Genomic DNA, 57,671 nt, shown 5'->3' on the forward strand with positions numbered 1-57,671 from the left:
CTGGGCCCCATTCCAGTTTGACGGTGGATGAAATTGAAGAAGTTCGGCGGGTGGGAGAAGCCGCAACGCTCGCCAATCTCCTGGATCTCAAGATCGCTCTCGCCGAGCAAGCGTCGGGCTTCAGCAAAGCGCCGGCGTCGGGCTTCCTCCGCGATTTCAAAGCCGTAGGCCTGTCGAAAGCGCCGGCGCAGCGTAAGGGGCGCGCATCGGGCCAGCGAGGCGAGTTCACCCACGGTCACGCCTGTCAGATGGTGGCGATCAAAGTGGCGTTTCGCTCGTTCAATGGTGGGCTCTCCGGACAGGCCGCCGGTGCTTTCGCGGACCAGAAGGCGCCGGCATTTCATCAAACGCCCGGTTGGGCGAGGGGCGGATCCGGACATCCATTGGTCAAGCATCGCCGAAGCCTCCCGCCCGATCTCTTCGCCGGGGATCTCGACACTTGAAAGCGAACACGCGCCGCTGCGCCCGATCGTTCGGTCGCCTTGGCCAAGCACGGCCAGGTGCCCGGGAATCTCGATTCCTCGATTTCGGGCTGTGGTGCAGGTCATGATGCCGATGTAGTCGTCCTGGCAGAGCAGTCCGGTTCCGATGGGAGTGGCTTCGAGGAATTCATTCAAGCCGCTGATACGGTTGGCCTGCCAAATCAACGTCGGGTCGGAAATCGGGTGTTGGGCACCCAGATCGAAAGAGATCCATTCGAGTCCTTGCTGCAGCACCTTCTCTCGGAGATCCGAGACCCGCGTCGCCCACACTCCTCCTGGCCGGAGGTCTTGACCGACATAGCCGACGCATTCCACGCCGAGTGACTGAAAATGATCCAGGGCGAGGTCGTTGAGCGAGCGTCGGTCGAAGGTGACCTGGGCGCTTCGACCGGGGAAATCGGACATGTTTCCGCGGGGAGGCATACCGACCTGGACGACGGGGAGTTTCGATTCCAGAAGCCCCAGATGCGGTTCCGTCTGGCGATGGTGCCACAGGATGACGCCATCGAGATAGTCCGTCAGGCTTCCCGAGAGCTGGCCTTGTTCGGGATCCAACTCGATCACATGCCATTGACCGTGGCTTTCGACCCAATCCAGGACGCCTTGCCGGACCCGCTGTGAGTACTCGAAGAACATCGGCAGGACCAAGGCCACAGCGCGCATTCTTTCGGTTTCCTTTCGCATAACCGATGGTGGCATGAGTTTTCAAAAAGTGAACTTGATAGATAAGAAGGGAATTTGTGTGGGCATGGTGTCTGCTGGTTGGATGGTCAAGTTGCCTACTTCTCCCAGTTTCCCTTTGTGGATCCGTCTCCGTGCGCGGGCGGACGTAGCTTCGGAAAAAACACAAAATATGCTCCCTTCGATGAAAAAACTTCCACTTCTTGGGGCCGCCTGCGGCCTGCTCTCGCCTCTGGCAGTTTTCGGCCAGACCATCTTGATCGACTACGATGATGGTGACTCGGGAAACGGTATCCATGATGCCAACATCAACAGTGGTGATATTGGGGTGCAGGATTGGGTTGGAAGTCACCAGTATCAAACGAACAACAACTCTGGGGTCGGCAGCAGCCAGAACCTGATCATGGGTGCAAACCGGGAGGCTGCCCACACTCTGGAAACGACGGGTTACTCTCCGGAAGTGGGGCACACCCTCACGGGCTCGTTCATGTGGCGGTCTGCGGCAAACTGGGATGCGGCGGACCGGCCGGTCTTCAGTGTATTCTACACCGACGATGACACCATTGACGGAGCGCCGACGGACCTATTCTCCTATGAGGTTGCGACATCCAACGGCACCACATACCGGGTGGAGAATGTCCCAGCGCATCTCATCACCGATTCCGGCGTGACGGGAAAAACGCTCTTCGTCCGGCTTTCCGACAATGACAGTGCTGTTGGTGGCGAATTCTACCGAGCGGACAACGTGTTTGTCTCGGTGGATACGACGGTGCCTAGCCCGTTTCTCCTTGTGGATGCAGACGTCAGCTTGTCCGCAAACACCACGGCAACGAGCAACTTTTCGATTCCGATCTCCAATCTCGCTGGTGACGGGACGACTCCCTTGGCGATCTCGGGCGTGACACCGACCGGAACGGACAGCTCCGGAGTAAGCAACCTGGTGTTTCCTCCGACGGTCGTGGCCACGGCAAGCGACCAAATCACCTTTGACTTCACTCCGAGTTCGGGGGCGGGGAGCTATACCTTTGATTTGGAGATTGCATCCGATGACGCAGGGCTCGCTTCTCCCAGAGTGGTGACCGTGGATGTCGAAGTCGGCGCGAGCCCCTTCCTGGTGGTCGACGGCATCGAGGACTTCGTAAACGACGGTAGCTCAACGAGCTACTCTGTCTCCGTCACCAATGACAGTGCGGATGGGACAACGCCATTAAGCATTACAGGTGTGATTGCATCCGGCACGGATTCGGATGATGTGTCGAACATCGTCTTCCCTCCCAGCGTGGCGGCCGGAGCTTCCGGAGACATTACTTTCGATTTCCTTCCCTCGGTTGGAGGTGGAAGCTATTCGTTCGTGTTGGAAGTCAGCTCGGATGATCAAGGCGCTTCGTCTCCCACAGAGATTCTCGTGTTCGTGGACGTCGAGGACCCGGTAATCAGCTTGGGGTCGGCGAGTCTGGACTTCGGTGACTTCAGCACACCGCCAGCCCCCCAAGTGGAGACCGTGACGATCACCAACACCGGTGGAGCAACGGATCTGGTGATCGATGAGATCAACACGGCCATCACCGGTGCTGGCGCATTCACGATCACCAGCTTCCCTGGTCCGATCGCGCCCGGGGCTTCGGGCGACCTTGAAGTGACCTTCACTCCTGCCGCTGGAGAAGGGCTGATAGAAGGCACACTGACCATCGTTTCGAACGACTTCGACAACACGCAACCGCAGGTCTCGCTGCGGGCATTCATCTTTCCCTCTGATCCTGTGGCAGCGATCGATTTTGGAACCTCGGGTTCGCCGGTGGCCGCGGGTTACACCCAGTTCGAGGTGTCGGAAGGAGCTTCGCAGACCATCGCCGGTGTCGGAGTGACCCTCAGCTCGCGGGACGGAAACATCAGCGCAGGAAGTGGTGCGGGTTCCGGAGATCTCTTTACCGACTTCGCCCAAACGCCCTTCAACGGATCGGCTGGAGCCTACATCAGCGTGGTCCTTACCGGGTTGGCTGACGGTACCCTGAATCTGGTTTCGAGCCACGACTTCTCCAGTAGCTTCGCCCTTCCCATCAACGTCCAGTTCGGGGAGGTGGGAGCGTTGGCCTCGATCGCCAATGGGATCACCCGGCCCGGGGAAGTGGCCCATTCGGCTGTGGTGGAAGCTGGGAAGACCTACGAGCTTCGGGTGATCGAAAGCGGAAACGCCAATTTAGCCTACATCAGTGGTCTGCTTCTCTGGGGTGATGCGGTTCCAGGAGGGACGCCTTTCGGATCGTTTGTGACGGATGCCGGCCTCGACCCGGCAACGACGGGTCTCCCGGGCCTTGACCCCGACTTGGACGGGATCGACACCGGGATCGAATGGGTCGTTGGCGGGTCACCCAATGACACGGTGAATCCGGATACGACAAAGCTTCCCACCGCCGCGGTTCTCACGGCGGACCCGGATGGTGATGAGACCGTCTCCGATTATCTGGTGTTCACGTATCGTCGCACTACCGCGTCTGCGGCAGACACGGACACAACCATTGATGTCGAGTATGGCACGACATTGGCCGGTTGGAACACGGCCTTGGATGGCACCGACGGAGTAGTGATCATCGAGACTCTTGATGGCTTTGAAGCCGGCGTGGATCAGGTCGACGTGTACGTGCCAACCTCCTTGGGGAATGCTGACGGCAGACTCTTCGCCCGGCTCAATGTGACCATCGCCGGAACTGAGGTGGCTGTGGACTAAGCGGGCGAGTCGTCCAGCGCCTGCTCGACTTGATCCTGAAAGAGCCGGAGTTGGGGGTCACCGATGCCTTTCATCCAGTGACATAGGCTGCTGGTCGTCCCAGCGGGTGCGCGGATGCAGCGGGCAAAATGGCCCGCAAGTCCCACAAGAGACTTGGATTGAAGATCGGTGCGGCTTCTGCATGATCGCTCCCGTGTTGGAAAGCGACTCCCCCTCCCCTGGCCCAACCTTTCCGGTGACCCGCTGGACCATCGTCTCGATGGCCCGCGGAGGTGAGGACGCTGCGGCTCGGTTGGCGCTCGAGGAGCTGTGCAAGGCTTACTGGTATCCGCTCTATGGCTTCGCACGGCGGAAGGGGCTTTCGCCAATGGATGCCGAGGATGCGGTGCAGGCGTTTTTCCTCAAATTGCTGGAGCAGGACTCGTTCGATCGTGCGGATCGCGAAAAGGGCCGACTGCGGTCGTTTCTGCTGGGAGCGTTGTCGAACTTCCTCGCCCAGCGCTGGCGCAATGAGAATGCTGCGAAACGTGGAGGAGGCATGAAGCATCTGCGGATCGATCAGGCGTGGGCCGAGGAACGGCTGGTGGAAGATAGCAGCGAAGGCGATGGGTTGGAGGAATTTGACCGCGAGTGGGCCTATGCGTTGATCGAGCGAGTGTTCGAGCGAATGAGGAGCTTCCATGCTTCGCGGGGGCGGGAGGCGGTATTCGAGAAGTTGAAGGGCTGCTTGATGGGCGATGGCGCCTACGGTGATGAGGCTGATTTGGCAGTTGAAATGGGGCTGAGCGGCGCGGGCGTGCGCTCGGCGGTTTTCCAGATGCGCCAGCGTTTCCGCCGCTACGTGGAGGAGGAGATCCGTGACACGGTAGGTAGTGAGGCGGACCTGCGCGACGAGCTTGCTCACCTCTGCCGGGTGCTTGCCGATCATCGCGGATGAAACAATTTCCGCGAAGATGGAAAGAACCTGGTGAATCTAGGCAATCTTGATGAGTTCCCAAACCACCTGCCCGAAATGCAATGCCACTCACCCGGAGGGCATCGCGGGTGGCATGTGCCCGCATTGCTTGCTGGCGGGCTTGCTGGAAACGGGGGGCAGCCCGCGACTTGGCGAATGTGAAGGTGATTCGGTGGGCCCCTACGAGCTGATAGAGCTGCTCGGAGAAGGCGGCATGGGCAGCGTGTGGCGGGCCCGGCAGCTCCATCCGGTCGAGCGTGAGGTGGCGCTGAAGATCATCCGCCTCGGCATGGACACCCGCGAGGTGGTATCGCGTTTCGACAGCGAAAGGCAGAGCCTCGCGATGATGGATCATCCGGGCATTGCCCGCGTGTACGACGCGGGAGCCACCGAGGAAGGTCGACCGTATTTCGCGATGGAACTGGTCGGAGGTGAGCCGGTGACAAACTACTGCATTTATCGTAGTTTGAATCTGGAGAAGCGCCTTCGGCTGTTCCTGGAGATCTGTGAAGCCGTCGAGCATGCGCATCGCAAGGGCATCATCCATCGTGATCTCAAGCCGTCGAACGTGCTGGTTGTGGAAACTCCTGAAGGTCCACGTCCGAAGGTCATCGACTTCGGCATTGCAAAAACACTGGAGACCGAGAACGACGGACGGACCTTTGTCACCCGGGCTGGGCACGCGATCGGGACACCCGGCTACATGAGCCCCGAGCAGGCCGGTGCGGAGGCGGATGTGGATACGCGCTCGGACGTTTATTCGCTCGGTGCGCTGCTGTATGAAATGCTCTCGGGAGTTCCCCCGCTGGGGAAAGAGACGTTCCGTGAGATCGCTTATGTGGAAGTGCTGCGGTTGATCCGCGATACTGATCCGCCTCGCCCGAGCACGCGTTTGGGGCATGCGTCGGAACCCGGCGCGCGGCCGCCTTTGAGGATTGCCCGAGATCTTGACCGCATCGTGATGAAGGCGCTGTCCCGCGAGCGCGAGCGGCGCTACGGCGGGGCGACCTCGCTGGGTGAAGACGTGCGGCGTTTTCTCGATCACGAACCGGTCAGCGCCACGGATCCGACGTTGGCCTACCGGGTGGGAAAGTTCATCCGCAAGCATCCACTGCCGGTAGGGCTTTCGGTGCTGATGCTTCTGGGGGGCATCATCGCCACGCTTCTCATTTCCCGCGAGGCTGGGCGGGCACGCCTGGCGGCGGAGAGCGAGCGTACTGCTCGCGAGGAAACCCTTGGAGCGCTCGCTGATGCCTATCGAAACAACGGCCTCGCCGCCGCGCGCAGCCGTCACGACGCGCTCGCGGCCCTGTGGTTCACCGAGGCGGCGGATATCGCCGCGCACGATGAGCAACGCACGCGCGCCAACCGCCTCCGGGCCAATCTACACACCTCCGCGGCGTTGCTACCGGTCCGCAAATTCGCGCGGAAGAAGCGCGCGGGAGCCCGCCTGATGTTCGATGATTCGTCGCGCTTCCTCCACGAGGGCTGGTTCGGGGTGGGGCAGGGGTTCTTTGACCTGAAGGAAGCGAAGGAACTGGATTTCGGCCTTTCGGTCCAGGCCGGGTGGCTGCTGCCGGGCGCACCGTTGGCAGTCATCTCGGATGGCTCGGAGCAGGTGCAGGTCCGCGATCTGACCACCTTGGAAGTCGTCGAGGCAATCCGGTTTCCGGAGGTGAAGGTGACCGGCCTCTGGTGCGATGCGTCGGGGAACCGGCTGGTCGCGGGTGACAGCCGGCTGCGGGTTTGGGATCGTGCTGGAGAAGCCTTCGTCCACGGCGTGCTCGCCCACCCGGAACCGGTGCGCTACGCGCGTTTTTCACCCGCTGGCGATCGATTGCTGACGGTGGACAAGGGCGATGACATCCGGGTCTTCGCGCTGACGCCGGACGACAACCGGTTGCTGTTAGGACCACTTCGCGTCGAGGGGGCGGCGGGATACGATGTGTTGCTGCCGGATTTCGTGGAAGGTGGTGAAATGATCCGCGTGCGTGGCCGGGCGGGGATGCGCCACTTCCGGGTCACGACCGGGGAGCTGGTCGCGCGTCTGCCACATCTCGACCGGGCCTTTGATTTCACCGGCGATGGTGAGCTATTCGGCGGCTTCAACATGATCGGAGAAACCCGGTCCGGCGCGGCGCGGGTGTCGAAGCCCTTCGGTGGAGCGCTGTTTCTCGAGGATGATTCCGGCTTCTACGGCACGGGAAACGGACAGCTTTACAACTTGGCGGGCGCGCCACTCGGGCAGCTTGCCTTGCCGGGTGCGGCGCGCGGGTTTTCGCCGGACGGCACCCTGATGGCCTCGACGCTCGGGGGGCATCTCGCCATTGATCGGCTGGCGCGTCCGGAGCCTTTTCACCGGATCCACGCGCCCGAGGCCGGACGGCTGACATTCACGAGCGACGGCAGCCTTTTCGCCTCGGCGGGATGGAGTGGGGCCCATCCCACCGGCACCGCCACGCGGGCTTACCGGGTGGACGATGGTTCCCCGGCCGGACCGCAGATCGACACGGGCAGGCAGCACCTCAGCGGCCTATTTTTTCCCGGGACGACGCACCTGCTCACTGGCGGTCGGACCGAAGCAGTGGGGGATTCGGTCGAGCATGAGTCGGTGGGTGGCGGGGGCGTGCTGCAGTTGTGGGATGCAGTCACGGGCCAGTCCCTCGCCGGGCCCCTGGCCCTTCCTTCTGAGCCGTGGGCGATGGCGCACCACCCCGGGCAGGAGTGGATCGCGGTGATCTGCCGCAATGGTTCGGTGCTTAAGCTCAGGCCGGATCTGGGCGGATTCGAGGAGCTGTTGAAGCTCGACTTCCAGCTCGGCATGGCTTCCGCCGAGCACCGGCAGGGGCATCTGGTGTTCTCCGAAGATGGAGCGCGGCTTTACGCCAATCTATTCGGCTCGCCGGTCTGGGCGATCGATCCGGCCGCGGGCGAGGTAATCTTTGAAACCCCGCAACGTCTGGGTCAGACCATGCAACTCGCGGTGCGCGGGGGCGTGCTGTTCTGTCCTACCGCGCGCGCCGAGGACGAGTGGTTGTTCGATGCGGCCACCGGCGAAACCATCGCCCTTGATCCCGAGTTGAAGCCCCATCTGCCGCTCGGCTCCGGCATGTCGGCAGATGGTCGCGAAGTGGTTTTCTCCGGGGTCACCCGGGTGTCGGTAGTCGATCTTGCGACCCGCTCCGCGATCGGGCCCGGCTTGCGGTCGGGCAAGGGCTGGCTTTCCTACTCTACCTTTGTCCCCGATACGCCATGGGTTCTAACAGCTTCCACCGCGAATTCCGACGTGGCCGAGCTGATCCTCTGGGACCGCTGCACCGGCACCGACCTCGCCCCGCGCTGGGACCTTCGCGGCTCGGTGATCGCGGATCTGAAGACGACCGGCGATGGCTCGCGGGCGGTGCTCGCCATTCGCGGGGCAGGCTATGTGGTCGTAGATCTCGATGAAATCCGCGCCTCCGAAACCTGGCAGGATGGGCTCAGCCAAGAGGACCGCCGTGCCCTCGCCGAGCTCCGCGCCGGCAAGCGCCTGGTGGACGGAACTCCCGGCTCACTCGACACGCCGGACGCCTGGCTGCCGCTCTGGAACGACCTGTATTCCCACCACCCGGAGCAGTTCCCGCTGAAACCCGCCATGATCGACCTGCTGCGTTGGCATCGGAACCAGGAGGTTTTCCACGGCGCAGACAGCCCCCCAGGCCGCTGGCACCGGGCGCGGGTCGAGGCGCTGGGAGGCGGGTCGAGGTGAAAATTCGGTCACACCCTGAAGCGAATCCGTAAAAACGGGAAACTGAATACTAGCATCCGCTCTTCTCTGACCATGAATCCCCGCACGCTCTCCCTCTTTTCCCTCGTCCTGATGGGTCTCCTCCCGGCTCAGGCGCAGATCACCGTCGATGGCAGCCGCGACGCCGCCTACGGCCAACCTCTCGCCATCCAGCTCGCCCCGACCGGCTTCGGCGACAACACCGATGCAACCCCTCTCACTGCCAACGGCTCTGAGCTGAATGCCGCCTACGCCGTGATTCGTGCTGACAAGCTGCATCTCTTCCTCGCGGGAAACCTTGAAACGAACTTCAACAAGCTGGAGGTCTTCATCGATAGCCAGGCGGGTGGGCAGAACGTGCTCGCGGGTGACAACCCGGACGTCGATCTCGATGGACTCAACGCAATGGCGGGGCTGACCTTTGACTCCGATTTCGCACCAGACCACTACTTTACCATGGGTGGGGGAGACCAGGGTTTCGGGGCTGGATTGGAGTTCTTTGTGAGCTTCGCAACCTTGGGGAACACGGGCTTTGGTGAGGGCACGGGATCAGTCACCAGCTTTCCAGCCACCATGATCCTTCCTGCTGCGACCACCGGGCTGGGTTTGGATCGGGCCATTCGAGTGGGTCTCGACAACTCCAATATCGATGGGATCACCAACGCATCGGTGGCGGGGGCTTCCACGGTTTCCACTGGGATCGAGATTTCCATCCCGCTTGACCTCCTCGGAGGTGTCACCCAGCCACTGAAGATCTGTGCCTTCATCAACAACGGGAATCACACCTTCCTCTCGAATCAGGTGCTTGGCAGCTTGCCGGCAGGAACCAGCAACCTTGGTGGACCGGGCACGGTCAATTTCGAATCGGAGCCATCCGGAACCGACCAGTTCTTCCTCGTCACAGCCGAGATCAATGCCGGAGTGGAGGCGACCCTGGACGCGGGTGGAGGAAGAACCACGGCAGGAATCGTAGTCAATGATGGGGCAATCGGCGGGATCGTCGGTATCTCGGGCGATACGACCGTGGCGAGGCACGGGTTTGTTGGGCAGATCTATGATGCCGTCGCCTTGGAGCTCGGAGCGAGCCCGGCACAAGTCGACGAAGGGCAAACCAGGCAACTGACGGCGGTGGAGGTGATGGACGACCAGACGACGCTGGCTCTTGATCCTGCCGAAGTGGAGTGGGTCAACAACAGCGATGCCCTGACTTCGATCAGTGCTGCAGGGCTGGCTACTGCGGGCACCGTATTTAAGGACAGCTTGGCAAACGTCGGCGGCACCCGTGCAGGCCTCGCTGATCCAGACGGCTTCGATCTCACTGTGATCAACGTTGGTGAGGACGATTTTGGCAGTTATGCCGCAGACGGGATCGACGATGATTGGCAGGTGGATTTCTTCGGGATCGGAAATCCAGAAGCCGCACCGGGTGAAAATCCAGACGGGGACAGAGACGACAATCTGATGGAGTTCCTTGCCGGATTTGATCCGACCGACGCCTCCCAGTTCTTCCAGTTCAAGATCGAAGGTTTCAGTAATCCCGGCACCTTGGATCTGAAGCTCAACAAGGTGATTCCGGGTCGGGTTTATCACTTGTTGGAAAGCGGTAATCTCACCGCGCCGTTCGCCGAGGTCTCGAGCTTCAGCGTCACGACGGAGGAGCTTGAAAAGATCATCCAGGATGGCGACGCGCCGGCTGATCGAAACTTCTATCGAATCGAAATTTCCAAGCCCTAGTCAGCCCAACGCACGCGACCCGCTTCGACACTCATTTCCAATCCCAAAAATCACCAAACTCCCAAACCACGATGAAACTTCTAGCAACGATCCTCACCTCCCTCTGTCTGTGTGGTGCGGCGCAGGCGGCACCTCCATCCATCATCAACTACCAGGGCCGCGTCTCGGTGAATGGTGAGAACTTTGATGGCACCGGCTTGTTCAAGTTCGCGCTGGTTGATGCGGTGGGTTCGACAAGTTACTGGGGCAACGACGGGACCGGCGCGGCAGGGGGCGAACCCACGGCGGCAGTGTCATTGCCGGTGAACAAGGGACTCTACGCGGTGGGGCTTGGCGACACGGCACTGGGAAACATGACGGAGGTGCCTGCGTCGATTTTCGCGGGTCAGGATGATGTCCGGCTCAGGGTATGGTTTGATGATGGAGTCAATGGGAGCATTCAGTTGGTGCCCGATCAACGGATCACCTCGGTGGGATACGCCCTGAGTGCTGCCCAGGCGGATAGTGTGGCGGATGGGTCGATTACCGGTGCGAAGCTTGCCGATGGAGCCGTCAGTGCTTCCAAGTTTGCCCCATCCATCCTTTCGGCGCAGTCCGGAGAAAGCTATGCCTACGCGCTGAATCCATCGGGAGAACTCGCTGTGAGCGTGGCATTCGATCAGGCGTTTCCACCTGGCACGATTCCTGAAGTAGAACTCCCGGCAGGTTGGGTTTTGTCCGGTGCCGCGAGCTCGACGGGCTTCTCCGCCACGAACGATTCTCCTACGTTCGGGACAGCGGTTGCCGACAGTTCGGCTGGCTCGGGGCAGTTCACCTCGCTTGCTCTGGTAGATGGCCGCCCGGCGATCAGTCAGTACAACGCGACGACGGGCGATTTGACCTTTGTGATCGCGGTGGATGCCGGCGCGACCAGTTGGAACCCTCCGGTCGTGGTGGATTCTGCTGGTGATGTCGGGGCTTACAATTCGCTCGCTGTCGTCGATGGACGACCTGCGATCAGTTACTTCGATGACACCAATGACGACCTGAAATATGTGATCGCCGACGATGCGTCCGGCACGACCTGGGGCACACCCGTGACGGTGGATTTCCCAGGTTCTGTTGGCACCTACACCACGCTGAAAGTCGTGAACGGGCGTCCGGCGATCAGTTATTACAGATCGGATGCGGGAGACTTGAAGTACGTGCGGGCCAATGATGCCACGGGTGCAACTTGGCCAGTCCCGGGAACCGTTGCGAGTTTCAACGATGTCGGGCAATACGCGTCGATGGAAATCGTCAACGGTCGGCCAGCCATTAGCTTCTTCGATGCCACCGAGGAAAGTCTCTACTACGTCCGGGCGGGAAATGAGGACGGGTCGTTTTGGGGTGGGCGGGTGCTGGTGGACCAAGGATCCGCGATATTCATATTCAGCCCCGAAGCCGGGCGTTACACCTCGCTGGCGGTGATTTCGGGCAGACCGGCAATCAGCTACACCAGTGGCTCCACGACTTCATCTGACCTCGCCTACAAACGGGCCAACAACAGTGATGGCACGAGTTGGGGGCCGCGGATTATCGTGGATTCAGCAGGGGCGAACGGCCCATCGACTTCCCTGGTGGAGATCAATGGCCGTCCCGCCATTGCGTACTACAGCCCGACTGCCGATTTGCGTTACGTGGTTGCCAGTGACTCAGTCGGTGGAACTTGGATGGCACCCCAAGTGATCGACAGCGTTGGCGATGTTGGTCGAGAGGCGGCTCTCGCCTTGATCGATGGTCGCCCAGCCATCAGCTACTCGGACCGCACCAATGGACAACTCAAGTATGCCACTCTCGCCGGACCGGAGTCTTGGACTGCCACGACTGGAGATATCGCGCCTATCCTTGCCACCGGCGTGGCAAGTGGTGGCATCACGGCAAGCATGTTGGGAAATGATGCGGTGTCTGGATCAAGCATCGCGGATGGCTCGGTGGGCTCGGCTGATATTGCGGATGGCTCGGTGGGCTCGGCTGATATTGCGGATGGCTCAGTGGGCTCAGCTGATATTGCGGATGGCTCGGTGGGCTCGGCTGATATTGCGGATGGCTCGGTGGGCTCGGCTGACATTGCGGACGGCTCGGTGGGCTCGGCTGCTATCACTGACGGCTCGATCACGGCGGCAGACTTGTCCGGGGCGATTGGAGTATGGACTCAGAGTGGTGGGAATGTGCATCGCACGACCGGGAATGTCGGAATCGGTCTGTCCAATCCATCCACGGCACTTGAAGTCAACGGCACGGTGAAAGCCACAGCCTTTATCGGGGCACCCAGTCCCAAAGGATGGCTGACTTTTGGCCCAGGTAGTTCCAGCTGGGTCTGCCCGCCGAATGTCACGACCATCACCCTAGACATGCGCGGGGGAAATGGCGGCGGCGGTGGTGGTTCGAGCGGAAACAGTGGACAAACGATTGAGGTGCCAAATCCATTTGGCAGCTTCACGACCCTCCAGCTCGGCGGTTCCGGCGGTGGTTCTGGAGGTGAGGGTGCCTATCTAAAAATCGCGCTTCCAGTCACCCCCGGGGAAACTTACACCCTTGAGGTCGGTTCCGGTGGGATGGGGGGTGCGCTTGGGGCGGCGGGCGTTGCGGGTGGTGTGACCCAGTTCAAGCTTGGTTCCACCGTGTTGGCGACCGTGGCTGGCGGCGGCGGGGGAGGAGCGGGGTCGATCATGTCGACGATCCTCGATGGACCTCGGTTGCTGGGCGTCCCGACTGCCGGAGGTCCGGCAGGACTCGGTGGAGTGTCCCCAGCAATTCCCCTTGCTCTGGCCGAAGACGGAGGTGGCGGAGTAGCTGGTTCCAGTGCAAACGCAGGCACTGGACCAGGCGGAGGCACCTACTCCGGCGACGCGAACTTTGGAGATCCCAGCACGGAAAGCGGTGCGGGTGGAGCAGGTCGTCGCTACGGGAACGCTGCCCGTGCTGCCACCGCCGGCCTGCAAGGCGCACCCGGCAGCATCCTGATGAGTCTGTATTGAGGGTCCAGCCAAGAAGGCCCCATCGATTCACCTGCCTGCCTCCTGGAGCAGTAATCCTGAATTCGGAGATGAGAACCACTGATGACATGGAAGGCACGGATCTATAATTCCTTATGAAATTCATCTCGATCCCCCCAGAGGATGAGTCGCCTAGTCAATCCAACTCACTGGTTATCCGGGTAGTTAAGTGCAATCGGTGGTTCCTGCTTTCTTTCCTAGGGTTATCGCTGAAGCCCGCCAAGACCGACCTGATCCGCAGGCACCAGAACCAAGAGGTTTTCCACGACGAAGACAGCCCCCCGGGCCGCTGGCACCGGGCGCGGGTCGAGGCGCTGGGAGGCGGGTCGAGGTGAAAATTCGGTCACACCCTGAAACGAATCCGTAAAAACGGGAAACTGAATACTAGCATCCGCTCTTCTCTGGCCATGATCCCCCGCAACTCCCTCTTCTCCCTCTTTCTGATGGGCCTCTTCCCGGCTCAGGCGCAGATCACCGTCGATGGCAGCCGCGACGCTGCCTACGGCCCGCCTGTGGCCGTGCAGCTCGCGCCGACTGGTTTTGGTGACAATATGGATCCTGACCCGCTGATCGCCAACGGCTCGGAACTCAATGCCGCCTACGCCGTGATCCGCGACGGCAAACTCCACCTGCTCCTAACAGGAAACCTGGAGACCAACTTCAACACGCTCGAGATCTTCATCGACAGCATCACGGGGGGCCAGAGCGTCATTCTTCCTGGCAACCCGGATGTCGATGGTGCCTTCCCGGCGCTCGACGGCCTCACCTTCGACAGCGGGTTCGAGGCCGACCACTATTTCACCCCTACCGGCGGCTTTCCGGGAGGGGCACCGCAGTTGAATTTCTACCCCAGCTACGGGCGGCTCAAGACCGCCACCGACCCTGGCGTCGGCATCTTCCTCGGCGAGACTGGCGCGGGAAACACCACGCTGCCCTTCGAGTTGGAGGAAGGAGTGCGGCTGGGCATCGACAACTCGAACATTGATGGAGTGAGCGTTTCCGATGCCTCGGGAGCCTCGGACGCAACCACCGGAATCGAGTGGGAAATCCCGCTTGCCCTCATCGGCAACCCCACCGGCCCCGTCCGCATCTGCGCCTTCATCAATGGCGGTGGGCATGGCTTCCTTTCCAACCAGTTCCTCGGCTCTCTGGCAGCGGCGACGCCGAACCAAGGATCTAACAAGGACCTGAGCAGCCTGGCTGGCGACCAATTCTTCGACGTCCCCTGGCAGGTGACCAGCATTGCCGACAACGGCGCCGGTTCGTTGCGCCAGACCATCATCGACGCGCCGCCGGGCTCCACCATCACCTTCGATCCCACCCTTTCCGGTCAGACCATCGCGCTCTCCAGTCAAATCACGTTCGGAGAGAGTCTATTGATTGACGCATCAGGGCTTTCCGCCGGGCTTACACTTACCGGTGGAGGTGCGCATCGGCACTTTTTGATCCCGGCTGGTATAACCGTAAGCATCCAGGGCCTGACATTTGAAAACGGTGAGGGCCAGAATGGCGGCTCTATCAGAAATTTTGGCACGCTGACCGTCCGGGATTGCAGCTTTCTCAACAATGGATTGGGCATCGACTTGAGTGAGGCTGGTCAAGGGGGAGGCATCTACAGTAGCGGAGCTCTGACACTCGAGGGCTGTACCTTCAGCGGCAACAGTGCCTTTCAAGGCGGAGCCGTTCGGAGCGTGGAGTCCTCCCTGAGCGTGGTGAACTGCACTTTCACTAACAATTCTGCCACCATCGGCGGGGCTTTCTCGGTGGCTGACGGTGGCCCCGATGCCGTCTTCAGGCATGTCACGATCACGGGCAACGATGCAGTGGTTTCGGGCACCTTCGGCGGCGGTGGGCTTTTCGTTTTTGGGAAAACAGTCAAACTCCAGAATTGTATCATCGCCGGAAACACCAGTCCCCATGGGCCTGATATCCAGGCCGAATCGTCGACCTCCATTGATTCGGAAGGGGGCAATCTGGTGGGTAAGGACTCCGGGTTCACTTGGAACCTCCTCAACTCCAGTGATCAGATCGGAACCGAGTCAGCTCCACTTGATCCTCTGCTCGCCCCCCTCGGCGACTACGGTGGCCCGACCCTGACCATGCCACCTCTGCCCGGTTCGGCGGCCATCAACTCAGGCCTCGATACTGGTGGCCTGCCGGCGACCGATCAGCGTGGTTTCCCGCGTTTCGTCAACAGCAACCCAGACAGCGGTGCGGTGGAGGTGCAGACTGCGTTGACGGTAGCGAATGCCAACGATTCCGGGGCCGGTTCGCTGCGCAATGCGATCGCCGGTGCCGCAGTCGATGCCACCATTACCTTTGATGGGTCGCTCTCCGGCGAGACCATTACACTCACCAGCGGGCAACTGGTGATCGCTCGAAACCTTGAGATCGACGGATCAGTTCTTGGAGAGCGAGTCACGATTGACGCCAATGGCGTGGAGACTAGGCATCGAGTGCTGGAAGTGGCAGCGGGATCGGTCGTGACGCTTGATTCACTGCGGTTGACTGGCGGTAACACGCCCGATGGTGGATCGTTAAGTGAGATCTCTGGCGGAGGGGTCTTGAACGGAGGCGACTTGACGCTTCGACGGGTCGAGATATCAGGAAACACAGCAGGTAGCGGCCTCGACCAGTCGGACGGCGGCGACGGTGGCGGTGTTTACAGCACTGGGCCGCTCGCCCTTGAAGACTGTCTCGTGCGTGACAACACCGCTGGCAGTGGTGGTGACTTCAGCAGTGATGATCCCGGTGACGGCGGATCCGGGGGAGGGATCTACTGCAACGGAACGCTTTCGCTCGAGAACAGCACGGTGACGGAAAACCATGCCGGAAAGGGTGGCTCCTACAACGGCAGCGGATCCCGTTCCCGCAACGGCGTGGGTGGTGCCGGTGGTGGCATCTACGCCAATGGCGCAGTCATGCTCTTGAACAGCGCAGTGACCCACAACGGCGCAGGTGACGGCGGCTTCTCTTCAGCATCGGAAGGCTGGAGTGGTGGTGATGGCCATGGAGGCTCGGGCGGTGGAATCTGGAGCGAGAGTGGGCTTATCCTGCAGAGAAGCGAGGTCTCCAGAAACTTCGCGGGTAACGGCGGGATAGCCCCCGAAAGGGAGGCTGCGGGTGGCTTTGGTGGATCAGGGGGTGGTATCTACTGTCGTGACAATCTGACGCTGGTCGACAGTACCGTTGCGGAGAACACCACAGGTTCCGGGAATCGTAACGCAGGGGGTGGAGGAGGAGGGATTAGTTGCACCGGCAATTCCATCGTTCTGACGAATTCGACCGTCTCGGGGAATACCACGGGAACTGGGGGCGGCGTCAGCCCCGGAGGTTCAGGCGGAGGAGTTGGATGCGGTTTTCTATCAGTTGTCACGATGGTGAATTCCACCATATCCGGCAATATGGCCTCTGGCGGAATTGGGGGGATAGGCGTTTACGCTTCCCCCTTCACCTGCACCAATTCGATCATCGCCGGGAACACCGCTGCGTCCGACCCGAACTTATTCCTGAGTGGTGAGGATTTCTCAGCCGTCAACAATAGTCTGATCTCCGGTGAGCCAAAACTTGCCCCACTTGGCAACTACGGTGGATCGACTCGAACCATGCCGCCACTCGAAGGTAGCCCCGCGATCGATGGAGGGATCGACACAGGGAGTCTGCCCCTCGCCGATCAGCGAGGCCTTCCCCGCGTGGTGGGTTTAGCTGTGGACATCGGGGCGGTGGAAACTGGCACAGGCATCGCTGATTTCACCGCACCGGTAGTGACTTCGGCTGGCGATGGGTTCGACGGGCTCGACACGAACGGAATCACTCTCCGCGAGGCCTGTGATCTCGCTGCCCCAGGTGCGATCATTACGTTTGATCCGAGCTTGGAAGGTCAGACGATCATCTTGGAGGGTGGTCCGCTCAGGCTGGCGAGGTCGCTCGACATCATCGCCGCAGGGCTTTCTACGTCAGGGGTGACCATTTCCGGGAATGGGAAATCCCGGCTTCTGAGTGTCGACGAAGGGGTGCTTGTGACCTTGGATTCGGTCTCGCTCATCGAGGGCAAGGCGATCGAATCCGGCGGAGCGCTGATCAACGAGGGTGAACTCACGCTCAGGAATGTCACCATCGCGAGGAGCCTCTCTTTTGAGAACGGAGGCGGTCTCATGAATCTCCCTTCCGGAAGCCTGACCCTGATTAACACCACCATCGCGGAGAATGTGGCCGCCGAGGCCGGTGGAGGGGTGTTCAACGCTGGCAGCATGAGTGCCACGCACGCCACTGTCTCGGACAACCTGGCCTTCTTCGGCGGGGGTGGCGGTGTCTTCACCGGAGGCAGTGGCTCAGCGGCGCTGGAGAATAGCATCGTGGCGGGGAACTTGGCCGCCAATGACCCCAACCTGAGTGGACCTGCCGCGACCCTCACCGGCAACAACCTCCTCACCGGGAACCCCCTGCTTGCTCCGCTCGGGGACTACGGCGGCCTGGTACTGACCATGCCACCGCTGCCTGGCTCGCCGAGCATCGAGGGTGCGCTGCTTCTGGACACTACGCCTGACCTCGATCAACTCGGGAATGCGCGCCCTTCCGGTCCGCTGCCTGATCTGGGTGCGGTGGAGGCCTTCGGCTTCGGCAGCCTCACGCTGGCCGATGCCGACTTCGACGAGATCCCCGACCTCATCGAACCGGCCTACGCCCAGTTCTCGGTTGGCATCGATGACTCCGGCCTCGACAGTGATGGCGATGGGGTGAGCGATGCGGATGAACTGGGAGACATGACCAACCCGCTAGATCCCGCAGACTACTTCCGCATCCTGTCCTTCACCAAGGCCGCAGGCTTCACCCCGGAGACACCTGTCTTCGACCTCACCGTGAAGACCTTCCCGGGCCTTAGCTATCGCCTGGAGCGGCAGCAGGATCTAGCGGCACCGTTCGACCCGTTGGCGGATGGGAGCTTCATTGCGGATGAGTTCAGCGAGACCTTTCAGATCCAGTTGATGCCGGGACGGGACTTCATTCGCGCGGTGCGGGAGTGATGATCGGGCGACCCCGCCCTTCCAGCGCCAAGACCGACATGCCCCGCTGGCATAGGAACCAGAAGGTTTTCCACGGCGCGGATCGAGGCGGGGAGAGGTGAAAATCCTGTCACACCCTGAAACGACTCCGTAAAAACGGGAAAATGAACACTAGCATTCGATCTTCTCTCGCCATGATTCCCCGCAAGCTCTCCCTCTTCTCCCTCTTTCTGACGGGCCTCTTCCTGGCACTGGTCTTGCACGTCCAAGCCGCCGACCGGAGCTGGAGCGTCAATAACGGCAACTGGAATACCCCGGCGAATTGGTCCGGAAGTGCCATACCAACGAAATTTGACAATGCGTTTATAGACAACGAGGGGACAGCAAATCTGAATTCCGGAGCCGATGGTGAGGTCCGCGACCTTTACGTCGGCAGCACCTCGAACGGAGAGTTGAACATCGACGGGTCTAGAATACTGACCAGCGAGAACAGCTACATCGGTGGCAAAGATTTTTCGAGCACTGACAAGAGCTCCGGCACCGCGACGCTCGGAACCGGCATATGGAACAATAACAATGAGTTTTTCGTCGGTGGCCGGCGCAAAGGAACATTCAATATGACAGGCGGGACGATGAACAGCGGCTCCATGACTTTGGGACACTTGGGCGGCGCCACCGGTACAGCAACCATCACTAATGGCGTTTGGAGTGTCAGCGGCAATTTCATAGTCGGACGCGCGGGGACGGGCACGCTCAATCTGGCGGGTGGCGCGCTGAACGTCGGGAACGGCAACGGCACGATCACCATCGCTCAACTCACCAGCGTCTCGGAAGGAACTGTAAATATCGGCACTGGCTTCGCAGCCACTACCCTCAACGCAGGTGCCATCACCAGCGGCGACGGCACAGCCACGGTCAACTTCAATCACACCGGTCCCCACACCTTCAGCCCTGACATGAACGGGAACATGACTGTTTGCAAGCTAGCAGCTGGCACCACCACACTAACGGGCACGAGCAGCATTGTCGGTGATCTCAAAGTCGAAGCTGGTAGCCTCATACTCCCAACCGGCGGCAGCTTTGCAGCAACAAAAACCCTCGTAGGATCAGCGGCCTTTGGCAACGCCACGATGGCAGTCCGTGGCGGCTCGCTGGACGCCGTCGAGATCATCGTCGGACAAGTGGACGGCAGCACGGGCACCCTCGACCTCACCAGCGGAAGCGTCACCGTCGGCAGTGGTACAGGCATCCTGGAAATTGCCCCGGCCTCCAACTCCACCGGCACTCTCAACTTAGGCACCGGTGGCACGGTCGGCACGCTTGGTGTCGCTTCAGTCAACGGTGGCGACGGCACTGCCACGGTCAACTTCAACCACGTCGGCTCCTACTCCTTCAGCCCTGCTTTGACCGGGAACATCACTGTGAACAAAGAAGGTAGTGGCACCACTAGCCTCACTGGAAGCAATACCTACACCGAGGGCACCAACATCAACGGCGGTTCCCTCTTGATCGGCGATCTTGCCCACCTGCCGTCGCTAGGCACCGGAACGACCGTCAACTCCGGAGGCGAGCTTGCTTTCGATACCAGCACCCTTTCCGATGCGGAGATCGTCACCATTGCCAACAATGTAACCTGGAGCGGCGGCGCCTTGGTCTTTTATGTGGCCAATGGCGAAACCCAGACCTTTACCGGCGACCTCACCGGGGGCAATTTTGAAAGCTTGGGGGCGTCCATCCTCGTCAAGGGCGGCGGCACCCTCATCGTTTCCGAGCCCAATCTCCCCGTGGTGCCCACCGCTGCCGACGGCTCATCGATCACCACCACCCTTTTTGCCGACGGTTTGCTTGACCCGGGCTACGGCCAGCCCCTCGCCGTCCAGCTCGCGCCCACCGGTTTCGGCGACAATACGGATACCGACCCACTTTCCGCTGATGGCTCCGAGCTCAATGCCGCCTACGCCGTCATCCGCGGCGAATTCTTGCATCTCTTCTTCGCTGGCAACCTCCAGACCAATTTCAACAAACTGGAGATCTTCATCGATTCCGTCGATTTCGGCGAAAACACGCTCGGCAACGACAACCCGGATGTGGATTTCAACGGCCTCAACGCCATGGCTGACCTGACTTTCGACTTTGGGATCGGGATGGATTACTACTTCACGCTCGGCGGCGGTGACTCCGGAAGCGGTGTCGAGTTCTTTCTCAACTTCGCCGAACTCTCCCAAACCGGCGGCTTTGGCTCATTCCTCGGCGGCACAGGCGCGGGTAACGCCAACTGGCCAGTCACTCTAACCGACGTGGAAATCGGCATCAACAATTCTAACACCGAGGGCGTCACCGACAGCGCTGCCACTGATGCGGCCAGCGTCGATACCGGCATCGAGTTCAAGATCCCCCTGAGCCGGATCGGCGACCCCACCGGCCCGGTCAGGATCTGCGCCTTCATCAACAACAACAACCACACTTTCATCTCCAACCAAGTGCTAGGAAGTTTGCCGACGAACTTTGACAATCTGGGTCCTCCCGCTTCCATCAACTTTGAGAATAACCCCACTCCGACCGAGCAATTTTTCACCGTAGGCCGTTGGCAAGTCACCCGTATCGACGACAGCGGGCCAGGTTCCCTGCGCCAGGCAATCGCCGATGCGACCGCCGGGGATGTCATCACCTTCGCTCCCGGGCTGTCTGGCCAGACCATCACCCTCGGCGGCACCGAGCTTCTGATCAACAAAAGCCTGACCATCGATGCCTCCGCGCTCGCCGAAGGCATCACGATCGATGCTGACGAGCAATCACGCGTGCTCGGAATCATCGCCGGCAGCGCCGGCAGCACCGTTACCCTCAACTTTCTTACCCTTACAGGCGGACGAAGCACATTTGGCGGAGGCATCTTCAACTCCCAAGGCACCCTCACGCTCAATCAGTCCACGCTCAGCGGCAATTCCGCAAGTTCACGCGGCGGCGGCATCTACAACGGAAGCACCCTCACGCTCAACCAGTCCACGCTCAGCGGCAATTCCGCAAGCTCAGGCGGCGGCATCTACAACTTAGACGCCCTCACGCTCAATCAGTCCACGCTCAGCGGCAATTCCTCAGACCTCGGTGGCGGTATTTACAACTTCCGCACCCTCACGCTCAATCAGTCCACGCTCAGCGGCAATTCCGCAAGTTCACGCGGCGGCGGCATCTACAACTCCGAAGGCACCCTCACGCTTAACCAGTCCACGCTTAGCGGCAATTCGGCAGTCAAAGATGGCGGCGGCATCTTCAACTCCGAAGGCCCCCTCACGCTCAACCAGTCCACGCTCAGCGGCAATTCGGCAGCCAGCGGCGGCGGCATCTTTAGCGATTCATTCTTCGACGTTAGCGTACTCACGCTCAAAAATTCGGTGGTGGCCTCCAATACTGCGACGTCTTCTGCTCCGGATATCCTTCAAGAAGGCTTTTACAGCTCCAACTCCGGCGTCAACTTCATTGGCAGCACCTCCGGCGCAGGCACCATCCCTGGCACCGTCCTCACCGGCGACCCCCTCCTCGCCCCCCTGGGCGACTACGGCGGCCCCACCCAGACCATGCCGCCGCTTCCCGGCTCTCCGACCATCGATGCCGCCACCGGCAGCACCGCCGCCAATGACCAGCGGGGTTTCGACCGTCCCAATGGCCCTGCTCCTGACATCGGCGCCGTGGAGGCCTATCCCTTCGGCTCCCTGGGCTTCGTCGATACGGAACCCGATGGCATCGACGACCGCTTGGAAACCGGCTTCTTCGGAAACACCACCACGGCGGACGCCATCAGCGATTCCGACGGCGACGGCAGCAGCGACAAGGACGAGATCGCCAACATGACCGATCCCAACGATCCCAACGACTACTTCCGCATCCTCTCCTTCACCAAGGCCGCCGGCTTCGATCCGCAGACCAACCCGGTCTTCGACCTCACCGTGAAGACCTTCCCGGGTCTTGGCTATCGCTTGGAGCGGAAGCAGGATCTCTCAACGGACTTCGACCTACTTGATGGCGGTGAGTTCACCGCAGATGGCTTCAGCAAGTCCTTTCAGATCGAGTTGATGCCGGGCCGGGACTTCATCCGGGCGGTGCGGGAGTGATGGCTCGCCTTCCTCAAGGTTGTCGTCCTCAATCCAGCGCCAGCTCGACCTGGGACTGGAAGAGTTTGATCTGCGGGTCCTCGGTATCCTTCATCCAGTGCCAGAGGGCCTTGGTCATGGCGCTGGCGCGGGAGTTCCATCCGCCGCCGGGCTCGTTGAGCAGGTTGTGCAGGCAGTCGGGGTCCTTGCGCAGATCGTAGAGCTCCTCGGTGCAGCGGTATTCGAAGAACTTGGCGCGCTCCCGGTCGGCGGGGTTGTCGGACTCCTTCATGGCCTTGAAGGTGAAGCCGCTCATCGACTCATTGCGGAAGGCGGTCTCGCCGTCGGACCAGCCGTTCCAGATGTAGAGGTAGTCACCGTCGTTGATCGCCCTGATCGGATATTCCTTCTTGCTGTGCACCCGGTTCATCACGGTGAAGACCCGGTTGCGGCCTTCCTGGGCTTCACCTTTCAACAAGGGGACGATGCTCCGGCCATCGGCGCCCGCGAGTGGCGGCAGACCCGCGGCATCGAGCACGGTGGGGGCGAAGTCGATGCCGCTGATGAAGTGGGTCTTGTCGCGGGTGTCGGCCTTCACCTGGGCGGGCCAGCGGACGATCCACGGGGTGGCGGTGGAAGCGAGGTAGCAGTTGCTCTTGGCAAAGGGCAGCGGCATACCGTGGTCGCTCATGAAGGTCACCATGGTGTTGTCGGCCTCGCCGCTGGCTTCGAGGGCTTCGAGGATGGCGCCGACGACCTGGTCCGCACGTTGGACGGACTGGTAGTAGGTGGCGAGTTCTTCGCGGATTTTCGGCAGATCGGGCAGGAAGCCGGGAACCGGCACATCCTTGGCGGCGAACTTCCGGGGGTAGGGGAATCTCTTGTAGCGATCAGAGGGTGCTCCTGCGAAGGGGCGGTGAGGGTCATGAGCATTCGCCATGATGAAGAAGGGCTTCTCGGCTTCCTTCGCGGTCACGATCGCTGCGGTGATCTCTTGGGCATAGCGCTCGGGGCTGCGTCCTTGTCCGAACTGCTGCTGCGTGCGGATGATGTCGAAGGCGGCGTGGCGGGATGGCACGACGTGGTGGTCTTTTCCTAACAGACTGGTGTGGTAGCCGCCGGCCTGCAGGGCCTCGGGCAGGGTAGGGATTCCCTTGGAGATGGGGTCGAATCCGAGTGCGCCACTGCGGTGCGGGTAGCGGCCGGTCATCCAGACGGCGCGGGTGGGCTGACAGATCGCGATGGTGACGAAGGCCTGGTCGAAGCTCAGTCCCTCACCGGCGAGACGGTCAATGTGGGGTGTGATTCCGGGGATGGGTGAGCCGAAGGAACCGACCGAATCCCGGCTCATGTCGTCGACGGTGATCAGCAGGAGATTCGGGCGTGCGGAAGCCAGACCGACGAGCGCAAGAGTAATGAGAGCGTGCAGGAGTCGGTGCATGGACGGTGGATACGCGGGGCGGTGCTCGAAAAAATCAGAACATGTTCAGATTGACCACCAGCATGCAGCATCCGAAGCCCAGCGTGGGGGTGAGGATGATCTGGCCAAGGACGAACAATCCGCACGCTTTCCAAGCGCGCTGGGTCCGGCCTTCGGGGCCTCGTTTCACGGCGTGAATCCATCCGCACAGGAAACAGCAACCGACGAGGATGGCGACCCACAGGATGGGAAGGACGACGATCCAGACTTCATACAGGGTGCTTCGCGCATAGCCGATGCCGAACCAGGCGATGAGGAAAAAGGGTGATGTGAGTCCGGGCATCAGGATGCCGGCCCAGAGCAGGAACTGCTCTCCGGTGCTCAACGACCGGTTTTCGACTCCCGGGTCCGGGACGATGGGCTGCGGATCTTCAGGGGTCATGATCCAGTGAACCCGGTTCTAGCTGCTTCGGGAAGACGGTTTTCACGCCGCTCGATCGCAGGCGGCTGGAAGTCTGATCGGTAGGCTGCTTTTCGGATCAGTAGCTGGTCGGGCGTTTCCGAGGCGTGGCGGACTGCTTGCGCACGGCTTTCAGGCAGGTCTCGGCGGTGGCGCCTTTGGAAGCCTGATCGCTGAGGGATTGGATATGTGTTCGCCATGCCTGGGCATCCTCCGTGGGGATGGTCGGTGGGTGGCTTACCGGCACTCCGAGACCGATCAGGGCGGTAAGCCAGGTATCGTAACCCAGGGCACACGGTGAATATGGCATGGCATTCTCGAGGATGGGCTCCGGTCCCCCGCTCATGAAGAGGTCGACGAGTGCATGGTGGACTCCCGGACCGCAGTTTTCCCTCGAGAACTTCCAATAGGGGGAGTCGGAAGCGGTATTGAACTGGTGATGGACGTTGGTGAAGTCGCGCAGTTCCTGCCAGGCCTCCTTGATCATCCGGTGGTAGAGTGCCTTGCCTTGCTCGCCGGGGCCGGTGGGGATTTCCGCGACGATGCGTTGGAAGGCATTCAGGTGGAGGATGAGTAGCGGCAGGCGAACGGCGGCGAGCGGCTCGAGGAAGGCGGCTGCGTCTCCCATCGCCAGTACGTTGCCACTCCATGGGTGACTCTGGCAGCCGTGATTCCACTGATGAAGGATGGGTTCCTCCAGAGGCTCACGCACCATCTCCCGCAGGTCGGCGAGTGCTTCGTCGTCCGAGGTGAACTCGTGATGAAACGCGAGCCCGATGCCGATGCGGTCGTCGTGTTCGATGCGCCACTTCCAGCCGCTTTCGTGCGTAACGATGCTCACGAAGGGACGGATGGCTTCGTTGCCGCGTCGTTTGGCGGCCGTCCATGCCCGGGTGCACAGCCCCTGGGTCCCATCGTTCTGAAGGCTTGAGGTTCCGAGTGCGCCGAGGATGGAGGCATCCTGACCTGTGAGGTCGATGTAGAGGTCGGCGGTGAGCTCGCTGCCGTCAGCGAGGACCACCGCCTGCACTTCGCCGTCGGTGACCCGGACTTCCGCGATCTCCGCTTCACGCCGTGGAATGGCCAGAGCCTTGCAGCCCTGGGCGAGGAGTTCCGCAAGTGGGCCGGGTTGCAGGACCAGACCGGTGATCTGCTCCATCATCTTGACCGAGTTCGGGCCGTTCTTCGGGAAAAGCTTGCCGGAGCTGATCAGGGCGGCCCCGGCGCTGAACTCGTCGAACCCTTCCTCACGGGCAAGGAATCCATTGCGGGTGGTCAGGCCATCCGTCAGTGCGGTGGGAGCACCGTCGAAAGCCCGGACGTAGCGTTCGCGGGCACCCCAGCGCATCTTGAACCCAAGCAGCCAGTTCGGTCTGGCGATCCGGTGGAGGTCAGCGCCCCGGATGCCGAGCGTCTTGATCAGCTGCTGAAGTACGAAGGGTGTGGTAGCTTCTCCCGCGGGGTCCAGCCGGGTCGGGGTGACCAGCAGCTGGATGTCGAAGGATGGATTCCCCCGTTTCAGGAACATGGCGGCCAGCGCGGCATCCGTCGCAGGCCCGGCAATCAGGATTTTCTTCAAGTGTTTCATGACCATTGCCAGCTGGGTTGACGGATGGCGTCGAGGGCGCGGCGGACGTCGACTCCCGCGGCGGCCCGTGTCGCGATCTTCTTGCGGCCGCGTTGCCACTGCTGGAGTTCAGCTTCCGCGGGTGTGTGGGGGTTTTTATGTGGAACCTTCATGCCTACGAGCATGGCGAGGAATCCCTCGATGCCGTAGATGTTCGGGCGGTTCGGCAGGGTGCTGGTGAGCAGTGGTGAGGGTCCGATCTCCTGATAGAGGTCGTAGAGCGCCTGATAGTCGCCGAGTTCCGTGTGCTCCCGGCAGTGTTTCCAGAATGGGGTGTCGAGGCGGGTATTGAACTTGTAGTGGAAGGCGAGGAAGTCGCGGATCTCGTCCCACGCGACGCCGATGGCGTGGTTGTAGAAGTCGCGCTGGGCTTCAGCGGGTTGGCAGTCGCTGTTTTCCAGCAGTTCCTTGACCCAACGACATTCGTAGAGGATCTGGGCCAGAGCGGTGGCTTCGAGGGGCTCGACAAATCCCGAGGCGTTGCCGATGGCGACGACATTGCCGACCCAGCTGCGCTTGTAGCGGCCGCTGCGGAATTTCAGGATGCGTGGTTCTTCGGGGGTCTTCGGATTCTTCTTCCGGAATTCGGCGTGGGCGTCCTCGTCACTGACGAAGTCCGAGGCATAGACGTAGCCGCGGTTGATGAAGGTCTCATGCTCGATCTGCCAGCACCATCCATGGTCCATGGTTTCCGCCGTGGTGTAGGCCTGGATCGGTTCGCCATCGCGTTCCCAGCCGCCGATCACGGCCCGGTCACAGAACAGCCCGCCGGAGAATGATTTGAACGGTTCTTCCAGCGCCTTGCCGAGGAGCTCGGAACGGAAGCCGGAGGCGTCGATGTAGAGGTCGGCGCTTCGGCGTCCGCCTTTTTCAAAGTGGAGCGCGCTCACCTGTCCGCCATCGTGCTCGGCGGAGGCGAAGGTGTCTTCCGTAAGCACCACGCCGCAGCGCTTGGCCTCCCCCTCGAGGTAGGCGACGAGGTGATGGTTCTCGATGTGGAAGGCGTGGGCTCCCTTGATGACGGGTTTGCCAAGCGGGCCGGTGGGAAAGGCCTTGCCGCGCTGCATGAGTCCGCAGGCAAGTGAGAGGTCCGAGCAGTCCTCGTCGACGTAGTAGCCATTGGCCTTGGACACGCCGTCGAAGCGTTGGTCATACTGAAACTCGAAGTCGTAGAAGAAGTGGTCCCGGGGTCCCCATACGAACTTGATGCCCTGTTTCCAGGTGGGCTTCGCCTCGCGATAGAACTCGTCGCGTGGGATGCCGAGAATGTTGAACAGGTATTCGGGGAAGACGGCCGTCGTGCCTTCTCCGACCCCGATGATGCCGATCTCAGGGCTGTGGATGAGCTCGACGTCGAGCTGGGGAATCAGGCGTTTCAGGGTGATGGCCGCCAGCATGCCGGCGCTGCCGCCACCGAGAACGATGACGGATTGGACACGGGAAGAGGGCGATGAAGTCATCTTTAGAGCAGGATTTACCCTATAAAGAGTGGAACCCTGTCTCTCCGCAAGCTGGAAGGTGGCGAGAAGTGAGTCACCCTACTTTTGGTAAACCCTGACGTAGTCGACCTCGTAGCGCTGGGGGAAGGCCGTCTTTGAGGGGTCTCCCCCCTGTCCGCCGATGGCGAGATTGAGCCGGAGCCGCTGGGCATCGTGAAATGGATTCACCTTGGGGCCATCGGCATTTGTGGTGGTGCCCAGATCGATGTCGTTCAGGAGCTTGCCGTCGAGGTAGATCCGGATGGCTTTGTCATCCCACTCCATGACCCAGAGGTGAAACTGCTCGGCCCAGGTGTCGACGTCGAACCCGGCGATCGGATGCTTGGATGAATTCCACACCGTCTTCCCTCCTTTTCCGGCGTGCACGGTGTTGGCGAGGATCTGGTCCTGATAGAACTCCATGATGTCGATCTCGCCGGCGTGGGGCCAGCGGCCGTGTCCGGTGGTCCAGATGGCAGGCCACATGCCGTCCAGTGCGTTGAAGCGGGCGCGGATCTCGAAGCGTCCGAAGGTCCATGAATACTTCGGCCGACTGATGATCGATGCCGAGGTGTAGTTGGCGTGCTTGCGTGAGTGCTTCCAGTTGCGTGAACCCGCCTTGAAGTCCGGGTTCTTCACCTGTTCCCGGCGGGCTTCAAAGACGAGCAGGCCGTCCTTGCAGGTGGCGTTGTCGGACTGGTACCACTGCAATTCGTGGTTGCGCACGAATCCGTGCTCAAACTGCCAGACCTCTCGGTTGGGCGGGCCGTCCTGATTGAATTCATCGGACCACACCAGTTTCCACTCAGGGCCACGTGGTGGGGTGACTTCTTCCGCGACGGCGGTGAGGGTGATGCATCCGAGAAGCAGCAGGGCGGGGTTCATGCGGATACTACGGCGGAGATCCGGCGGGGATATCGGGAAACTCCTCCGAAGCATGGTCTGCGGTCGGCCTGGGGTCCGCCAGCGGCCTGCGGCCGAAGACGAGGTAGATGCCGACGAAGTAGCCGAGTAGTATTCCGAGCCAGCCGCCGCGGGCGATGGTCAATGGGGAGGGAGGACGGTTGATCCGCTCCTGGTAGTTCCGCCACAGCTCGACCGCCTGCTCGACGTCCTTGGGTGGCACCACGACGCGCACACCGCCGATGGCATCGCTCAGTGTCCACTGCCACTGGATCATGAACTCATCGAAGACATAGGCGTCGATTTCCTGGTCCCGGAGGTAGCTCTGGAAGAGCCAGGCATACTCCGGATACTGGAAGCGGGCGATGGTCCTCATGCTCGCTGCTAGACTAGCGACGGGCACGGGCGGTGGCAAAGCATCGTGGTCTTTTTCTTGCGCCTCCCCAGTGGAACGCGAGAGTCTTGGGTTCGACCATGAACGCTCCGGCCTCCGTCAACATCGCACGCCTCGTCTATCTGCTCATCTGCGAGGCGGCAGGCTGGGTGCTCGCTTTCAGTACGAAGGGCAACGAGGCCTTCGAGATCCCGGTGTGGGCGGGTCTCCTCATCGGCTTGCTGGTGGCAGGCCTGTTCATCTTTGTCGAAACCCTGATCAAGGGTTTCACCTTGCGCGGGTTTTCGACGGCGACCTTCGGGCTGCTGGTCGGCTTGTTCTGCGCCTTCCTGCTCACCCGTGTCGGCTTGGCCGATGTGCTCGCCGCGGCGCTGGATCGGAGCTTCGAAATGGACAGCGGCGAGATCATTTCCGGACCGGATGTGGCGGAGACCATCGCCCTGGGTGCGGCCTCGATGATCTACGCCAGCCTTGGCTTTCTCGGTGCGGTGCTGGCGCTCCGCAGCACGCGGGACGACTTTGCCTTCATCATCCCCTACGTCCGTTTCCGCCAGGACGGGACCTCGGGGCAGCCGGTGGTGCTCGATGGCGAGGCGATCATGGATGGCCGGGTGCCGGGCGTGATCCGTGCGGGCTTCCTCAGTGGTCGTTTGATCGTGCCCCAGTTCGTGCTTGGTGAATTGCAGACCATGGCGGGTTCCGCTTCGCAGAATGACCGGGTGCGTGCCGAGCGCGGGCTCGAGCTGTTGGAGAAGATGCAGGATTCGAAAGGGCTCGCGGTTTCCATCGAGGACGTGGCGTCGAATGATGACAGCAGTGAGTCGCGCCTGCTGCAGACGGCGCAACTTCTCGGTGCCCGCTTGCTGACGACGGATGAAAGCCTGAGCAAAGTCGCCAAGCTTCGTGGAATCGATGTGCTCAACCTCCATGACCTGATGGATGCACTGCGGCCTGCGATCGTGGTGGGCGAGAAGATCCGGCTACCCTTGGTGCGGCCCGGGAAGGACGAACACCAGGCGGTGGGCTATCTCACCGACGGCACCATGATCGTGGTCAACCACGCCATCGACCGGATCGGAAGCACCCTGGATGTGCGGGTCATCAGCACCTTGCAGACGACCGCCGGGGTGATGGTTTTCGCGGAGATCGTCGACTGAGAGGATCCTGATGGCTGGCGATTGCCGGGAATTCGGCACAAGCTTCGGGTGTCATTGACAGCGCCTGGGCGAGGCATCATCAGTACGAGCTGAGATGATTTCCGCGCTCGACCTGTTCACCATCGGCATCGGTCCTTCGTCGTCCCATACCGTGGGTCCGATGAGGGCGGCACGGAGATTTGTGCGTGGGCTCGCGGATGCCGGTCAGTTGGCGACGGTCCGGCGCGTCCGTTGCGATCTCTATGGGTCGCTGGCGGCGACGGGAAAAGGTCACGCCACGGACCGGGCGCTCATTCTGGGTCTGGCTGGAGAGGACCCCGAAGATGTCGATCTCGAGCAGGCGGAGGCGCTGATCGAACGCATCCGACGCGACGGAGTGCTGCCGCTTTCCCACGACTGCTCGGTTCCCTTCAATGAGTCGAAGGATCTGAGCTTCAAGCGGATGAAACCCCTGCCGGAGCATCCGAACGGCATGCACTTCACGGCGATCGGGGCGGATGGTGAGGCCGTCGCGGATCAGATTTTCTATTCCGTCGGTGGGGGATTCATCGCCGCAGCCGGGGAAGCGACTTCCGGCTCGGAAGAGCCGACCGAGCTACCCCATTCCTTCGAGTCGGCCGCCGGGTTGCTGGCGCTTTGTGGGGAGACCGGCCTGTCGATCAGTGGGCTGGTGCTCGCCAACGAGAAGGTGTTCCGGACCGAGGAAGAGACGCGTGGGAGGCTGGAGCAGATCTGGGAGGTCATGCAGTCATGCGTCGAGCGTGGGTGCCGCGGGAGTGGTGAGCTTCCCGGCGGGTTGAAGGTCGCGCGGCGTGCGAGCCGAATCTACGAGAAGCTTCGTAGTTCGAATGAGGCCGCGCTCGTTGATCCGCTCGCGATCCTCGACTGGGTGAACCTGTATGCGCTCGCGGTGAATGAAGAGAATGCCGCGGGGGGGCGGGTGGTCACTGCCCCCACGAATGGTGCCGCCGGGATCATCCCGGCCGTGCTTCACTACGCCGTGCGTTTCCGGCACTCGCCGCACCCGGATGGAGTCCATCGATTTCTCCTCACGGCAGCGGCGATCGGCATGCTCTACAAGCGGAATGCCTCGATTTCCGGCGCGGAGGCCGGGTGTCAGGGGGAGGTCGGCGTGGCCTGCTCGATGGCGGCTGCGGGTCTGGTCGATTACCTCGGTGGCACGCCCGGTCAGTGTGAGAATGCGGCGGAGGTGGGTATGGAACACAATCTCGGGCTCACATGCGACCCCATTGGTGGACTCGTGCAGATCCCCTGCATCGAGCGCAACGCGATGGGAGCCGTGAAGGCAATCAATGCGGCCCGGCTCGCGATGAGCGGCGATGGCAGCCACTTCGTGTCGCTCGACAAGGTGATCAAGACGATGCGCGACACGGGTCGGGACATGAAGGCGAAGTACAAGGAAACGTCCCGCGGTGGCCTGGCGGTCAATGTGGTGGAGTGCTGACCGGTGGTAGGGGCCGGGCTTCTTGGGCTTCCTTCTGCCATTTCTCGCGGAGTCGCTTGGATCGGGTATTTAGGGAGTGGGCGATGAAGAAGCTGATGCCGGTGATGGGGAGGAGCCAAAGGGCTCGCGGGGTAGTTTCCTGGATCAGGAGACAGCCCCCCGCCAGGCCGGCACCGAGGCTGTAGAAGAGGGTTCGCAGGGCGTCCAGAACCGTGACGATGCACAGTTTCGGTGTGTCGAAGACGACCAAGACATCGCGGCAGAGGATGTCTGCGGTCACCCTCATGGCCTGGCCGATCACGACCATGCCTCCATAGATCAGGCTTCCGAGGATGAACTGAATGACGAAGTGCCACTCGTGGATCGGGCCGTCTGAGATGAAGGCGCCGGTGATGGCCGCTCCAGCAAGTGCCGTGGCGGCGACTCCGATGAACCACAGCGCGACACCCGGAATCCGGATCATCAGGGTGATGAGTAGGCGGAAGGTTCCGCTTGGTTGGTTTCCTGGGATCGGGCTCTCGGTGGGTTCGGCCTCCATCATTGGCGCTTGGTGTAGCGGAAGCCGGGGAGCGGGCGCACGAGTCGTTTGATCTCGAGTTTCAGCAGGGTGGCGGTGACCGTGGCGGCAGGCAGTCCGGTGCGCTCGATGAGTTGATCGATGCCTGCCTCGTCGTCGCCGAGGCTGTCGAAGACCGTTTGTTCGTCTCCTTCCAGAGCGGGACGGTTGTCGGGCTGTTGTTGAGTGGGGGAGGTCGAAGGTTCCGGCGTGCCCAGTGCGAGGCCGCCGAGGTCATCGAGGAGTTCGGTGCCGTCGGTGAGCAGGGTGGCGCCGTCGCGGATGAGACGGTTGCATCCGGCGGACATGGGTTTGTCGATGGGTCCCGGAACGGCGTAGACGGGGCGCCCGTATTCGCCGGCGAGGTTGGCGGTGATCAGGGAGCCCGACCAGAGCGGGGACTCGGTGACGATGAGCGCCCGCGACCAGGCTGCGACGATGCGGTTGCGCTGGGGGAAGGTCTTCTTGTCGGGTGAGGTGTGGAGGGGGAACTCGCTGACCACCGCGCCGTTTCCGTCGGCAATGCGTTCCGCCAGTCCGAGGTTCTCGGCGGGGAAGACCTTGGCCAGCCCGGAACCGATCACGGCAATGGTCCGGCCCCCGGCGGCGAGCGCGGCTTCGTGGGCCGTCGTGTCGATCCCGCGTGCCAGGCCGGACAGCACGGTGAAGCCGGCGTGGGCGAGCTGGTAGGACAGCTTCTTGGTACTGTTTTTCCCGTAGATGGAGCATCGGCGGGTGCCGACCACGCCGACGGCGTGGCGGTCGCGCGCTTCGACCTTGCCCCAGACGTAGAGGAGAATGGGGGCGTCGTAGGATTCGCGCAGCGCAGGGGGGAATTCGGGATCATCGGGCGTGATGATGGAAAGCCCGCGTTCGTTCAACTCGCGCAGCTCGCCGGTGGGGTCGGTGTGGGATTCCCAGTCGCTGAGGATGGTTGCGAGTTCCGGGCCGATGCCGTCGACCTGCATGAGGGTGTCCTTGGGATTCCTCAGCACGGCATCGGCGGAGCCGAAGGCATCGAGCAGTCTGCGGATGCGGACTGGGCCGATCTTTGGCAGGGCATTCAGGGCGAGGAGGGACTCAAGCATGGCGGACTAGGTGGGTGGGTTCCACTGGGAGAGTTGTTCGGGAAACGGGCAGTCGTCGCAATCGCTCAGGTCCTCGAGGCAGAAGTCGTGATAGATCTGGAGGAGGGCCTGGTGGTGGACGGCCTTCCTCAGCCATGGGGCTGCGGTTTCCTCGGAGCCGAACAGGCGGATGGCGGCGCGGCGGACCTTTTCGTTGAGGGTGCCTGCGGGGAGCTGGGCGAACTGCTCGAAGCCGAAGTTGGGGTCTTCGTGGAGGGCGAGCGGCATCAGGTGGTTGGCAAGAAGCTCGATGGCCTTGGCCTTGCCGAAGAGGGCGATGGGGCGGGCGGATTTCCTGGATGAAAGGGTGTGGCGGTGACTCCAGAAGGGGTCTTCGAGCCGGGTGAGGAAGTCGACGAGTACCTTCGGGCTGAAGGGGCGACCGAGGGCCCGGGCGCGGTAGGTCGGCCAGTGCCGGGCGAGGGCGGTGAGGGTGCCGACGCGCCGGTGGGGGTGGTTGGCCGGACGCTGGCCGTGCATGCGCCATGGGATCGGGTGCTGGGATTCCCAGTGGGCGCGGTGTTTCCATGCCACATCCCAGAGGGCGCGGAGGTGTTCCCGGGTATCGGGCGGCGCCTGCTCGTGCAGTGAGGAGGAAAGGAAGCCGGCGGCTCCGAAGAGCAGGGACTCGAGGGCAGCGGGTTCATCGCGCAGGACGGTCAGCGGCATGCGCTGGGCGAGCAGCCGCATGGGCAGGGCATTGGCGCGGTAGCCGAGGGTTTCTGCCGTGGACTGGAACAGGGCGGCATCCCTGCCGTGGGCATCCGCGGTCTGGAGGAATCTCGAGGCCTTGAGCTGCATGCGGTGGCGGGCCGCCTGCTCGAGAAGATCGCGGATGGAGGGTTCGCTGAGCTGGGAGAGCGGGTGGACGCAGCGGCCGGGGCGTGCGATGGCGACGGCGGAGGCTGGGCGCTGAAGGGCGGCCTCGACGGTGGCGGGTGGCACCAGCACCTGGGGGACTTCGCGATGCTCTTCGTTTCGCGTGAAGCTGGTGGCCGACGACGGGCGGAAGACGACGTGGAGGACGACCTCGTTGAATGCCGGATCGGCGCCGTGGCCGTGGTGCTCCCAGTCGGCGGGTTCGGTATCCAGCTCGATGGCGCCCGCGTGACGTTCCCCGTTGATCTCGACCACTCCATGGAGGAAGTCCGGTCCGGCGCTCCGGTTCCATTCGCCGAACTGGATGATGCGGACCGGTTGGCCGGCCTGGTCGATGAAATCGCGACCCATCGCACCGGCGAACCACAGCGCCTGCATTTCGAGCTCGGAGGGCAGCTCGGGAGGAGGTCCTTCGGCAACCTGCCCGTGGACCTGTTGGAGGAGGTTCTCGTAGGTCATGGCGAACTACTTCTTCGGTTGGGCGGGGGGTGGTGGAGGCGGGTCGAGGATGTTGAGCCAGGCGGCCGCCGCCTCTGATTCAGCAAGGGTGGAGTAGCGGAGCTTGGCATCACGCAGGCCCTGGATGGCCGCCGCGGTGCGCTTCCCCTCGCGATCGATCATCGCCACGAAGAGATCCATCCTCAGTTTGTCGAACTGATCGGTGTAGAGCAGCTTGGCTTCACCGAAGGTGGAGGCGGCGAGCGCGGTGTTCTTCCGTGCGAGCAGGTCGAGACCGACCGCTTCGAGAAAGGTCGGGTCGTTCATGCGCTTGGCGGCGCTGCGCAGTTGGTTCTCGCGTTCGAGCGGATCCGTCGGCCAACGGAGCTTGGCGATGCGCAGGGCACGGAAGACCTTGTCGTCGGCCTCTTTCCTGCCGGAGCCGTCGAGCCTGAGGAAGGGGCGGTAGAGCGGGTCACCGAGGACGACTGCCTGCCATGAAAGTGCGGGGCACGCCATGTAGGCCGCTTCGACCAGCGAGTAGCCGGCGAGCAGGCGACGGTTGAGGATGTTGAAGTGGTGGGTGAGGTGGAGGAAGGGCTCGTAGGTGTTGCCGATCGTGGCAGCGGCTCCCTTGTTGAGAAGCGGGGCGCTCCAGTTCTTCGACGGGTTTCGCAGTTGGGCCGCGCTGAACGAGTGGAGGTGGGCCGCGACGGCGCCCTTCTTGAAGCGGAATTTCGGATTCTTGAACGGGCCGTTCACGTTCCAGTCGTACCAGCCGAAGTAGACCGCGGTGTCACGGAGTGGAAAGTTGACCGGCAGGGTGTCCTTCGAGCGGTCGACCAGCGTGGGGATGCCGGCCTCGTTCAGGTCCCGGGCGACGTCCTCCATCCACTGGTCTCCCTGGGGCACTTTTTGGGCGATGTCCACCACGCCGTATCCCCAGAGGCCGGTGGCCTCGACCGCCAGCGCGTCCGCCATCATTCGCTTGCAGACGTCCCATGAGTGGGCATCGATGCGGCCGACCAGGAGAATGGGCAGCTTGGCCTCGGCGATCGGCTTGTTCTGGCTGAAATACGGGTTCTTCAGGGCGCCGACCAGGCTTTGTCCATCCACTCCCAGCATGGTGAGTTCCGAGTCGACCGAAGCGCTCTTGGTCGAGATCTGCATCTCCTGGGTCACCGGTGGGGCGGGCTCGCCTTCGGGCGGCTTCGGGCGTGGATGCAGGATGCGGCTGGGTACGCCGCGCATGCAGCAGAGGATGTTGATCCGGGTCGAGCGGATCTGCAGATGGCCATTGCCGTCGCGGGCGCGGTCCCACCATTTCCGCCGTTCGAACTCCGCGGCGAGCGGCTTGCGGATCAGGGTGTCGTATTCCTCGCGGCTGATCTCCTCCTTGTCGGGGAGGGGAAGGCCGATCAAGCGGTCCTGCGGGATGCCGCGGCCCATGGCATACAGATCGGCAAGTTCCTTCGACTCGGGGATCTCCGAATTGTAGATGATCGCCACGCTGTCGGGACGGGGTGGAGCGGGCAGCCCGGCGCCGAGAGCGGGGAGCAAAAGAAGCAGGCAGAGCATGCGCAACATGCCCCCATTCCGACCTGTTGGGCCGCAAATGTCGAATTCGGAATGGAACTATCCTGGCAGCCGGAGTCCGTCGAATGCGACATGCACGTGGGCTGGCAGCGTCGCCTCCAGGGCGGCGTGCTCGTTCTCGTGTCCGAGGTGGGTCAACCACGCCTGGCCCGCGCCACAGGTCTTGATGGTGGCCAGTGCTTCCTCGACGGACATGTGGGTCGGGTGGGGTGAGGGGCGGAGCGAGTCGATGATCAGGATGTCGACATTCCGGATCAGCGCCATGGTGGCGGCGGGGATTTCCTTCACGTCCGGCATGTAGGCGACCGGCGGGTGGCCGGGGTGTTCGAAAAGGAATCCCGAGGTCTCCACCCGGCCATGGATGACGGGTAGGGGGGAAATACGAAGTTTGCCGTAGTTGAAGTGGCCCTGGATCTCGATTGCCGCGGGTTTGACGTATCCCCGATAGACGTTGTCGGGCGAGAATGCCCAGCCGAACATCGTCTTGAGGATGCCGAGGGTTTCGGCATTACCGTGCATCGGCAGCGGGGTGTCCCGCCTCCAGCAGAAGGCGCGGAGTTCGTCGAAACCGGCGACATGGTCGACGTGCCCGTGGGTGTAGATCACGGCATCGATCTCGCGGAGTCGCTCACGGAGCGCCTGCTCGCGGAGGTCGGGGCCGGAATCGACGAGGATGCTCTGAGCGCCATAGCGGAGATGGATGGAGGACCGGGTGCGCCGGTTCCGCGGGTCTTCCGAGGTGCATACCGGGCAGTCGCAACCAATGACCGGGACACCCACCGAAGTGCCTGTGCCGAGAAAGGTGATTTCGAATTCCGCCGCCATGATCTGCTTCACGAGGCTGGCACAGCGGGAATGACTGGGCAAAGACAATGCTCGTCAGGTGTCCGAAGAAGCTGGCATTCAGGATTTTACGCGAACTTAACAATTGGGTGGTCTCCTGCACACACCTGCTTCACGATGGTGCTTTGAAATTTCCCCCCATGACCCGAAAACCCCTCAAACTGTCCGTGGCGGTGCTGGCATGCCTCGGCCCTGCTTCGCTGGCTGCGGTGGTGGGCAGTGGAGAAGGTGGAACGCTCGATCTGACCAATCCACCGAATTACGCGAATCAACCGGTGCCGCCTTACATCACCCGGGACAATACCCCGCAGGGAAACGAGATCACGGATCAGGGGGCGATGCTCGGACGGGTGCTTTTCTACGATCCACGGCTTTCGCGGAACGATTCCGTGTCCTGTGCTTCGTGCCACCAGCAGGAACATGCCTTTTCGGACACCTCGCTCTCGAGTCAGGGGGTGGCGGGCCAGACGGCGAGGCATTCGATGCGTTTGATCAACCCGCGCTTCTCGAACGAGCGCAGGTTCTTCTGGGACGAAAGGGCGGCGAATCTGGAGGTCCAGTCGACCCAACCGATCCATGATCCGGTCGAGATGGGTTTCAGTGGAGAGAACGGCGACCCGGAATTCTCCGAGTTGGAGGCCAAGCTCGCGGCGATCGAGGAGTATCAGGTGATGTTCACCGCGGTTTACGGCGATGGCGGGGTGACCGAGGAACGGATGCAGAATGCGCTCGCCCAGTTCATCCGGAGCATCCAGTCATTCGACAGCAAGTACGACGAAGGTCGTAGCCAAGTCCCGGCGGATGGGGCCCCGTTCCCGAATTTCACGCCTGCGGAGAACGAGGGGAAGCGATTGTTTCTTGCTCCTCCCGGCGGGGGTCCCGGACCGGGGCCGGGCAGCGGGGCGGGATGTGCGGCCTGCCACCAGCCACCGGGGTTCGATATTGATCCGAATTCCGGTCACAACGGGGTGACGACTTCGATTGGAGGTGGTGTGGATCTCACGGTGACCCGCGCGCCGAGCCTGAGGGATCTGGTCGCTGCGGATGGCACGCCGCATGGCAATTTCATGCACAACGGGCAGTTCGCCACGATCGACGAGGTGATCGGCCACTACAACGCGATCCCTGAAGTACGGCCCCGTCTGGACCCCCGACTTGCAGGCCCTCCCGGCTCGGGTGGTCAGCGGCTCAACCTCACCGCGGCGGATCGGGCGAACCTGCAGGCCTTCCTCGAAACCCTGACCGGTTCGAATGTTTACACTGATCCCAAGTGGTCCACGCCGTTTGATGAGCAGGGTGAGCTGTCGATCGTGGTGCTTCCGACCGATGGTCTGGAGATATCCTTTTCCGGGGCTGGCGAGTCGCGCCAAGCGACGATCCTGATGTTCCGGGGCGTGCCGAATGTGGAGTATCTCTTCCAGTCATCCCATGATCTGGAAGCGTGGGGATCCACCCCTGTGACCGCGGGCTCTGATGGCAGGATAAGTGTCACGGTGGAGGCTCCCGTCAGCGAAGGTCACTGCTTTTACCGCTTCGCGTATCCGGTCGAGGACGAAGCACCCTGATCCGGGGTCACCCGTTCATGCATCGAGCGGCTTGAGCAATTGGCCGAGGGTCTTGGCGTCGAGCTTGAGGCCGCTGGTTTCGTCGGACAGCAGGGCGTCCACGAGTTTGGCCTTGTGGGCCTGGAGTTCGAGGATGCGGTCTTCGATGCTGCCGGTGCAGATGAGCTTGTGGACGAAGACGGGCTTGGTCTGGCCGATGCGGTGGGCGCGGTCGGTCGCCTGGTTTTCGGCCGCAGGATTCCACCAGGGGTCGTAGTGGATGACGGTGTCGGCGGCGGTCAGGTTGAGGCCGGTGCCGCCGGCTTTGAGTGAGATGAGGAAGACCGGCGTCTCGCCCAGTTGGAACTTCTCGACGAGCGCTCCCCGGTTCTTGGATTGGCCGGTGAGCTTGAGGAAGGGGATGTGGGCTTTTTCCAGCTGCTCCTGAATGAGGGAGAGCATGGAAGTGAACTGGGAGAAGAGCAGGATGCGGCGACCTTCCTCGATGAGGGTGGGAAGGAGCTCGTCGGTCAGGAAGTCGAGTTTGGCGGAGTCGACCGTCTCGGTGGATCCTTTCAGCAGCTGTGGGTGGCAGCAGATCTGGCGGAGCTTCATCAGGGCATCGAGTGCGATGATGTGCGACTGGCCGACGCCCTTCTCGGAAATGGCTTCGCGCACGCGCTTGTCCATCGACGCGCGGACGGATTCGTAGAGCCGGGTCTGTGGCTTGTTGAGATCGACGTGGTGGATGGTCTCGGTCTTGGCCGGCAGCTCGCTGGCGACCTGATCCTTGGTGCGCCGCAGGATGAGTGGCCCGACACGCTGGTTGAGCACTTGCTGGATGTCCTTGGAGTGCTCGCTCTCGATCGGTCGGCGGAACTGGGTCTGGAAGGATTTTTCGGTGCCGAGAAAGCCGGGCATCAGGAAGTGCATCAGGCTCCAGAGTTCGCCGAGGTGGTTCTCCATCGGCGTGCCGGAAAGACAGATCCGCTGGGTGGCTTTCAGGTGGCAGGCGGAGCGGGCGTTGATCGATTTCGGGTTCTTGATGTGCTGGGCTTCATCGAGAACCACGACGTGCCAGTCGTGACTGACGAGCTCGTCGTGGTCCCGACCCAGCAAGGGGTAGGAGGTCAGAACGAGATCCGCATCGGGGATGGCTTCGAAGTGCTTCCGGCGCTCAGGTCCCTGCAGGGTGAGAAGTTTGAGGTGGGGCACGAATTTGGCGGCTTCGGCCGACCAGTTGGGCACCACCGAGGATGGGGCGACGATGAGCGAGGGCCGACCGGGGCGCTTGGCGTGCTCGGCGGCGAGGTGGGTCAGGGTTTGCAGGGTCTTTCCGAGACCCATGTCGTCGGCGAGGATCCCGTGGAGTCCCTGCTCGGCGAGGAACTGCAGCCAGCGGAATCCGTCCTTCTGATAGTCGCGCAGCTCCGCCCTGACGGCGGCGGGAATTTCAATGGCGGGCAGTCCGTCGATGTCGCGCAAGCCGCGTCCCAACCGGGCAAGGGTGCGGCTGGTATCCGAATCGTCGATCTCTAACGCGTCCGCCATGTTGGCGGCGGCGAGTCGGTCGATCCGCAAGGCTCCACCGGTGGGCTTGCCGGAGAAAAGGTGCCGGACCTGATCGACGGTTTCCATCAACTGACGCGCGGGAAAGCGGATGAATCCTTCTTCGGGATTCTCGCAGGGAAGCAGGATGTGCTCGGGCAAGTCCGGGGAGTCGGCCGGCGGGTAATCCTGCTCGATGGCGCGGGCGATGAAGGGGATGAGGCTGAACTTTTGACCCTCGATCTCGTAAGAGATGTCGAAGCGGAACCAGTCGATGCCATGGCCGGTCTCGGCTTCGATGGCGGGGATGAATGACGACGCATCCCGCGCGCTGAGTCCGGCGCTGGGATCGATTTCGATGATCCATCCGTCCTCGCGAAGTCGCTGGAATTCCGGGCCATCGAGGAGTTGCAGCCACGCCATTTCGTGGCCTGCTTTCTGGTTGGCGGGGACGAAGGCGCTGGATGAGGGTTCGAGTGGGACCAACGAGGCTCCTCGTAGTTCGGCCTCAGCGGTTCGCTCGGCCTTGAGACTGCGTGGCCAGATGACCCGAGTGCCGTCGACCTGCCCGACGTGTTCCCGTGGGGCGCGGCTGGTGAGCATCGGCAGACGCGGGCTGTCTCCATACTGGAAGAGAAGTTCGCCGATGAACTGGTGGGTGCGCTCCCATGATGGCCCGCGGGCGACCCGCTTGATCTGGAGCACGGGAGTGGGCGTGACGGCGGGCCGGGTGACGGTCTCGATGGTTTTCGGCACCGGGAGTTGGGCACCGGGGAAGCGCGATAGCCGTTCGATGAGGGCGGGGATGTTGTCGGGCTTGATCACCGGGCTGCGCATCCAGGTCGCGAGCACGCTGGCGGGCACGTTGCTTTTCACAGGGCCGAGCCATGCTTGTTTCGGGTCAAGGTAGCGGGCGGGCACCACCGGGAGCAGATCGATGCCGGCACGTCCGGTGCGGATCATCGGCCGGGCGCTACCATCCGGAAGGGTCTTCCAGTAGGCTTCCGCCTTTTCCAAGGGACCCGCGCTGAGTGGTTCATGGTCGGTGCTTCCCCGGTGATTATTCGGTTCCTTGCCAAGGAAGAGGCGTCCGGTGGCGAGGGCGCCATCAAGCAGTTCGTCCCACTCGGATCCTTCGAGCGGCATCGCGCCGAAGGTCTGGTTGTCGAGTTGCCGTTTCGAGAACTGACGCACGAGTTCGATGTCCCCGTCGGCCATGCTGTCGGTGGGCTTGTCGGCGTCGATGGAGGCCACGCCGCTGAGGATTTTCACCCGCCCGTTGCTGAGGCGCTTGGCCGTGCGAATCGCGAACTGGAAGGCGAACGCGTCAGTCTGCAGGGGTCGCTCGATGCAGTAGGCGAGGAAGTTCGAGGAGTCTCCGCCCGGCTTTGTGGCCTGCTTTTTCGGCGGGGTCGAGGGGTCGCGTGCCAGGGGGAGTTCATCCTGCACGAGGCGTGGTGTGGGGGTCTTCCCGGTGAGCTTGCTGAGGATCACCCGCAGGGTCGCGGCGGCGTGTTTGCATTCGTGGCTGACCGGGCAGGTGCAGTCGGATTCGACCATCCAGGCGCCACGCGACTCGCTGAAGAGATTCGTCGTCTGAACCCGCACTCCGCCGGGTGCCCCGACCAGCGAGGTGACGGTCAGCTCGCCGCTTCCGTCGAGATCGATCCACTCGACATTCGTGACGCAGCCGTCCTTCGTGAAGTCGTGGGAACGAATCAGCGTGGCGAAGTCGAAGTGCTCCTCCCACGCACCCGACGTCAGCCACTCGAGGAGTGACGGTCGTTCGGCAATACGCTCGAGGGTTTCGTCCATCGTTTCGTCAGGTCGACGCCGCGGCGGGGAAACCGACTCGCTCTGATCGGGCACCCGTGTGGCACCACGGTTTGTTAGTTCGCCACGATGTTCACGAGGCGTCCGGGGACGACGATGACCTTGCGGACCGTCTTGTCCTTGGTGAACTCCTGAACCTTGGCGGATGCCTGGGCGGCGGCTTCGATCTCGTCCTTGGGCGCGTCCTTGGCGACGGTGATCTTGTCGCGCAACTTCCCGTTCACCTGCACGACCATCTCGATCTCGCTTTCGATCAGGGCATCTTCGTCCCACTCCGGCCACGGCTGGGTGGCGAGGGGAGCGAAGGCATCTTGCCTTCGGGTGTCGATGGTCGAAGGCTGGAAGCCTTCGCTCCCCTGGAGCCGCTCGTTGATTTCCTCAGTCAGATGCGGAGCGAAGGGATTGAGCACGGAAAGCAGCAGCTTGAATTCGTTCAGCGGCACCACCTCGGCGGCGGTGAAGGCATTGGTGCACACCATCATCTGCGAGATGGCCGTGTTGAAGGACATCTTGGCGATGTCCTCGGTCACCTTCTTGACGGTTTCGTGGACGACCTTGAGCAGGGCCTTGTCGGTGCAAGGGGTGTCTTGGAGCTTGGACGAAACCGTCCATTCGCCGGCCTGGTTCTGCTCCATGGCGACACGCCAGACGCGGGCGAGGAAGCGGGACACGCCTTCGACCCCTTTCATCTGCCATGGTTTCACCTCGGTCAGGGGGCCCATGAACATCTCGTAGAGGCGCAGGGCGTCGGCACCGTACTCGCGGACCACTTCGTCGGGGTTGACGACGTTGCCACGCGACTTGGACATCTTCTGGCCGTCTTCGCCGAGGATGAGGCCTTGGTTGACCAGCTTCTGGAAGGGCTCGTTGGTGCTCAGGTGGCCGAGGTCGAAGAGGACCTTGTGCCAGAAACGGGCGTAGAGCAGGTGCAACACGGCGTGCTCGGTGCCGCCGACGTAGAGGTCGACCATCGCGCCTTCCCCGCCGGACCAGTAATGCTCGGCCTCCTTCGAGATGAAGCGATCGGTGTTACGAGGATCGCAGTAGCGGAGGTAGTACCAGCAGGAACCGGCCCACTGGGGCATGGTGTTGGTTTCGCGCTCCAGCTTGTCGCTGTAGTTGATCCAGTCGGTCGCCTTGACCAGCGGGCCACGCGGGTCGCCGGTCGGCTTGAAGTCCTCCATTTCCGGCTGCAGCAGCGGTAGCTCGTCTTCCGGCAGCGCCGAGTGCTCGCCGGTTTCCTTGTTCCACAGCAGGGGGAAAGGTTCGCCCCAGTAGCGCTGACGGGAGAACAACCAGTCGCGGAGCTTGTAGTTGATCTGACCGCTGCCTTTGCCGTTTTCCTCGAGCCAGGCGATCATCTTCGCCTTGGCTTCGGCGGTGGGCATGCCGTCGAGGAAGCCGGAGTTCACGGCGGTGCCAGTGCCGGAAAAGGGGAGCGTAGGCTTCCAGCCTTCGTGGCCACCCGCGCTTTCGAAGAAAGCGAATTCACCTTCCGTAAGCCGGGCCTTCTTCGGATTGGTGCGGATGTAGTCCGAGATGCGGGCGAAGTGCTTTTCACTGCGAACCAAGCGGTCGTAGTAGTCCTTCTGCCAGAAGGAGCCGCTGCCATCAGTCGCCTTGTTGATCGCATTGGCGGTGAAGCTTTTCCATGAGTGTACGATTCCCTGCACCTCATGGCCTTCCGCTGGAGTGAAAAGCACGTGCACGTGATTTGGCATCACCGCCGCAGAGTGGAGATGATATCGATCGCCATCAAAATGCTTCAGGGCATCCAGCACGATTCCGCTGAGCTTCGGATCCCTGAGCAGGCATGCGCCGGCACCCGCATCGAGCCATTCATCGACGCGATCAGAGAATTGCTGGTGATACTTGTGCTCGATCTCGTCAGACCAAGGTTCCGGGTGTTCTCGGAGGAAGGCTTCCCGTTCGGTGGTGAGTTGTGTTAGCTTTTCTTGGGGCAGACTGTCACCAGTGCGCCAAGTGACGAAGCATGCCGTTTCTCCCTGCGACCAGTGGGGGAGATTGATGATTGTTTTGTGAGTATTGCCTTCACGATCGTAGTAGTTGGTCGAAGGCTGGAAGCCTTCGCTCCCCTCTTGGACGACCTGCAGGATGGGTAGCTCGAACTTGGTGGCGAATTCGAAGTCGCGTTCGTCGTGTGCGGGCACGGCCATGATGGCGCCGGTTCCGTAGCCCATCATGACGTAGTCGGCGATCCAGACGGGGATCTTCTCGTTGTTTACCGGATTGATGGCGAAGGCGCCGGTGAAGATGCCGGTCTTGTCCTTGTTCAGGTCGCCGCGGTCCATGTCGGACTTGCTGGCGCAGGCCTTGATGTAGTCTTCGACCGCCTGCTTCTGTTCACCGGTGGTGATTTCCGCGACCAGCGGGTGCTCGGGAGCGAGCACCATGTAAGTGGCACCGAACAGCGTGTCGGGACGCGTGGTGAAGACGGAAAGGGGAGCGAAGGCATCCTGCCTTCGGGCCCCATCATTCGAAGGCTGGAAGCCTTCGCTCCCCTCTGCGATCTCGAAGGTGACCTCAGCACCTTCCGAACGGCCGATCCAGTTCTTCTGCAGCAGCTTGATGCCTTCCGGCCAGTCGAGCGGGTCGAGGTCGTCGATCAGGCGCTGGGCGAACTTGGTGATGCGCAGCATCCACTGGCGCAGCGGTCGGCGCTCGACGGTATGGCCCTTGGATTTCCATTCCTCGACTTCCTCATTGGCCAGCACGGTGCCGAGATCGGGCGACCAGTTGACGGGTGCTTCGTGGATGAAGGCGAGGCGGACTTCATCGATCTGCTCGGGAGTCCAGCCCTTCGCTTCCAGCTCCGAAACGGGCGCGGCCTTCTGGGTCTCTTCGTTGAAATACGACTTGTAGAGCTGCAGGAAAATCCACTGGGTCCAGCGGACGTATTCCGGGTCGGTGGTGGCGACTTCGCGGTCCCAATCGTAGCCGAAGCCCAGCGACTTCAGCTGGCGCTTGAAGGTGACGATGTTCGCCTCGGTGGTGACGCGGGGGTGTTGGCCGGTCTTGATGGCATACTGCTCGGCGGGCAGGCCAAAGGAGTCCCATCCCATCGGGTGGAGGACGTTGAAGCCTTGGCGTGACTTGGTGCGACCGATGATGTCGGTGGCGGTGTAGCCTTCCGGGTGGCCGACGTGGAGGCCGGAACCGGAGGGGTAGGGGAACATGTCGAGGACGAAGAACTTCGGCTTCGAGGCATCGAAGTCCGCATCACCCGGATTGGGTGCTCGGAAGGTCTTCTCTTCATCCCAGGTCTGCTGCCACTTGGGCTCGAACTGGTCGAAGGGGAATGGTTTGCGTCGTTCGTCGGACATGGTTCTCGAAGGGCCAAAGGCTGAAGTTCCAAGGCCAAATGAGCTTGGAAGGGGCGCGGAAATTGGCCCAAGGGGCTGATCTTGAAAAGAAAAACCCCTATCGGCTGTGGAGGAAGCGGGAGCGCTGTGGAATCAGAGCGATTCCAACGGGGGGCTTGGTCCGAATTGGTATTTGTTTGGTCCAAGTCGGCAAATTTGCAAGATGACTTGTGATTGGCTGGGTTTCGGCTCGGGTAATTGGTGTTGAACGTCCGTTTTCCATGCCTTTTGGCCCTAGCCCTTCTGCCGACGAGTCTCTTGGCGGTTGAGATCCCAGCGTCCGCCGTATCACCGGGACAGACGAGCTACACGACCGCCGATGGTGGGGTGACCCTGGGGTCCAGCAGTCCCTTTACCCAGAGCAGCAATTACTTCGGGATCGAAGGAGGAACGAATGCGCTGGCGATCGACGATGCCGATGGCCTGGCCCCTGCGGACGAAGTCCTGACGATCCAGCTCCAGCCGGGTTTTCATGCGACGGGACTGCGTCTGCGTTGGGCTCGAGGGTTGATCTCGATTTCCGGCCTGGCGGGGGATCCTGAGGCGGGGTTGGGCGACTATGATGCGGAGACCGGGACGTGGACGTATTATCAGGCTTGGACGAGTTCGTCCTCGGTCAGTTACACGTTTGCGAACCGAGATGCCACGCTGGGGCGGAGTCTGAGCCTGACCGTTCTGGATCCGGTGGTGAGCAACCCGCAGTTCTCCCTGGTCTCGATCAGCTACGAGAATCTCAATGACGAGGGCAGTCCGGTTCCCATCTTCATTGATGGGTCGAACCGCCAGCAGGTCATGGAGTCCTTCGGGGCATCGGGCTATTGGTCGTTCGATCCGACCGAGTCTTGGCCGGAGGAGTTGAAGGAACGGATGGCTGAGTATCTTTTCTCGGAGGCCGGTGGGATCGGCTTGTCGAGTTTCCGGTTTGATTTCGGGGGCGGGGATCTCGATGAGAACGGGAATCGCATCACGGGTCTGCAGACTTCCGAGCCGGGGAGTTGGCGGTTTCCCGAAGCGCTGAAGACTTCGGCTGAGGGGGATTATGACTGGTCGCGGCGAATGGGGCAGCAGTGGTTCCTGCGACGGGCTCATGAGTATGGCATCCGCCAATTGACACTGGGTTCGAATTCTCCTCCCGCCTGGGCGACGAAGAATGGCCGGACGTTCTGCGATGAGAGCGTGGTCGCCATCGGCAATACCAATCTGGATCCCGCGATGCGTGACGAATACGCCGCCTACCTGTGCGACGTGATCGAGCACTTCCGCGATCAGGACGGGATCGTCTTCAGTGAAGTGAGCCCGCTCAACGAGCCCGAATATCTGTGGGACAACGGGTCGCAGGAGGGCTGCCGCTACTTCGACCTGGTCGAAATCCGTGAGTTGGTGAACGCGCTGCATTCCGAGATGAGTGGGCGGGATCTTGTGGATGGAACCCGCATCCTGCTGGGCGACCACGCGTCGATCCGGTCGGTGAACAACAGGAACTATCTGTCGGAACTCTATGGGCATCCGGATACGGCTGGGAAGCTGGCACCCGTGGTGGGTTATCATTCCTACTTCACGGACCTTGATCCTGATTTGGATTCGTCCCTGCGCGACGACCTGCGCTCCGATGCGGCAGAACTCGGCATGGCCACAATGATGACGGAGTTCTGCCCGCTTCGGCAGTATGGCAATGGTCGGGACCTGTCGATTGAACCTGCGTGGTATGTCTTCAAGGTGATTCATCGTGATCTGACCCGCGCCAACAATACGGCGTGGAGTTGGTGGAGAGCGTTGTCGCCGGCGGACTACAAGGATGGATTGCTCTACACGGATTTTCGCGCGGTGGGTTCTCCCGACCCGGAGGTCTTCGATTCGAAGTTGCTGTGGATGCTGGGAAATTTTTCGCGATTCATCCGACCCGGGGCGACCCGACTTGGCGTGCAGGCACCGGATGAACTTTCCGGCTTGATGGTGAGTGCCTGGCTTGGGCCGGACGAACGTGAGGTGGTGGTCGTGGCGGGGAATGCGTCCACCGAACCTCAGGAGATCCGGCTGAGTCCGAGCCTTTCCGGGGCGGCGGGTGATGTCCTCGAATGGCAACCTTGGCTGACCGATGCGGGTCATAGCCTGGAACGGGGTGCGGCGTTCACCGAGGTGTATGAGATGCCGCCACGGAGTTTCGTGACCTTTGTCGGCAGACGCACGACTTCGCCGTTCCGGCTGCACGCGGTGGTGACGGCGGATGATGCCTACTACGATCCCTCCGTGACGCCGCAGGTTTCGCTTAGCGCCAGAGCGACCTGGGAAGACGGTGTGGTGACACTGCGCTCGATGGAAACGGGTGGGGCTCTGTCACTCGGGGAGCAATCGGAGTGGGTGCTCCGTCCGGTTGAGCGCGAGCCTCTGGGGATGATCACGGAGAGTCGCTATGAAGTGTGCGCCGCGACGTCCGGTCGGCGGCTTGGTCTGGGTGGTGATGAGTCAATGCTGCAAAGGCCGCTGGCTCTGGTGGATGAAGCGATCGCCTGGGATCTGGAACGTGACCTGCAGGGGCGTCTCCGCTTGCGGCATGTTTCCAGCCAGCGGGTGCTCGGCTTGAGCCCCGCCGGGGAGTGGGTGGGTGTGATTGATGGGGGTGAAGCCCGTGAGCGGGTGAACCTCGAAGCAGTTCCCGTGGCGGCGGAGTTCGAGTGGGCCGACGGTTTCGGTGACGGACCGGTGATCCATGATGATCCAGTGGTGCCGCGATGGTACCAGGTCAGGGCTCGCTTTGAAGGAAGTGTGGCCACCGGGCGCTTGTTGGTTCGGCCCGGAGAGTCCGCGTCGGTCATCGCCGGCGTGCCTGATCAGGTGGAGGTCCTGAAGGGGCAGAGCGTGAGCCTGAGTGCGGACCGACGCGAAGGGGGCGGCACCGTGCGGTTTCGGATCAATGCGGCCCATGCGGATGTGACGCTTCTTGATGACGGTGGGGATGGCCCGGAGCTGCCGGTGCTGAGCGAGGCTCCGAAGGGTGGAGATGATGAATTATGGGAGTGGATCGATCCTCTAACAGGAGAGTCTCGTGTGACATTGGAGAATGGTGATCAGGGAAGACTGAGGAATGTCCAGTCCGGTCGTTTCCTCTGGCCGCAGGGTGGTTCGTCGGGTGCTGATGCTCCGGTGGTGCAGGCCCCGCTACTGGAGAGTGGACCGGCGACCTTGTGGGAGATCTCTGAAGTGGAATCGGGGCGTTGGCGGATCCAGCATGTGGTATCCGGCCATGTGCTGTCGATTTCCGGGACGACGGGTCTGCCGGTCACCTGGCCCGACGGGCCTGAGCTCAATCTTCGTTTCTATCTGGATGTCGCGGATGCCAGACCATCGCAGCGGTGGTGGTCGGGTGGTTTCGGTTCGGCGCGCACGATCGACGTGACCCCGCAGCAGTCCGGCCGGATCAGCGTGCATGAAACGACGGCGGGCTTGCTGACGACGGCCTCCGTCGACGTGCGTGTCCTGCAGCGCTACTCGGATTGGGCGGAGCAATGGTTCGTAGATCCGGAGCTGGCTGACACCGGGTCTTCAGCGGATTTCGACGGTGACGGTCTGAGCAATGAGTTTGAATACATCCATGGGTTGAATCCCAGAGACGGGGTGATCGAAACTCGGCCGGTCACGGTGGATGACATCGGTGCGGGGCAAGTGGAGGTGGTCTTTCTCAGGAACCCGGATGCGGCTGGCCAGTGGCAGCTCGAAACCAGTCCTGACTGCAACGAATGGCGGGTCATGGACACGGCCGAATATGAGGAACGGGATCGATCCTTCCGGGTGGTCGCGAATCGGGACGGCCGTGGATTCTACCGGCTTCGGTTCATCGAGGTGGATTCCTGAGGCAGTAGCCTTCAGCGAGGTCCCGGTTCGAGAATCGGGCGCTGGTCGAGCATGTGCAGGGACATCTCGGCGGAATTCCGGCAGTCCAAATCACGGCTTTTCAGGCTGTGCTCGAGGACCTCGGTGAAATCTGCAGCTTTCTGGCCGAATGACTGGATGCGCTGGAGGGCGTGCAGCCGGAGGCGTGGGTCGAAGGAGCGGGCGAACTTCTCCAGCTCGGCTTTGGCCGCAGGGTCCTGGTCAAAGTGGTAGCGTCCCGCGGCGAACTCGATGCGTGCCGGGGGGTAGGGGAAATCCTCCAGTTTGAATGGATCGCGAGGGTAGCCTTCGACCCGGCCGAGGGCGGTGGCGGCCCAGTAGGTGATGACGGGTGACTCGCTTCTGGCCAGCTTGAGGATTTCCCGATGAACCCCCGGTCGGCTGGCGAGGTCGGCGGCATACAGCCGGTGGCGGAGTTCCTTGGGTTTTGCAGCTTGTCCGGTTTCGTAGGGAGTCGATTTGCGGCTGATCTCGATGAGTTCATACTCAGGGCAGAGCATGATGTCCCGGCTGGTGATGATGTGCTCGAAGAGGGTGGAGCGCAGGTGGGCGACCTTTTCGGCGTGGGCGGGGTCCGCGGCGAGGTTTTCGATCTCCCATGGGTCGCTTTCCAGATCGTAAAGCACCTCATGGGGTTGGTCCTCGAACAAGCGGGTCTGAACCTCATTCAGCTCCCCCTCACGGTGCATGCCACGCAGCTCCTGCGAAATGTCGGAGACATCGAAGTAGCGGACGTACTGAAGTTCGGGTGCCGGGAGAAAGTGCCGGGTGTAGATGAAGCGTCCGTCGGTGATTGACCGGGAGCACCCGGCACTCTCGTCGATGCGGTTCCGCGAGCAGAAAATGTACGGGCGCGTCGCGGACCGATGTTCACCCATGAGAGGACGTCCCGTCATCCATGGGGCCGGCTTCCTGCCGACAAGGCTCAACATGGTGGGGCCGAGGTCATCGAAGCAGATCAACTCATCGCTCGTCGAACCCGGGGGACCCCATGGGTTCAGGTGCTTCCATTTTTCGGGGATGCTGATGATGAATGGAACGCGGTAGCCGAGGGCGATGGGGTTGGCCTTGCCTCGTGGCATGGCCTCGCCGTGGTCGGCGTAGCAGAAGATGATGGTGTCGTCGCTGAGGCCTTCGGATTCCAGTCGCGCGAGAAGATCACCCACTTGCTCGTCGGTCCGGGCGATGCAGTTGTAGACTCGCGCGAAATGGCGTCGGATCTCGGGTGTATCCGGGTAGAAGGGAGGGACGGCGAACGCCTTGTCGGAAACCCGGCGCTCGGGCGAGGTCTTGTTGAAGATGTTCTCCCGATACCAGGCATAGGGCCAGGTCATGGTGCGGGACTGGTGGGTGTCGTTGAAGTTGAACACGCTGAAGAACGGTTGCTCCTTCCCGCGTTTCCACCAGCCGGCCTGTCCGGATGATTCGTTCCACGATTCCTGGATCAACCGTTTGGCATCGGAGGTGGAGTAGTCCGTCTTGTAGTTATTGCTTGTGTAGTAGTTCGCCTCCCGGAGGAAAGTGGGGAATCCCTTGATCCGGTCGGGGATCGGCATGGCACTGCGGTGGTGTCCGGTGCCGAGCACTTCATTGAGCGTGCCGGTGATGATGGTTGATCGGGCGGCCGAGCACACCGGGGCATTGGCGAAGGCACGCGTGAAGCGGATGCCGCGATCCGCGAGTCCGTCGATGTTCGGAGTGCGCGCGGCGGAGTCGCCGTAGCAGCCGATGAAGTGGGGCGAGGTGTCCTCGAGGGTGATCCAGAGGACGTTGGGTGTCTCCTTCGACTCACTCTGCAAGAGGAGTGCTGCTGACAGGCAGGCGAGGATGACGGGTCTCATTACGGCAGGTCGGTGACGATTCGATAGAACCTGCTTGGTGGGGAGAGCGGTCCGATGATGTCCTCGAATTGCACGGGTTCAGCCGTTGCGAGGGGGCCGAACGTTTCGAGTGGGAACCACGAGTTCGCGGTCAATGTCTCGGAAACCTCCAGCTGATAGCGACGTCCCTCCACGCCGAGCCACGCCATGCTGAATGTCCCTGAATCCATCATCGGGACAGGGGCGAAGTAGGACTGGGCGTCGAGCGGGTCGGTGCCTTCGAGGGTTTCCTGAAGATCGTCGCGGCCATCGCCATCCTGATCATTCTCCGGCGACACCAGAGGGACGGGCGGTTCCTCCGCCAGGGTGCTGACGTTGCGGGGGTAGTTGGCATCCAGATTCTCCAGTCCATTCGCCAGTGCCCACGAAAGAACTGCCTGACGATCGGCCTCCGTGCTGATCCGGTTGGTGGTTTCGCCGATGTCTTCGGCGAGGTTGTAGAGTTCCCACGAAGCGTTCGTGTAGTTGTAGAGGAGTTTCCAGTCACCCTGACGAATGGCGGAGTAGGGGGAACCTCCCTGTGGCGACCAGTGGGGGTAGTGGAAGACGAGGGGTTCTTCCCGTTCGAAGGAAGTGCCTTCCAAAAGCGGCGACAGGTCCTGACCGTTGACCTCGTGTCCCTCCGGCACCGGGATTCCGGCCTTGGACAGGATGGTGGGGAAGAGGTCGTGGGAGACGATGGGTTCCGGGTTGATGCCGGGGGCAATGGTGCCGGGCCACCAGAAAACCCAGGGCTCGCGGATTCCACCTTCATAGTTGCCGCCTTTGCCATCGCGGAGCGGGCGGTTCGAAGTGGCACTCAGAAGCCCTCCGTTGTCCGCCGTGAAGACAATCATGGTGTTTTCGGCGATCGAGTCGTCGGTCATAGGGTCGCCATCGGGATCGGCGAGCGTGGCCATGATGGCACCGAGCGAGAGGTCGACGTGTTCGACCATCGCGGCGTAGGTTGGATTCGTCTGCCCCTGCCAGTCCATGCCCGGATTGTTGTCGAGCTTGGCCTGATACTTCGCGACGGTCGCCGCAGGTGCCTGAATCGGAGTGTGGACGGCAAAGTGGGAGAGATACATGACGAAGGCGGTGTCCTCTTCCGCCGCCAGTTGGATCTGCTCGACCGCTTGCTCGGTCAGTACGTCGGTCAGGTAGCTACCGGGTGGGGCGATGTCGGGCCCCATGTTCGGCAGGCCTGAGAAGCCGTTGGCGGAGGCAAAGTAGCGCTCCGGTGCCGGGGGGGTACCGAACTGGTTGCCCCCCACGTTGAATTCGAATCCGTGGTTCAACGGGTTGGCCTCAGCGGAGGTTCCGGCTCCGAGGTGCCACTTGCCGATATGCAGTGCCCGGTAACCGCATTCGCGCAGGACACTGCCGAAGTTCGGCGTGTCGGTGGAGAGTTTCTTGATCCATTCGGCCTCACGTACTGACTTCCCTGCGTCGCCTGCGCCGCTGATCCAGTCGGTCAGCTTGTTGTAGGCGGGGCTCTGGCCGGTCAAGAGGGACCCGCGTGTGGGCGAGCAGACGGGGGTCGAGGCATAGCCGTTCGGGAAGTACATCCCTTCGGCGGCGAGTTGGTTCATGTTCGGGGTTTCGTGGAACACCGAACCGGTGGAGGCGCCGTTCTGTTCCCAGTCGGACCAGCCGAAGTCATCAAGGAAGAAGACAATGACGTTCGGATACGGTTCCGCGCCGACATTGATGATGACCTCATCCGTGGCGTCCAGGTTGGTGCCGTCGGATGCCGTCAGGGTGTAGGTGGTTTTCTCCGTGGGATTCACCACGGTCGAAGTAAGGCCGGTCACGTCGATCATGCCGGGGTTCAGCGTCAGGGTGGTGGCATTCTCGGTGGTCCAACTGAGCGTCACCGCACTGCCGGAGGGCACGCGGTTCTGGGGCGAGGCGGAGAATTGGACAATGGTGGGAACCGGAGGTGCCTCGGCAAGTTCCTGGATCTGGATGCCCGTGAGCGCGCTGTCCCATGCCATGAATTCATCGAGGTAACCGTCGAAACCCAGGGCCGAAGCGGGCGTTGCGCTCGACCCGATGGCGAAGGATGAGTTCGCTGTGTTCAGGGCGACCGAGGTGGCTCCGCCGGCTTCAGGAAGCAGGCGTCGGCCATCGAGGAAGACATCAACGTCGGCGAAGGTCGTGGCATTTTCGCCAACCCTGAGGGCCACGTGATGCCATCCGCCGTCGGTTCCGGCGAAGTCGAAGCCGGTCCCGTAGGTGATGCTGCCTCCCCAGTGCCGGATTCTCAGCCCACCGGCCTCCAGTCCGAAATCGATGGCCTGGCCAGCGGCGTTGTTTCCGTATCCGAACAACTTGTCCTGACCCGCTTCGGCGGCCTGCTTGAACCACATCGAGAAGGTTCTTGGGGAGTTACCCGATGGGACGGTGGAAGCCGGAATGGAAACGATCCCGCCCGGGTCATCCCCTGAGACGAAGCGGAAGCTCTGCTCGAAAAGTCCGGGTTCGTCGGTGACGGGTGCTGTGCCGGAAGGGACGATCGTGGCGTTGTTCCCATTTCCGGATGCATCGCTCACGGTGGTGCCCGAGACCGAACCGGTGTCGAAGGTGTAGTGAACGAGCGGATCCGGTGCAGGCGTGCCCGTGACCCGATACACGAAGGACGTCACGGCGGTCTGGCGGTTCGCTGGCGGCGCGGCGAACGAGAAGTTGAGCGTTTGCCCGTCGGATGCCGCTGGATTGGAGAAGGTGATGCCGTCGCCCACCCCTGCGTCCCATGACATCGTGAGGGTCAGGGTGTTGCTTCCTGAGTTCCAGACGACGGCTCCGCCGCGGGTGATGGTCGCCCCCGGATCCTCGGTGAATCCGCTGATGACGATGTTCCCCGTCGTCCATCGGGTGTTGATTTCGGTCAGGCCCACGCCACCTTCGAATTCGACGGTAAGGGTGTCGTTCAAGTCCCATGCATTCACATTGTTGCCGCCTGCATCGCCGATGAAATTCCCGTTGCCACTGAAATACGTGCTGGTCTGGAAAACGACCAGTCCGTCCGGAGATACGAAGCTCGCCGTAGATCCATCATTGGGGAAGTCCGGTCCGTTGACGGTGATGGTTGATTGGGATGTGGCGTTCGAGAATGTCGTCCAGATGGTGTCGGCGGCGAGTTGATGGCCGGCGAGATTCGGGTGGTTCCCCTGGCTCAGCAGGTTGGCCTCCGGCGTCCCTGAAGCGATCTCCGCAAGCCATGCGGCGGAGACGTCTGCGAGTAGCACGTCCTCGGTGTCAGCGAGATCACGGATCAGGTCGGCACGTTCGGTCAGAGGGTCGCCCGGGTTCGAGAGGTCCTCGCCGGACACGCCGGTGGGGGTGAGGAGGATGACCGGCACGCCGGCGGTCTGAGCTTCATCAATCATCGACTGCCAGGCGGTCTCCACCGCAGGGATTGCCTGCGAGCGATCGTTGATCGCGTAGTCGATGAGGATGAGGTCGGGTTGCTGCGCGAACACGTCGGTGCTGAATCTGGCGGCACCATCGATGCTGTGTTCTCCGCCGATCGAGGTGGTGATGATGTTCACCACGGCATTCGGGTATCTCTGTTTCAGCTGCTGGCCGAAGAGATAGGGATAGGATTCGAATGGCTTCACCTCACCGGCGCGATGATATCCGGACGGCACGCTATGGCCGTGGAAGACAATGTTGATCGTCCGGTTGTCCGGCCAGGCTTTGGAAAGCTCGGCGTCGAGAGCTGAAAGCTCGGCTGCATGCAGTGATCCTGCCGTGAGGGTCAGGCCCAGAAGACCGATGATGAATTGATGTGCTTTCACGGATTGAGAGTCTGGTGGGTGAAGTCGGTGAAGGTGGCCTGATGGATGCGTGCTCCGTTATTGGCGAAGGCAAGGTTCAGGGTTTGCCCCAGGGAGGCATCCGGCGAGGTGAAGGTGACGTGACGCCGCCGATTGTTGTCCCATGGGATGGCCAAGGTCAGAGTCTTGCTTGGGTCGTCCCAGGTGATTGATCCCGGGAGATTGTTGACGGTTCCAATCCGTGCACCCGGGTCGGACAGGAAGCCGGTGATGGTGATGGTGGCCTCCGTGTATCGCAGGGCGAAACCGGTCAGGCGTGTGTTGGTGCCCAGCGCGATCTGCAGAGTCTCCGATCCATCGAAGGCCTCCACGCGATTGGCGGTTCCGCCGCTGTCGCCGAGGAAGTCACCCTGACCACTGAAGTTGTTGGTGGCGGTGAATGTCACCTCGGAGTCCGGGGTGGTGAAAGTGCCCACGGTCTTGTCACGGACGAAGTCCACGGCTGGGGTGGTCACCGTCGAGGTCGCCTCACTGAATGTTTCGAACAAGCGGTCGGCGGCGAGCTGGTGGCCCACCAGATTCGGATGATTGCCTTGACTGAGCAGGTCTCCCTGTGGCGTTCCTCCCTGGATGGCTGCCAGCCAATCCGTTGAAACGTCAGCGACTGGCACACCCTCGGAGCTTGCGATATTCCGGATGAGTTGAGCCCGTTCGGTCAGTGGATCCGCCGGGTTGGTGAAGTCGGCATTGGTGGCTCCGGTCGGTGTGATCAGGATGACCGGGACATTTGCTGCCTGGGCCGCGTCCACCATCGACCGCCAGGCGGTTTCGACCGACGCGAGGGGTTGGGGGCGGTCGTTCAGTGCGTAGTCGATGAAGATGAGATCAGGATTCCGGGTCAGGACGTCGTTGTTGAAGCGTGCTGCTCCAGCGATGCTGTTTTCACCACCGATCGAAGTCGTGATCACGTTGATCACCGCATAGGGGTATCTCTTGGCAAGCTGAGTCCGGAAGAGGTGGGGGTAGGACTCGTAGGGTTTGACCAAGGGCGTGAGGTGGTAGCCCGCCGGGACACTGTGGCCATGGAAGATGACGTTGATGGTCCGGTTGTCCGGCCAGGGTTTCTGCAACTCCGAATCAAGATCGGGGAAAGTGCCGGCTGATGACGTCGCGACAGCAATGCTGGCGATGAGAAGTTTACGAATCATATCCATGGGTATTTTGAGTCTGCACGTTCCGATCATCCGATTCAGTAGGCGAACGATACGGGTGGAGGAAGGGGGCGGCAAGTTGCTCAAATGTAGAAAATCATAGCCTGTAATCCTCTTCGCTGACATAACGGAGCTACTCTTGTGTGCCAGATCATTGCTTTCGGAGCAAATGGTGAGGAATGGGGGAAGCGGGCGAGGTCGTCGCCACCGAGAGCCAGGCCTCGGCGGGTCATGGGAGTCGTAGATGTTCCCTCATCAGCGATTGTGGTTTGACGGACGAGATCAAGATCAGGTCAGCCGCCGGACTGACAAGGATGACGAGCCGGTCTTGGTGGTCGCCCCCATGCGCGATCTCGAGTGCACTCGTGATTCAGTTTTGAATCTCAAGGCGAAGGAAGCGGGGAGACGGTTGCACGAGGTCGATCGTGACCCGTTCCCAATCGGAGTTGATGGATTCGACGTTTCCGCTGGCCCCGAGTGGTAGCCAGGTATCGAGGTCTTGCGAATCCTGCACCTGATAGGTGACACGTGGATCAGATGAGCTGGTTCGGCGGACGAACTGGTATTTCAAGTTGAGGTCCGTCGGATCCTGAAAGATCGTGGGTAGCCCTCGGTTTCCATCTGGCACCATGAAATGCGGACTCACCGGATTGAGGAGGTCCCCGTCGTTGGGAGACAGATTGAAGGCGTAGCGGACCAAATTGGGGATGCCGTCATTGGACGGGTTGGCGAAGTCGTCGGCTCCGGTCTTGTCGAGCCCGTGGATGGATCGGAACTCAGCGAGAGGGTGGTTGAACTCCTCGTCGAACCAGTAGAAAACCTGCTGGCGGTAGGCCCGGGTCGCATACGTTTCGTTGTTCATCGTGGAAGTCAGGGCGAAGTAGCTTTGATCGAGATACGGAAGACTGCTGATCGCCTCGCCCGCGAAATGGATCTCCCTTTCCAAGGAACGATCGACGACTCCCCCGTTCACGACACCCGTCTGCTGGGTAAAGCCGAACAAGGCGTCGACCGAGTTGCCTCGAAGAGGTTCCGTGGCATGTCTCGCCAAGGCCTGACGTGCACTCACCTGGACCCAGTGGTCGGAGTCACCAGCCGCTGTGAGCAATGCCGGTTGGTGATTGCGAACGGCGTCCCGACCGTGGTAGCCGAGTCCGCGTGCTGCCCACATCCGCACGGTTGCATCGGCGTGCGTCAATCGGCTCGCCAATACCGCCACATCCGCCGGGTCCGAGGAAGATGCCCTCCATGCGGTATCCACGAGGTCGTCGTAGGGGACGTGCGTGTTGTTCGCCAGCACGTCCCAAGACCGCAGGCCGGTCGCATCGACCAGGTCATAGAGGCGTCCTTCCGGAACCAATCCGCCGTCACGCACGTCGTTTTGCAGGTCTGAAAGGTAGCCTCGCATGGTCTGGGCGACGCTGGTGTAGGCGGGGTCGTTGATGAGATTGATGGTTTCATCCGGGTCCGTTTGCAGATCATAGAGTTGCTCGCCACCGCTGTTGATGAAGAAATGAGCCTCGCGCGGGCTCAAGCCGCCTTGGAGGAAGGCCAGCAGCCATTCGCCGGCGCCCAGGGTGGCGTAGGTCGGGGTCGTCGCGTCATTGCCGACGGTGTAGGCGGACCAGCTCCCGTGCGGCGTATCGGCTTGGAAGTTCCGGATGTAAACGTAGCGACCGTCGGTGACCGAGCGGGTGTTGGCGATCCGGGTGTCGTGGCGGCAGACGTAGCCGAACAGGGCCGGAGGTTCAGCTTGTCGGCGGGTTCCGGCGAAAGCGCGCCCATCCATCCATCCAGGAGGATCGATGTCGAGCAGACTGAGCAGGGTCGGT

The 57,671-nt window shown here is 61.8% G+C and carries 29 protein-coding genes (2 of these 29 only partly in view); 11 read left to right on the forward strand and 18 right to left on the reverse strand.

Annotation, left to right across the window (positions count from 1 at the left end; all coding sequences use genetic code 11):
- On the reverse strand, window positions 1–1,166 hold the 5' portion of the coding sequence (locus JIN81_RS09650) for a substrate-binding domain-containing protein (protein WP_234044645.1). It extends 43 nt beyond the left edge of the window; 1,166 of the gene's 1,209 nt are visible here — the first part of the coding sequence; its start codon is at window positions 1,164–1,166; the stop codon falls past the left edge of the window.
- 181 nt (window positions 1,167–1,347) lie between these two features.
- On the opposite strand from JIN81_RS09650, the gene JIN81_RS09655 reads away from it, so the two are divergent.
- The 7 genes from JIN81_RS09655 (at window position 1,348) to JIN81_RS09685 (ending at window position 22,469) form a co-directional block, all read left to right on the forward strand.
- Window positions 1,348–3,888, forward strand: a complete 2,541-nt coding sequence (locus JIN81_RS09655) for a choice-of-anchor D domain-containing protein (RefSeq protein ID WP_200278737.1) — start codon at window positions 1,348–1,350, stop codon at window positions 3,886–3,888.
- A gap of 235 nt (window positions 3,889–4,123) precedes the next feature.
- Window positions 4,124–4,825, forward strand: a complete 702-nt coding sequence (locus tag JIN81_RS09660; RefSeq protein WP_200278738.1) for an RNA polymerase sigma factor — start codon at window positions 4,124–4,126, stop codon at window positions 4,823–4,825.
- 49 nt (window positions 4,826–4,874) lie between these two features.
- Complete coding sequence (locus tag JIN81_RS09665; RefSeq protein ID WP_200278739.1) at window positions 4,875–8,591, forward strand: WD40 repeat domain-containing serine/threonine protein kinase; 3,717 nt, start codon at window positions 4,875–4,877, stop codon at window positions 8,589–8,591.
- Window positions 8,592–8,663: 72 nt separating this feature from the next.
- Complete coding sequence (locus JIN81_RS09670) at window positions 8,664–10,343, forward strand: hypothetical protein (protein ID WP_200278740.1); 1,680 nt, start codon at window positions 8,664–8,666, stop codon at window positions 10,341–10,343.
- 71 nt (window positions 10,344–10,414) lie between these two features.
- On the forward strand, window positions 10,415–13,342 hold the full coding sequence (locus JIN81_RS19305; protein ID WP_200278741.1) for an autotransporter outer membrane beta-barrel domain-containing protein: 2,928 nt from the start codon (window positions 10,415–10,417) through the stop codon (window positions 13,340–13,342).
- Between the two features lie 425 nt (window positions 13,343–13,767).
- A complete protein-coding gene (locus JIN81_RS09680; RefSeq protein WP_200278742.1) occupies window positions 13,768–18,384 on the forward strand; it encodes a right-handed parallel beta-helix repeat-containing protein in 4,617 nt (1,538 codons plus the stop codon).
- Window positions 18,385–18,557: 173 nt separating this feature from the next.
- Window positions 18,558–22,469, forward strand: a complete 3,912-nt coding sequence (locus tag JIN81_RS09685) for a choice-of-anchor Q domain-containing protein (protein ID WP_200278743.1) — start codon at window positions 18,558–18,560, stop codon at window positions 22,467–22,469.
- Between the two features lie 28 nt (window positions 22,470–22,497).
- Here the strand turns inward: JIN81_RS09685 and JIN81_RS09690 are convergent, their stop codons facing one another.
- From JIN81_RS09690 to JIN81_RS09715, 6 genes are all read right to left on the reverse strand, one after another.
- The gene (locus tag JIN81_RS09690; protein ID WP_200278744.1) at window positions 22,498–23,889 is read right to left on the reverse strand and encodes a sulfatase family protein; all 1,392 of its coding nucleotides are present in this window, start codon (window positions 23,887–23,889) and stop codon (window positions 22,498–22,500) included.
- 34 nt (window positions 23,890–23,923) lie between these two features.
- On the reverse strand, window positions 23,924–24,310 hold the full coding sequence (locus JIN81_RS09695; RefSeq protein WP_200278745.1) for a hypothetical protein: 387 nt from the start codon (window positions 24,308–24,310) through the stop codon (window positions 23,924–23,926).
- Window positions 24,311–24,407: 97 nt separating this feature from the next.
- Window positions 24,408–25,916 carry a tryptophan 7-halogenase gene (locus JIN81_RS09700; protein WP_200278746.1) on the reverse strand — a complete coding sequence of 503 codons (1,509 nt, stop codon included), beginning with the start codon at window positions 25,914–25,916 and terminating at the stop codon, window positions 24,408–24,410.
- Window positions 25,913–27,415, reverse strand: a complete 1,503-nt coding sequence (locus JIN81_RS09705; RefSeq protein ID WP_200278747.1) for a tryptophan halogenase family protein — start codon at window positions 27,413–27,415, stop codon at window positions 25,913–25,915. The genes JIN81_RS09700 and JIN81_RS09705 overlap by 4 nt, the downstream gene beginning before the upstream one ends.
- 78 nt (window positions 27,416–27,493) lie before the next feature.
- Window positions 27,494–28,318 carry a glycoside hydrolase family 16 protein gene (locus JIN81_RS09710; RefSeq protein WP_200278748.1) on the reverse strand — a complete coding sequence of 275 codons (825 nt, stop codon included), beginning with the start codon at window positions 28,316–28,318 and terminating at the stop codon, window positions 27,494–27,496.
- A gap of 7 nt (window positions 28,319–28,325) precedes the next feature.
- Window positions 28,326–28,712 carry a putative signal transducing protein gene (locus tag JIN81_RS09715; RefSeq protein ID WP_200278749.1) on the reverse strand — a complete coding sequence of 129 codons (387 nt, stop codon included), beginning with the start codon at window positions 28,710–28,712 and terminating at the stop codon, window positions 28,326–28,328.
- 98 nt (window positions 28,713–28,810) lie between these two features.
- On the opposite strand from JIN81_RS09715, the gene JIN81_RS09720 reads away from it, so the two are divergent.
- Both JIN81_RS09720 and JIN81_RS09725 read left to right on the forward strand, forming a co-directional pair.
- Window positions 28,811–29,887, forward strand: coding sequence for a PIN/TRAM domain-containing protein (locus JIN81_RS09720; RefSeq protein WP_200278750.1), 1,077 nt, complete (start codon window positions 28,811–28,813; stop codon window positions 29,885–29,887).
- 94 nt (window positions 29,888–29,981) lie between these two features.
- Window positions 29,982–31,352: an L-serine ammonia-lyase gene (locus JIN81_RS09725; protein ID WP_200278751.1), complete on the forward strand. Its 1,371-nt coding sequence runs from the start codon at window positions 29,982–29,984 to the stop codon at window positions 31,350–31,352.
- Here JIN81_RS09725 and JIN81_RS09730 read toward each other — a convergent pair.
- From JIN81_RS09730 to JIN81_RS09750, 5 genes are read right to left on the reverse strand one after another with little or no spacing between them, the layout of a single operon-like run.
- Window positions 31,333–31,893, reverse strand: a complete 561-nt coding sequence (locus JIN81_RS09730) for a hypothetical protein (protein WP_200278752.1) — start codon at window positions 31,891–31,893, stop codon at window positions 31,333–31,335. The genes JIN81_RS09725 and JIN81_RS09730 overlap by 20 nt on opposite strands.
- Window positions 31,890–32,996, reverse strand: coding sequence for a DNA-processing protein DprA (dprA, locus tag JIN81_RS09735; protein WP_200278753.1), 1,107 nt, complete (start codon window positions 32,994–32,996; stop codon window positions 31,890–31,892). Before dprA ends, JIN81_RS09730 begins: the two co-directional genes overlap by 4 nt.
- Before the next feature lie 6 nt (window positions 32,997–33,002).
- Window positions 33,003–34,373, reverse strand: a complete 1,371-nt coding sequence (locus tag JIN81_RS09740; protein ID WP_200278754.1) for a DUF2851 family protein — start codon at window positions 34,371–34,373, stop codon at window positions 33,003–33,005.
- A gap of 6 nt (window positions 34,374–34,379) precedes the next feature.
- Entirely contained in the window at window positions 34,380–35,939 is a 1,560-nt protein-coding gene (locus JIN81_RS09745; protein WP_200278755.1) for a TIGR03790 family protein, read from the reverse strand.
- 48 nt (window positions 35,940–35,987) lie between these two features.
- A complete protein-coding gene (locus JIN81_RS09750; protein WP_325100868.1) occupies window positions 35,988–36,785 on the reverse strand; it encodes an MBL fold metallo-hydrolase in 798 nt (265 codons plus the stop codon).
- A 146-nt stretch (window positions 36,786–36,931) separates the two neighbouring features.
- On the opposite strand from JIN81_RS09750, the gene JIN81_RS09755 reads away from it, so the two are divergent.
- Window positions 36,932–38,356: a cytochrome-c peroxidase gene (locus tag JIN81_RS09755; protein ID WP_200278756.1), complete on the forward strand. Its 1,425-nt coding sequence runs from the start codon at window positions 36,932–36,934 to the stop codon at window positions 38,354–38,356.
- 15 nt (window positions 38,357–38,371) lie between these two features.
- Here the strand turns inward: JIN81_RS09755 and JIN81_RS09760 are convergent, their stop codons facing one another.
- Window positions 38,372–41,698, reverse strand: a complete 3,327-nt coding sequence (locus tag JIN81_RS09760; protein ID WP_200278757.1) for a DEAD/DEAH box helicase — start codon at window positions 41,696–41,698, stop codon at window positions 38,372–38,374.
- A 74-nt stretch (window positions 41,699–41,772) separates the two neighbouring features.
- Window positions 41,773–45,060, reverse strand: a complete 3,288-nt coding sequence (locus JIN81_RS19465; RefSeq protein ID WP_325100869.1) for a class I tRNA ligase family protein — start codon at window positions 45,058–45,060, stop codon at window positions 41,773–41,775.
- 297 nt (window positions 45,061–45,357) lie between these two features.
- Here JIN81_RS19465 and JIN81_RS09780 point away from each other — a divergent pair, with 297 nt between their 5' ends.
- Window positions 45,358–48,948 (forward strand): glycoside hydrolase, encoded by a 3,591-nt coding sequence (locus JIN81_RS09780; protein WP_234044646.1) that lies wholly within the window; start codon window positions 45,358–45,360, stop codon window positions 48,946–48,948.
- A gap of 11 nt (window positions 48,949–48,959) precedes the next feature.
- On the opposite strand, the gene JIN81_RS09785 is transcribed toward JIN81_RS09780, so the two are convergent.
- The 4 genes from JIN81_RS09785 to JIN81_RS09800 all read right to left on the reverse strand — a co-directional run.
- Entirely contained in the window at window positions 48,960–50,828 is a 1,869-nt protein-coding gene (locus JIN81_RS09785) for a sulfatase family protein (RefSeq protein ID WP_200278759.1), read from the reverse strand.
- A complete protein-coding gene (locus JIN81_RS09790; RefSeq protein WP_200278760.1) occupies window positions 50,828–54,649 on the reverse strand; it encodes a sulfatase-like hydrolase/transferase in 3,822 nt (1,273 codons plus the stop codon). Before JIN81_RS09790 ends, JIN81_RS09785 begins: the two co-directional genes overlap by 1 nt.
- Window positions 54,646–55,836, reverse strand: coding sequence for an SGNH/GDSL hydrolase family protein (locus JIN81_RS09795; protein ID WP_200278761.1), 1,191 nt, complete (start codon window positions 55,834–55,836; stop codon window positions 54,646–54,648). The genes JIN81_RS09790 and JIN81_RS09795 overlap by 4 nt, the downstream gene beginning before the upstream one ends.
- A gap of 373 nt (window positions 55,837–56,209) precedes the next feature.
- A protein-coding gene (locus tag JIN81_RS09800; RefSeq protein WP_200278762.1) for a sulfatase-like hydrolase/transferase crosses the window boundary here: on the reverse strand, window positions 56,210–57,671 show its 3' portion. The gene runs 1,430 nt beyond the window's last position; 1,462 of the gene's 2,892 nt are visible here — the last part of the coding sequence; its start codon lies beyond the right edge, outside the window; the stop codon is at window positions 56,210–56,212.

Source organism: Haloferula rosea, assembly GCF_016595525.1.
Taxonomy (GTDB): Bacteria; Verrucomicrobiota; Verrucomicrobiia; order Verrucomicrobiales; family Akkermansiaceae; genus Haloferula; species Haloferula rosea.

Bases quoted from the DNA above. Each gene is read 5' to 3' on its own strand.
- JIN81_RS09655 (WP_200278737.1), top strand. From the start codon at position 1,348: ATGAAAAAACTTCCACTTCTTGGGGCCGCCTGCGGCCTGCTCTCGCCT.
- JIN81_RS09665 (WP_200278739.1), top strand. From the start codon at position 4,875: ATGAGTTCCCAAACCACCTGCCCGAAATGCAATGCCACTCACCCGGAG.
- JIN81_RS09670 (WP_200278740.1), top strand. From the start codon at position 8,664: ATGAATCCCCGCACGCTCTCCCTCTTTTCCCTCGTCCTGATGGGTCTC.
- JIN81_RS19305 (WP_200278741.1), top strand. From the start codon at position 10,415: ATGAAACTTCTAGCAACGATCCTCACCTCCCTCTGTCTGTGTGGTGCG.
- JIN81_RS09680 (WP_200278742.1), top strand. From the start codon at position 13,768: ATGATCCCCCGCAACTCCCTCTTCTCCCTCTTTCTGATGGGCCTCTTC.
- JIN81_RS09685 (WP_200278743.1), top strand. From the start codon at position 18,558: ATGATTCCCCGCAAGCTCTCCCTCTTCTCCCTCTTTCTGACGGGCCTC.
- JIN81_RS09690 (WP_200278744.1), bottom strand. From the start codon at position 23,889: ATGCACCGACTCCTGCACGCTCTCATTACTCTTGCGCTCGTCGGTCTG.
- JIN81_RS09695 (WP_200278745.1), bottom strand. From the start codon at position 24,310: ATGACCCCTGAAGATCCGCAGCCCATCGTCCCGGACCCGGGAGTCGAA.
- JIN81_RS09700 (WP_200278746.1), bottom strand. From the start codon at position 25,916: ATGAAACACTTGAAGAAAATCCTGATTGCCGGGCCTGCGACGGATGCC.
- JIN81_RS09705 (WP_200278747.1), bottom strand. From the start codon at position 27,415: ATGACTTCATCGCCCTCTTCCCGTGTCCAATCCGTCATCGTTCTCGGT.
- JIN81_RS09710 (WP_200278748.1), bottom strand. From the start codon at position 28,318: ATGAACCCCGCCCTGCTGCTTCTCGGATGCATCACCCTCACCGCCGTC.
- JIN81_RS09715 (WP_200278749.1), bottom strand. From the start codon at position 28,712: ATGAGGACCATCGCCCGCTTCCAGTATCCGGAGTATGCCTGGCTCTTC.
- JIN81_RS09720 (WP_200278750.1), top strand. From the start codon at position 28,811: ATGAACGCTCCGGCCTCCGTCAACATCGCACGCCTCGTCTATCTGCTC.
- JIN81_RS09725 (WP_200278751.1), top strand. From the start codon at position 29,982: ATGATTTCCGCGCTCGACCTGTTCACCATCGGCATCGGTCCTTCGTCG.
- JIN81_RS09730 (WP_200278752.1), bottom strand. From the start codon at position 31,893: ATGATGGAGGCCGAACCCACCGAGAGCCCGATCCCAGGAAACCAACCA.
- dprA (WP_200278753.1), bottom strand. From the start codon at position 32,996: ATGCTTGAGTCCCTCCTCGCCCTGAATGCCCTGCCAAAGATCGGCCCA.
- JIN81_RS09740 (WP_200278754.1), bottom strand. From the start codon at position 34,373: ATGACCTACGAGAACCTCCTCCAACAGGTCCACGGGCAGGTTGCCGAA.
- JIN81_RS09745 (WP_200278755.1), bottom strand. From the start codon at position 35,939: ATGTTGCGCATGCTCTGCCTGCTTCTTTTGCTCCCCGCTCTCGGCGCC.
- JIN81_RS09755 (WP_200278756.1), top strand. From the start codon at position 36,932: ATGACCCGAAAACCCCTCAAACTGTCCGTGGCGGTGCTGGCATGCCTC.
- JIN81_RS09760 (WP_200278757.1), bottom strand. From the start codon at position 41,698: ATGGACGAAACCCTCGAGCGTATTGCCGAACGACCGTCACTCCTCGAG.
- JIN81_RS19465 (WP_325100869.1), bottom strand. From the start codon at position 45,060: ATGTCCGACGAACGACGCAAACCATTCCCCTTCGACCAGTTCGAGCCC.
- JIN81_RS09785 (WP_200278759.1), bottom strand. From the start codon at position 50,828: ATGAGACCCGTCATCCTCGCCTGCCTGTCAGCAGCACTCCTCTTGCAG.
- JIN81_RS09795 (WP_200278761.1), bottom strand. From the start codon at position 55,836: ATGATTCGTAAACTTCTCATCGCCAGCATTGCTGTCGCGACGTCATCA.